Raw genomic sequence first — 56,160 nt, 5'->3', positions numbered from 1 at the left:
CGCTGGCCCAAGACATTGCTTGTCTGATGTCCCGCCTTGGGGCTCGCACTTTGCTAGCCACCGCCCCAACTGATCCTCATTGCGACCATCAGGCCACCGCAGCCATCGCGAGCCTTACCGCTCGGCTCTCAGGAGCACGTTTATTCTATTACCCGGTCTGGTCGCGTTGGAAGGTACCCGACTTTCGCGCACGTATGGCGCCGAGGCAAGAGTATCTGTTCGACACCTCCTCCGTCCGTCGCCGCAAAGCCCGTGCTATTGCGTCTCATCAGAGCCAACATGGCAAAATTATTTTGGACGACCCACAGGGGTTCAAGTTGGATCCAGAATTCGTGCAAATGTTCGTCGAGAGTGACGAAATCTTCTTCGAAGAGCTCGCGCCATGACCGCCATAAGTCTCAACCATCTTACCGCCCTTTACGCCACGGGAGACGATCCCTGGAACTTCCGTACCAGCTCATATGAGCGCAAAAAATTTCTTGCGACGTGCGAGGCCCTGCCCCGGAAACAATACTGCTCCGCCCTCGAACTTGGATGCGGGAATGGCGAACTGGCATCTCATCTCGCCCCGCGGTGCGCTCAATACACAGGTGTCGACGCTGTCGAGACTGCATTGCAGGCGGCGCGCCGGGCAGTGCCGAAGGGTTACTTTTTAAAGAGCTTCCTGCCTGCAAGTTTGCCGAATGGTGACTATGACCTCATCGTGCTGTCAGAGATCCTCTATTTCCTCGACCGGCCGGGCCTGAGCACTCTAGCGCGTCAAATCGACAGGCGCTGGACCGCGGCTGATATCATCTGTGTGACTTGGCTCGGACCGAGTGGAAACGCTCTTCAAGGCGAGGAGGCGTTCTCCCTATTCGCTTGCGCCAGCGAACGCCGCTTCGTTTGCAAGCGCGCAACGCCGGAGTACCGCATCGATCTCGCAGCGGGCCCAGCATGATGCGCTTGCACGTGTCAACTGTCGAGCGACACGCTTTCGCCAACGCCAACACGGTCGTAGTAGTGCCGGCGCGAGACGAGGAAGATCGCATCGACGCCTGCCTGTCCCACCTCTTCGCGCAGGATGCTCCCATTCCTGCAGGGATCGTCCTTTGCGTGAACAACAGCACCGATGAGACCGCTGCTCGCGCCCTTGCGCAGGCACGCAGCCGCTGCCATCCGCTTATCCTTGTCGAGGCGACCTTTGCCAGTGGTGGAGTCGGACGAGCCCGGCGGCTTGGCCACCGGATCGCCATGCGCGCAGCGCCGCAGGCCACCGTCTTCCTGTCGACCGACGCAGATTGCCTGCCCGCCCCCTGCTGGCAGCGCGAAATGGAAGCTGTACTGGCACGCGCGCCCGCCGTACTGGGTCGGATCGACGTCTGCGGGCGGGAGCTTGCCTCCTTTCCCGCGAGCGTTCTGCTGCGCCAGCGTCAGGAAAACGCCTTCGCCGCGCTGGCCATGGAGTTCGAGCGGCTCATGGACCCGGCTGGGCCCGACGGTATCGGCCTCAACACCGCCGGCGGCGCCAACCTCGGGTTCCGCCGCGCGGCCTACCGCAGCGTAGGCGGCTACCGCCCTCTTGAAACCGGCGAAGACCGCGACATCGTCAACCGGGTGCGCGCAGCCGGATTCCGCCCTCTGCGCGCCGAAAACGCGGTGGTGCTGGCCTCCATGCGCCGCGATGGGCGTGCTCCCGGAGGCATGGCCGATGAGATCACCGCTCGCTTCCAGCGCGAAGATTGCAGCGTCGACAGCGCGCTTGCCCCATTTGAGGTGATGGTGGCACGTCACCTCGGGCACAATGCCGCCGCCCCCCGTCTCACCCTGGCAGGTGCGCGCGGTGATCTTCAGGCTCTTCAAAGCTGCGTAGAGGCCTTGCGGTTGCTCGCATGTGTAGAAAGCCGTCGGCGCTACCTAGCCGGCCTAACGGGATTGAGCCCCGTACTGGGCGCGCCCTTGGCCACGCGTGGCGCCTCTCGCAAAGATAATCGGTAAGGATGGAACTGCGGCAAACTGTCGCGGGTTGTCAAGGCAATGACGGCGCGTACCGCCGGTCCATGCAAACCGAAGGAGGCAAGGATGACCATTCCTTCCCAAGACACTCCGACGACACCTGCCGCAGAAAGCGCTGCGCGCGAAATGCGCGACGATCTCCGGACCAAAGCCCGTGATACGGCAGAGGAAGTGAAAGAGCGCGCCAGCGGATTCGAGGAAGACCAGCGCGGCCATATGGCAGACGAGGTCTCGGACGTCTCGAACGCGCTTCGCAAAGCCGCCGAGGAAATGCGCAGCGGCTCTCCGCAGGAGCGGACCATGTCGCAGATCGCCTCGACGCTGGCGGATGCATCGGAGTCAATTCGAGACAGAGACCTAGGCGAAATGGCAAGCGGCCTTTCGGACTTCGCGCGTCGCAACCCAATCGCTTATCTCGGCGGCGCCGCAGTTCTCGGTCTCGCCGCCGCGCGTTTCGCCAAGGCCGGTAAGGGCGGAGGCCGTTCGGGCCCGGCACCGGAGCCCGCGCCGCGCCCTGTGCCACCGACCAGCCCCGTGGATGCGGCCCGTGCCCGCGATCTTCCGGCGCCACCTACACCAACACCGACCGCGGCGAGCCCTGCCACCCCAGCGTATCACCGCCCGGAACCGGAGGACATCTGATGCCGACCGAACAGACAACCGGAACCACCAATCTGGTGAGCAACATTATCGCACATGTCACCACGCTGGTGCGTAAGGAAATGGAACTGGCGCGCGCCGAGCTGGGCGAGAACCTCAACGGTGCCGCGACGGCGGTGGGTGTGATTGTCGCCGGTGTGGTCTTCACACTTGTTGGCCTCAACGTCATTGCCGCCGCGCTGGTGGCCGCTCTGACCGCAGCGGGCATTCATCCTTTCTGGTCTGCCTTGATCGTCGGCGGCGTCGCCCTCGTTGCAGCGCTGATCATGATCAAGGGCGGGATGAGCAAGCTCAAGGCAAGCAGCCTTGCGCCGACCCGTACCACCGAGAACGTCCGTCGCGACGTGTCCGCAATCAGGGAGACGACCAATGGCTAATCGCAAAACGGCGGCAGAAATCGAGCGCGAAATTGAACGTGAGCGCGAGGGCTTGACCGCTTCCGTCTCGGAACTCCAGAGCCGTTTTTCGGCAGACGAGATCGTGGCACAGGTGGGCCGCCACCTGCAGACCCATGGCAGCGAGATTGGACAGGCGTTCTCGAAGTCGGCCAAGCAAAACCCCATCGGGCTCACGCTAACCGCCGCCGGGCTCGCATGGATGGTCTTCGGTCGCTCCTATGATGACGAGGATAAGCGGCTAGCGGGGGACCCTCTGAGCCGCCAAATCCGCAAGAGCCGCGGGGCGGCACCCGCCAAAAGCGCGTCGGCCGGACCGGACTGGGCCACCCGTAAGCCGGGCTACGGCACCAGCTACCGTCCAAGCTATTACGATGATCTACACCTTGATGACGGCGAGGAGAGCGAGACCTTCGGTGACCGCGTCGATCGGACGCAAGCTCGGCTGAAGGCGGGTTTCGAGGCGGGTCGCCACAACGCGGCCGCCACCGCAGGCGAAGCACGCGCCAAGGTCGGAGAGGCCGGAAGCGCTGCACGCGGCTCCATCGCGGCAAAGTCGGCTCAGGCGCAATCGGTGCTCGAAGACGGCTACAGTCGCATCACCGCGGGGACCGAGCGCATGTCGGAAAGCGCGAGGCGCCGTGTCATCGAAGCCCGCGAACGCGCGCTGATCGCCCGCGAGCGTGCAGGTAAGGGCGTGCAACGAGCCGGTGCAAGCGCCGCCGATTTCTTCGGCGAGCATCCCCTCGTGGCAGGCGCCCTTGCCATCGCGGCCGGTGCCGCCCTCGGCGGAGCGGCACCGCGTACCAAGGCTGAGGACGACCTCATGGGCGAATACAGTGACGCGTTGTTCGCCGAGGCCGACGCGATCTTCCGCGAGGAGCGGGACAAGCTTGCAGCGGTCGCCGATGCCGCCATGGACGAGGGTCACAGCATTGCCCGCGACGCGCGCGCAGAGGCTGACGAGCGCACCCCCGGCGACAAGCCCGCCGAGCATGCGCTTGCCGATGCCGCCAAGTCTGCCGGAAAGCGTCTAGAGGATCGGGTACGGGATGAAGCGGAGGCGCAGAACCTGGGCCGTCCGGACGTGACCTCGGACACGCCGAAGCAGGGCTGACATCAGCTGACCGAGACTTCGCGCCGGTGCCGAGTGGCACCGGCGCAAATTTGATATGATCAAGGATGATTGCTGTCATGCCAAACGACGGTTCCTTCGCCACACGGCCACGCCAGATCGGCTTGACCGGCTGGAAAGCCATCGCGATGCGCGTGAAATCCGAATTGGCCGCAGACCGGATCAGCCTGGTTTCCGCAGGTGTCGCATTCTATGCGTTGCTGGCAATTTTTCCCGCGATAACTGCCCTCATGGCGATCGCCGGACTTTTCATCACCCCCGCCGATGTCACAGCGCAAATCCAGCAAATCACCGAGGCGTTGCCGCCGCGCGCCGCCGAGATCCTGATAGAGCAGGCAAAATCTGTAGCGGGGTCGCAGAGTGGCGGCCTTGGGCTTGCGGCCGCTCTGGGTGTGCTACTTGCGCTCTATTCCGCTTCGCAAGGCGTTGCCCATCTGATCGAAGGGCTGAACGTTGCTTATGACGAAACGGAAGAGCGCAGCTTCATCCACCTCAAGCTGACCACGCTGTCGCTCACGCTGCTGCTGATTGCCGGACTACTCTTAGCCATCGGGGCGCTTCTCGTTCTGCCCGGCATGCTCGCGATCTTCCAGCTTGGTCCAGCGCTCGAAGCCTTTGCGTCGTGGGCGCGTTGGGGTGTACTGCTCTTGCTGGTCGTCGCCGGCATTGGGCTGATCTACCGGTTCGGCCCCTCCCGAAAGGCGGCGGAGTGGGTATGGATCACCCCCGGCGCCCTGGTCGCCTGCGTGCTCTGGCTCGCCGGTTCACTCGCCTTCTCTCTCTACACCGAGCATTTCGAGTCCTACCAAGAAACTTTCGGATCCCTGGCTGGCGTTGTGATTTTGTTGTTCTGGTTGTGGATTTCAGCCTACGTGATCCTGCTAGGGGCCGAGATCAATGCCGAGATGGAGGCGCAGACCTGGCACGACACGACCACCGGCAAGGACCTCCCGCGCGGTAAGCGCGGGGCAGTGAAGGCCAACGAATTCAAGGGGCGCGGTGAACGCTAGTCGCCTGTATCTAAAGTTCATCGCTTAGGGTCAGGATTTATAACCAATAGATGACGAGGGCGGCTAGGGCGACGGCCGAAAGGAAGACCTTCGGGCACCGGTCATATCGGGTGGCCACACGCCTCCAGTCCTTGAGCCTTCCGAACATGATCTCGATGCGATTGCGCCGCTTGTATCGGCGTTTGTCGTATTTGACCGGCTCCTTGCGTTTCTTTCGACCCGGGATGCAGGCGCGTATCCCCTTGTCCTGAAACGCTTCTCTGAACCAATCTGCGTCATAGCCACGATCCCCGAGCAGCCATTTGACGTTTGGTAGGCCGCTGAGCAATGCGCGTGCGCCGATGTAATCGCTGACCTGTCCGGCGGTGACGAGCAGGTCGATCGGTCGTCCCTGACTGTCGCAGATGGCGTGCAGCTTGGTGTTCATGCCGCCTTTGGTTCGACCGATCAGACGACCGCGCCCCCCTTTTTGGCGACCATGCTGGTCGCCGTTCGATGGGCCTTGAGATATGTCGCGTCGATATCACGGTCTTCTCTTCGCCGTGCTCAGCGGCCAGACCTGCCATCATCCGCGCGAAGATGCCTTTCTCGCTCCACCTCTTCCACCGGCTGTAAAGCGTCTTATGCGGACCATACTCCTTCGGCGCATCTCGTCACCGCAAGCCATTGCGATTGATGAAGATAATCCCGCTCAAAACCCGCTTGTCATCGACCCGAGGCTTACCATGAGGCTTGGGGAAAAAAGGGGCCAGGCGTGCAATCTGCTCGTCGGTCAGCCAGAAGAGATCGCTCATGTCACCGCTCCGTTTTCAAAGCCGTGAATCATGCTGTTCCCGCGAAATCAATGCATCCTGACCCTAGGGTTTGGGTGCGCTGGCCGAACCTCTTGACCGATGCAAGGATTTCGTCGGCGGATCTGACCCATCAGCATGGTTTCGGATTCACGTTATAGGCCGCAATGAAGGTATTTACGTCGGCCACGAGATCGGCACTCAAGAGGTGTACGCCACGTTTCATCAGCTTGCGGGTCAGTTCCTTGAAGCAGTCCTCGACCTGGTAGTTCCAACTGGCCGGTGCAGGAGTGAAGTGCACATGGCAGTGCGAGCGGTGGGCCAGCCACGCGGTATCCTTAGATCAATTTACGAAAAATACCGATATCGGCCGTTTACCTTCCCAGGGCACAACGCAAACGGCTCGTCCTAGGGAGAGTTCTTGTAAATGCACGACCTTCAAGACCGCGCGCTTGTTTTGCGCATTGCTTTGGCGATCAGCTCCGCCGTCTCGCCGCCCATTTCGCTGGCGTTCACCAGCCCCTGCACGAAGGGATGACGCCGCAAGAGCGCCGGCAGGGCGACGCAATGGATGCGCCCCGCGCAGGGCGCGGCGAGGGGCAGCACGAACGCGTCAAAGCGCAGCGGCTCGGACAGAAGACCCGCGCGTGCCAGCGACGGAAACCCGAGGTCCGCCAACGTCATGGCCCGCTGGCCGCGCGCGTCGATGAGCATCTCGAACACGCTCTGCTGCCCGCCGTGGAGCACCGAAACACCTTGTGCGCAGGCGGTGATCTGGCTGTCATCGCCGGTGGTTTTGCCAAGCCGCAGCACCTCGAGCACCCCCGCCTCGCGCAGCGCCAGCAGGCGCTTGATCGACGGGTGCGGCACGCAGGCATAGCAATCGGTGAACAGCGGCTTCAGCGTGGCGTGAAACGCCGCGACCTCGGCATCGCTGAACCTTGGGATGAGCTCTTCGAACAGCTCATGCGCCCGCAGCAGCGCGCTGCGCCACGGCGTCGGGGTCTTGCTGGCGACGGTCTCTTCGGCCTCTACAAGATTGGCGCGGGCCCAATCGAAGGGATCCGCCGCGAGGCGCTTGGCGAAATATGCGTGGCAAAACGCGTCGCAGGGCACGTCAGGCCCGCCGAGGCCCGCCAGCCACGCCGGATCCGCCTCCTGCAGGTCCGCAATGAAGGCGCGATAGGCGCGGTCGAGCAGAGCGCTCTCCTCGACGCCAGAGACCTCCGCGCAGATATCCGCCAAACGGGGCAGCTCGGGCAGCGGCAGGTCGTACCAGTAATCCGCCTCGGGCAGCAGCCCCTTGCGGGACATGAGGCTGAGCAGGAACGGCTCCCGCCCCTCCTGCGCGACATAGCGCATCCGCCCGCCCTCCTCGCAAAAGCGCCCGCGCGCCGAGGCGATGGTCACCGCCACATCAATGGCCGACAGCGAGGTGCCCAGCACGCCGATCCGCTGCTGCGGCAGCCGGGTCAGTTTCTCGGCGGGCCAAGGCGAATGCAGCACCGCCCCGCCCGCGCACGTCCGGTCCGGCCAGCGGTGCCCGGTGGCCAGCACCGCATCCGCATAAACCGCCTTCGACGCGCTGCCCGGACTGCGCCACGCCAGCTCGATGCCCGCGGCGCGCGGCGCGATGTCGGTGACCGTGTGGTGCAGGTGAAGCTCGATCCGGTGCCCCTGCCGCCGCCCAAGCGCGATCACATCCGACATCTGCGCGGTGAAATAGGCCCCAAGCGCAAGGCGGGGATAAAACGCCTCGTCGCTGATCTCGGCCGCGCGCAGCCCCAAGCGCGCCAGATCCGAGGTGTCGAGCCCGCGCAGCCAGTCGTTGAGCGAGGTCAGAACCGGCGGCAACTCGCGACTGGCGATGTTCGACAGCATGACCGGGGCGTTCATATCGGCGCTATAGGGCATCCCCGGACCGGCGGCGCTGCCCTTTTCAAAGATGTCCACATGCAGCCGCGACGGTGCCTGCCGCAGCAAAGCGGCCAGCGTGTAGACCCCGGTCGGGCCAGCACCGACGATCGCGACGCGATGGGCCGCAGGCGGGCGGGGGCGCGGCGGCCTCACGGGACGATTGCCACGCGATCTCAGGGGGATGGGTTTCTCATAGGCCATGCGCGATCTCCGCCGAATGGAGGGTGGATGGGGGACACCAAAGGCAACTCGGAACAGACCCGCCGGTGGGGACACGCGCCGCCTATTGCGCGGCACTGGACTATGCAAAGCAGGCGCGGCGGGACCAAGCGGCGTGCGGTTGTCCGAGGCGGTCAAGTCGAAACGGTCTTTTTCGCTGCCCAATTAGATGTTCGGCACGCTCTGCATAAAGAAGCGCAAGGCAAGCTGAGCTAGCGACAGCCCCTCTCCCATCGCTACGCGCTTGCGCGGCGTTTCGGGCGGCTCCGCCCGCCACTGCGCCAGAAGCGCCCGCCCGAAGTCTGCCGCCTGCGCCTCGGCGTCCTCGTCGGGGTCAAAACAGCTGAGTCTGCTCCTGCGCGCCTGCCTCGTCGAACAGGCACAGCTCGACGTTTTCCGCATGGTCGGAGAAGAGCGCGAAGTTGGTGCCCTCCCCGTCGAAGCGGGCCCCAAGCTGGTCCGGTCGGGACCGGGCTGGGTCGATAGAGACGTCACGCGGATCGATCATGTCAGCCTTCCAAGCTGGTGAGAGCGGTCATCCGGGGCACCCGGTGGATGGGGGCCCTTGCTGTGGTCTTGCGCAGGGCGGCGTTGCGCCGGTCCATCATCTCGGCGGTGATCAGCAGCGTGCCTTCGGGGGTTCTGCGGAAGAAACGAGCATCCTCTTCGGCGTCATAGCCCGCGCGGAACCCATCCGGCAGCCGCACGCGAGAGCCGACGATGGCGTTGCGGATCCGGCAGCGCCTGCCGATCTTACTGCCGGGCAGGAACACCGTGCCCTCGGCGATGCTGTCGATACATTCGATCTGCACCCGCTGCATGGTCTTGGGCAGCGCCACCGGCGGCACCTCGGCGGCGAAATCAAGCTGCGCGCGCCGATAGGCGTCGAGCGAGCCCACGTCGCGCCAATAGGCGCTTTGGCCGTCGCTGCTGTCGGGCAGCCGGTAGACCGACAGCGCCGCCTCGCGCAGCGCCAGCGGCAGGATGTCCTGCCCGAAGTCATGCCGCGTGGCCGGGCGACCGGGCGCTTCGCGCAGCACCTGCTTGAGCCAGATCCAGTCGAACACATAGATGCCGGTCGAGGCCAGCGCACGCTCGGGGTCGTCCTGCATCGGCTGCGGCTCGGCGGGCTTTTCGGCAAAGCCAAAGACCTCGCCATCCGCATCGAGATCGAAGATGCCAAAGCCGCGCGCCTGCGACAGCGGCACCGGCGTCGCCGCGACGGTGACCGGCAGGGCGTGCCCACGGTGATGGGCGAGCAGCTGCTCAAGGTCGATGTCGAGCACATGATCGCCCGAAAGCACCATGACGTCGCGCGGCGCATAGGCGTCGAGCGCGGTGATATTGCAGCGCAGCGCGTCGGCGGTGCCGCGATAGCCATAGGGGCTCAGAAATTCGCCGTCGCGCACCGAAATCCCTTTGGCAAAGCCATGCGCCCAATGCCGATTGAGGTGCTGGCACAGGTCATTGGGGCGATATTGCGTGGCGACGAAGAGGCTTTCGAATTGCGCCCGCTCGGCTGCCGCCAGAATGAAATCGACGATCCGCCCCTCGCCGGATCCAAAGCTGAGGGCAGGTTTGCACTGCGCGCTGGTGAGCTCAAAGAGGCGTGCGCCGCGGCCGCCCGCTAGCAGAAAGGGAAGGCACCGGGAGGTGCTTGGCAAGCTTTTGGAAATCCGCATGAATCATGGCCCTGTCAGGATGTTGAAGTGCACTACTGAAGACGCAATCCGCACCTTCAGTAGGGGTGGTCGAAATGATCAGGCCGGCCGGATGATCCTCAGAAGCAACCCCCCGGCCCGGCTTTGGTTCCTGAAAATACGGGACGTTTTGTCGAATTCCGAAGGCCGGATATATCCGGCGCGAAATCACCCATAAATCGCGACGGCCTCCCGGAAACTCAACGCCGGTACATTAGTTTTCCGAGCCGTCTGTCTGCGACTCCATTTTAGGGCGGCGCGGCTGCATCAATAGGGTAATGCAGGCCAAACCACTCGCGCCAATAGGCAGAACCACCTACCGCGCGAGACCGAGCTGATTTCGAACTCAGAATGCGCGCGATAGAACCCCCACGGCCCAACGGCGCCACGGTCAAGCGTACTTTTGCCCTGGCAACAATGCTATTTGCGGTCTTGCGGCGCACCCGTTTGCTTGGCCATCGCTGGGTCGACCCACGTGTCCCCCGCCGCACAAGCGGCAGGGGACTGTGCATCAGAAATCCGCGGCGTCCATCGCCGCGACCACCCGGTCAGGGGTGGCAGGCATGTCGTAGACACGCGCGCCGCAGGCATTTCGCACCGCGTTCAGTATCGCCGCCCCCGCGCCCGAGATGCCCAGTTCGCCGATGCCCTTTGTCTGGATCGGATTCGCCATGTCGTCCCGCTCTTCGAGGAACACCACCTTTAGCTCTCCGGGCACGTCCGCATGCGCAGGTACGTGGTAGTTCGCAAGGTCGCGCGTCGCTAGATGGCCGGTGCGCGGATCGTGCGACAGCTCTTCGGTCAGCGCCGAGCCGAGGCCCCAGATCATCCCGCCTATGGCCTGCGAGCGCGCGGTTTTCTCGTTAAGGATGCGGCCCATCGCCATTACGCCCAGCATGCGCTGCACGCGCACCTCGCCGGTGTAGGCATGCACCGCCACCTCTGCGAAATGCGCCCCGAACCCCGAGGAGAAGTGGCTCTCGGAGGTGCCCCCAGCCTCGACGCTGGCTTCCTCTACAAGCTCTGCGTCAACCAGTTCGGAAAGCGGCACTTCGCGGTTGCCGCCGCGGGCGATGCCGTCTTGCAGGGTGAGCTCGGACAGGCTGCATCCCATGCGATCGGCGAGGGTCTGCCGGATCGCTTTCGCCGCGAGGAAGGTCGCCGAACCGGCCGAGTTGGCCCCGAAGGAGCCGCCAGACCCCGACGCGCCGGGGAAGCTGGTGTCGCCGAGGCGCACCTCGACCTGCGCGACCGGAAGGCCGAGCATCTCTGCGGTGATCTGGCCGAGGATGGCGTAACTGCCAGTGCCGATGTCAGTCATGTCGGTCTCGACCACCGCGCCGTCGCCGGTCAGGCGCACCCGCGCAGCGGATTTGATCAGCATGTTCGACCGCGCCGCCGAAGCCATGCCCATGCCGACGTACCAATCGCCCTCTCGGCGCTCGCCCATCGGCTTGCGATCGGCCCAACCAAACCGCTCGGCTCCGACGCGCAGGCAATCGGCGAGGCGCGTGGCACTAAACGGCTGGTCGGTCATCGGGTTCTTGTCGGGCAGGTTCTTCAGGCGCAGCTCCACCGGGCAGATGCCCAGCTCTTCGGCCAGTTCGTCCATGGCTTGTTCCAGCGCCAGCATTCCCACCGCCTCGCCTGGCGCACGGACGGATCCCGTCGGGGTGCGGCAGATCCGGGCCAGCGTCTGAGTGAAGCTCATACCTTCGGCACCATAGAGGAACTGCGAGGCTTGGCTAACCGGTTCGGCGAAGCCTTCGTCGCGGATGTTCGAGACGCGGTCGTCATGCGAGAGCGCGTGCAGCCGTCCATCCTTGTCCGCACCGAGGCGCAAGCGCTGACTAGTTTCGGTCCGACGCAAAACGCTGTCAAAGACGTTCTGCCGGGTCATCACAACGCGCACCGGTCGCCCCAGTTCGCGCGCGGCAATGGCTGCCGCCACCGCCTCAGGACCAATCCCCAGCTTGGAGCCGAAGCCGCCGCCGATGTAGGGCGACAGAATGCGCACCTGCTCGGCGTCGATCCCCAGCGAGTCCGCCAGTTCCTGCTTGTTGAAGCGCAGCATCTGCAGCGCGCCGCGGAGGGTGAGCGCATCGCCGTCCCATTCAGCCACCGCCGCGTGCGGTTCCATCGCCGCCGCCGCGTGGGGCGCGGTGGTATAGGTGCGATCCAGCGTGACCTCGGAGGCCGCGAAGGCCGCCTCGAAATCACCCGCCGTTTCCGGGTCGCCCTGCTCGTGCGTCTCGCTGCGGGCCGGATCGGTGATCACACCGTCCTCGGCCTCGTAGTTCACCGTCAGCCGCTGCGCCGCGTCGCGCGCGGCCTCAAAGCTCTCGGCCACCACCAGCGCGATCGGCTGGCCATGATAATGCACCTCGTCGTCCGGCTGCACCGGCGCGGCCCCCGCCATGCCCTGCGCGGGATTGCGGATCATCGTCGGGCCGTGGAACACGCCAAGCACGCCCGGCATGCCCGACACCGAAGACTTGTCGATCGAGGTGATGCGCCCCTGCGAGATAGTCGCGCGCACCAGGACGCCGTGCGCCGCGTGTAGGGGCAGCCCGTCAGCGGCGTAGGCGGCGCGGCCCGACACCTTCTTGGGGCCCTCGGGCCGGTCGAGCGGGGCGCCGACGATCCCCTGCCCAGTTTCGTCCAAAAGGCGCGGCTGCGCCTCGTCCATGCGGAATGTCTTGGTCATGCCGGGATCCTCGCGGTCTCGACGCCGGGCGCGGACGCGGCAAGGCCGGTGGCCTCGCGCAGCGCGGCGATCAGGGTGCGCCGCAGCAGCGGCTTCTTGAACTCGGTTTCAGGATGGCAGCGCGCCTGCTGCAGCAGCCTGTCCGCGGCCTGTCCGAAGGCCTCATCGGAGGGGACCACGCCAACAAGCGCCTCTTCGACCTCCGAGTTGCTCCAGGGCCGCGGCGCCACGCCGCCGAAGGCGCAGGAGACCGAAGCGATGCGGTCGCCTTCCATTGCGAGGGCCGCTGCGACAGAGACCAGCGCGAACGCATAGGACGCGCGATCCCGTACCTTCTTGTAGACCTGCCGTGTGTCGACCATCGGCGCGGGCAGACAGACGGCGGTGATGATCTCGTCAGGCGCCAGCACGGTTTCGAGGTCCGGGCGGTCACTAGGCAGGTTGTAAAGCTCGCTCACTGGGATGCGGCGCGCCGCGCCCTGCGGCGTGCGGATCTCGACCTCGGCGCGCAACGCAGTCAGCGCCACCGCCATGTCCGAGGGATGCGCCGCAAGGCAATGCTCGGAGGTGCCGAAGATCGCCAGCATCCGTCCCACGCCCTCTTTCGCCGCGCAGCCCTCGCCCGGACTGCGCTTGTTGCAGGGCATGGCGGTGTCGTAGAAATATGGGCAGCGCGTGCGCTGGAGAAGGTTGCCGCCGGTGGTGGCCTTGTTGCGGATCTGCGCCGAAGCCCCGGCGAGGATGGCGCGCGATAGCAGCGGCCAGCCGCTGCGGACGCGGTGGTCCGCCGCTAGCTCGGAGTTGGTGACTAGCGCGCCGATGCGCAAGCCGTCGCCATCTTCGGAGACGTCCTTGAGGCCGTCGATCCGCGTGATGTCCACCAATCGCGAGGGTGTCATGACCTGTATTTTCATGAGGTCGAGTAGGTTGGTGCCGCCAGCGATGATGCTCGCGCCTTCTCCAAGCATGCCCGCAGCGTCGGACAGCGTCTCGGCCCGAGTATAATCGAAACCCCTCATGATTTCACCTCGGCGGCCATGGCGATGGCTTCACGGATCAGCGGATAGGCCGAGCAGCGACAGAGGTTGCCGCTCATGCGCTCTGCAATCTCGGAGTTGTCGAGCGGCATCTCACCCTCCAGCGAGGCCGAGGCGTAGGACGGGTCGCCAGCTCGGAGCTCTTCGAGCATCGCGGTGGCTGAAACGATCTGGCCGGGCGTGCAAAAGCCGCACTGGTAGCCGTCCTTGGCCACGAAGGCTTTTTGCAGAGCGCTCAGGGCCTCCGGGCTGCCGAGCCCTTCAATGGTGGTCACCTCATCGTCTTCATGCATGGCGGCGAGGCACAGGCAGGAATTGACCCTCTGGCCGTTTACCAGAACCGTGCAGGCGCCGCACTGGCCGTGGTCGCAGCCCTTTTTCGTACCGGTCAAACCGAGCTGGTCTCTCAGGGTGTCAAGTAGGGTGGCTCGCGTGTCGTGCTCGACCTCGCGGGGCACACCGTTCACTGTGAATCGTGTGCGCATATGGCTCTCTTTTCAAAGGTGGCTTTGGCTCGGGTGACACGTGGCGACCCTGAAACCAGAACCACTCGGGCCACGGTAAAGTTCCGGAACTTCCGGCCCCAAGCGTGTGGATGCCTTAGGCACGGGCAGAGAGACCAAACTTTACGGACGTTTAATGTGCCAAAAGAAAAAGCGGGCATTAGTCTTTGCAGGTCCAACGTCCGCGCCGCTAGACCCGGTCTACGGGTACGCTCCGCCATCAAGTTTTCGTTGTGATCAGCCCAACGTCTCCACACCGCCGGGCTGGTTTGCCCCGCGCACCGCGGCACGAAACTGGCCTCTCCGCGACTGGCCCAAAGCGGCCCGGTCGCGCTCCAAAGGGGGTAGATGTCTTTGACTATCAGGCGAACTCTTCTAGCATCCATTCCAACTGCGCACGACCGCAGGCAAATTTTCTGCACGTGGATATTGGGGGATAATGCATACCAGAGGCAATTTTCGGAGACGCAGTCGCAACGGGCATCTCTGGTTTGGATCGTGTGCTGCATGGGGGATATCCGCAAGACGGGGTTTTGCTCATCCAGGATGCCCATGGGACCGGCAAAACTATCCAGACCGTCGGGGCAGCCGAGTCCTAGATGATGTAATAACGGAAAGTCGGCCTGGCCCGAATGCGCGGGCCGCTGCCCAACAGCCGACACACTGGCGATTGAGAGGACTCGGCGCTGCGATAGACTCCAGTCCGAGATAGCACTGAACGAAGAGGAAAAAACATCGGAGGTACGTTCAATGGTGGCGGCATTCTCGGGTGGGTTGCTTTTGTGCCTAGTGATCTGGGATATCTTGATGTCCGCGCTGGGAACGGGCAGCTCGGGCCCGATTGCACCGCGCGTGGCGCGGACCATGTTTGGTGCACTCCGGAAGTTACCCGAATCCGGCGCCGTCCACCGTAGTTGCGGACCCATCGTCACCGCTGCAATTGGGGCAGTGTGGATCGTGCTCATGTGTCTCGGCTGGACGCTGGTGTTTTCCGCCACTCAAGCGGCCGTGGTCCAGTCTTCCACCAACCAACCCGCCGGCATGCTAGGCCGCATCACATATGCAGGGCACCTTCTATCTACCCTGGGCGGAGGACTGAACCAGCCCGGCGGCCAGGGATGGGGCGCGGCGGCGATGCTGGCGGGCGTGTCAGGAATGATCATTCTAACCTTATCTGTCAGCTTCGTCTATTCGACGACGCAGGCCGTCGCGACAGGGCGCGCAGTAATTGCGCTATCGGATATCCACGGGCCAGGAACCGAACAGTTTGACAGCGTCCTCCTCCCGCAGATCGCCACACTTGTTGCACAGATCAAAGCAATTCCGTTCAGCCTCTACTACAGTACGGTGCGCGATAATCGCCGCCTGCCAGCATCGCTCGCCAGGTTGTACAGGCACCCGCAGCTGACTTCTGACGCACAGGCTCGCTTAAGGGTGCTACTGTGCGAATTGCCAGGGCTTGAAGGCACCGAGGCCGAGGCGTTCGAGCAGCGCTTCTACGCCTGGGTTGATACCTATTCCATCGGCGGGCGCTAAAGTGTCGCCGAGAAACAGGCCCCCACCTGTTCGCGAACCGATCGCAGCGCGTGCGACACCTTCAGTTCTGTCGGGTAGATCTGCATCCCCGGCCCGTATCCCCAACTGTGCGCGCGCCGGGTCTGGCCACGGCTCAGGCGCGCCTGGCCCACGTAACGCTGGTTGCCCTCATAGACCTCTGGCACTGCGGGCATGGCCGCCACCTGCAAAAACGCAGCAAGGCACGAGACCGCACGGACGGGATCGCTTACGAGGTCCTCGTAACGCAACACCAATGCTGAATGCAGGTAACGCAGATCTCGCGCAACGATTTCATGCGCATCCAGCCAATGATTAAGCATCTCGTCTGGGACCAGGTCGACCCACTTGGCGGTGGCCGCAGCGACCGCTTCGGGGTGGCGGATGACCACCACGAATTGCGAGAGCGGGAAAAGCTGTTGGTATAGCCGCATACGCGTTAGGTTCACCGGCGATTTTTCTACTCTCCAATGCCCGGGGCCAAAATGGGGCTCCCAGTCTGCTTCAATTCGAAGCCGAGTTTCCAGCGTATCATAGCGGGTTCCTTCGGTGTGATGTTGAGCAGGATCGGTGGCGAAGTGCATCGGCGCTCCGTGCATCGCTGTATGCGGAATGGCGCCCTGCAAATAGACGCCTTCGTTTTCTGGAACGGGCGCATCAGAGATGGCGCCCACGCCAGGCAAGCCGGCGATTAGCCGCGCGACAAGACTAGTTCCCGACCGGTGAAGCCCACCGACAAAAACATATCTGTGGTTCTGCATCATGTTCCCCTGGTGCGTATCTGCATCCAAACTAATCCATAGCGGACGCGCGCCAAGCTCTACGCGCGGGACGCATTCACGCAATTTGGAGCATGCCCTGGAACTATACTCGCCTTACGACGTTCAAGGAGGGTATGTAGCTCAGTCTACACACCGTAACTCATTCCCGACTGCGAGGACCTCATGCGGATCATGCATATTGCCCTGGGCGGCTGTTTAGCCGCCCCGCCGATCCCTTATGGGCTCACGGAAGACACCGGCGGCCACATCGCGTATGTTCTTGGCGCGGCCCGCGCACAGGCAGCGCGTTCCGATGTTTCTGAGGTGACAATCGTGACCCGCGCGTTTGACGATCCGGCGCTTGGGGCAAGGTTCTGGCAATCTGAGGAACGCATAGCGCCGACGATGCGCATCTTGCGCCTCCGTACCGGCACACGCGCATACTTGGAAAAACAGGCTCTCGAAGCCGCACTGCCCGAACTATCCAGTGCATTTATTGACTTACTACGCAACATGGGGGCGGCACGGCCCGATGTCTTGCACGCTCACTTCGCGGATGCCGCTGAGCTTGCGATAGCGGCCGAACAAGAATTTTCGCTGCCCTGGCTTTACACCGCCCACTCATTAGCAAATGAAAAGCTGCGGCCCGGCGAGACCCCGGGTCCCGCCATTTCGCGTCGCATCGCTCGCGAAGCGATTGCCGTGCGTCGCGCTCACGGCATCATCGCCTCGTCCCGTGACGAAGCCGAACGCCAGCTCCCGCGCATCTATCCTGGCGCCGAAGGGCACACTCATCGCGTTGGTCCGGGCGTCACCCTGCGCTGCGATGGCGATGCTGCCCGCGCCCGCGAGACGTTGACGCCGTTTCTGCGCGCGCCCGACAAACCTGTGATCTTGGCCATTGCCCGCCCCATCGCTAAGAAGAACCTTGCAGCGCTGGTTGATGCCTATGCGCAATCGCCCGACTTGCAGGAGCGCACCAATCTTGTGATCCTGGCTGGACTACGCAGTGGTTTGCGGGGTGGGTCGGCCGAGCAGGACAGTATCATCGGCGATCTGTTCCATGCGGTCGACAGTAACGATCTTTGGGGCCGCGTGGCCCTGCCCCGCCGCCACGACGACCGCGACGTTGCCGATTTTTACGCGCTGGCAGCGCAGGGAGGGGTCTTCTGCAACCCCGCCCATCACGAACCGTTCGGCCTCACTTTAATTGAGGCCGCCCATTCCGGCGTACCGATAGTCGCAACCGCCAATGGCGGACCTGCCGACATCGTGGCAACCTTAGGTGCGGGGAGACTGATCGACCCGACCAGCACTACTTCGATCGCCCAAGGGCTTCGTAGCGCGCTGAACGACCCAAAGAGATTGCTGGCGGCGCGCCAAGCCGCTCTGAGAGTGCAAAGGAACTTTGACTGGCACGGGTGGGCGGCACGCGTGGCCCAGATCTCGGCAAAGTTAGTGCGCCCGGCGCGCCCGGCCCCTCTTCGCCCTGCGGCGCAGAATTTCCTGCTAGCCTGCGATATCGACGGCACACTCACCGGGTGCCCGGACGGCGCGGCGCGTTTCCGCGACTGGCTGGCAAAAGGCGGACATCTTCAACGGTTCGCCGTCGCCACCGGTCGGTCCGTGGTCGAGGCGCGCCGTGTATTGGCTGATTGGGACATACCCGCGCCGGATACAATCATTTCTTCGACTGGAACCGAGATATGGCGGCGCTCAGGGCAGATGTATGCCCTATGCGAAGATTTCGCGGCGCGGCTTAAGCGGGACTGGGAACCTTTAGCATTGCGCGACCTTTTAACTGAAATCGGCGTCACATTCCAACCGCGTCATGACCAGCGACGATGGAAGATCAGTCTGCTAGGCAACGAAGAAGACGCCGAATGCATATCTGTTTCCTTGGAACGGGCAGGGCTGCGCGCGCGCGTCGTACCTTCGCACGGGCGATTTATCGATGTTCTGCCGCACGCTGCAGGGAAGGCCGCTGCGATCCGCTTCGAAGCGAGACGGCGGGGGATAAATCTCTGTAACGTGGTCGTCGCGGGGGATAGCGGCAACGATGCATGCATGCTGGGCGCCTTTGACCGGGCTATTCTGCCGGCCAATGCCTTATCCGAACTGGACGGGCTGCGCGCGGGCTATCGTTCGCCCCTGCCCCATGCCGCGGGAGTGCTGGACGGGATCGATCACTTCGGGCTGGAACGCGCCCCCATATTGATGGCAGGAGAATAAGTATGCGCGATTTTGCCACCTCTGGCCCGCGCCCTTTTGGCTATTTTGTACACCACCAGGGTCGTGGCCACGCAGAACGATGCGCCGCACTTGTGAACGCCCTGCCCGAGGCGCGTCCAGTGCGGATATTCTGCGCCCGAAACGACATTTTCCCGCCTCTACGACCTAACGTGACCGTGACCCCAATCCCGTCGTTGTTCGAGCCTACTGGGGATGAACCGCCCGGAGCGGCATTGCTGGACACGCCTGAAACCGTGCATTGCGCCCCGGTGGGTTGGAAGACGATCGGTAATGCTATGGGGCAGATGGCTGCGTTTTTTATGCATGAAGCACCAGAGCTGATGATTGTCGACGTGTCGGCGGAAGTCGCCCAATTAGCGCGTTTGTGTTCTGTTCCCCACGTCAAAGTCCTGCAACATGGGGATCGGAGCGACCCGGGCCATCGCGCTGCATATGATGGTGCCGCCGGTCTCCTGGCCCCGTTCCACGCCTCGCTGGATCAACCGGGCTGGGAGACATGGGATGCGCGCATGTACCACGCCCCCGGCCTGGGGTTGCGCACGCCCATGCCCGAAAGGACGGCGGCGCGGGCGCGGCTGAACCTTGGCGCTCAGCCCGTGGCGCTGGTGGTCAGCGGACAGGGGGGGAACGGGCTGGCCGAGGCGCCCCTTGGCGTCGCCGCGCGCAGCTTTCCTGCCATGCGCTGGATCACTATCGGCGAGGTCCAGCGCGACTGGCACGCCACCGCCCCGCCCAACCTGGAACATCGCGGCTGGGTCGACAACGCGCCCGATCATATCGCTGCTGCCGACGTGGTCGTGTCGTCCGCCGGTAATACTACCTGCGCGCAGGTGCTGACTGCCACGCGGCCCTGGATCGTGGTGCCCGAATGGCGCTATTTCGACGAGCAGGTGGAAAAGGCGCGCGCTCTGGACCGCGCCGGCGCTGCGCTGCACCTTCCCCATCTACCCGGATCGGCCCACGGCTGGCGCCGAGCCATGCAGCAGGCAACCGACCGCCATGATCCGGATCGCCAGCGGACACTTGCCGGGAGCCACACAGCTGCCGATGGCGCGGCACGGTGGCTAGAACGGCTTGCCGCGCGGCTGTGGGGCAGTGCCCCCGATCTCCAAGAACCGACCCACCAGAAGGATCCCGCAAATGCGTGACGTTTCCGCCCTGACCATCGCCCGAGGCCGCCACGACCACCTCAGAAACGTCATTCGCGGGCTTGCGATGCAAACCGTTCGCCCGAGAGAGCTGGTGATAGGCGTGATGGCGCCCGAACCCTATGCGGACCTTCCCAAAGCGCCCTTTCCCGTCCATCAGATCTTAGTACAGCGCGACGATGGCGAATTGCCGTTAGCCGCCGCGCGCAACGCCGCGGCAGACGCCGCGCGCGGCGAAGTGCTGGCCTTTGTCGATGTAGATTGCATCCCACATCCCGATCTGATCGCGGACGTGGCAGCCGCCTGCGACCCTGGGCGCGGGCTGGTGATGGGCGAGGTCGCCTACCTACCGCAAGGCGCCACCGACGCCGGGCTCGATTTCGACCGGTTCGACCGGATCGGGGTGCGCCATTCAGATCGGCAGGCGCCTCCGCCTGAAGGGCTTCGTGCCTGTACCGATTACCGTTGTTTCTGGTCGCTGAACTTTGCCATGCACCGCGACGACTGGGCACATTCGGGCGGCTTCCATGAAGGCTATTACGGCTATGGCGGCGAAGATACCGATTTCGGACGCGTCCTAAATTCGAAGGGCATCGCCATCTGGTGGATGAAGGGAGCGCGCGTCTATCACCAGTACCACGACCACTACATGCCGCCGATCCACCATGTCGCCTCTGTGGTGCGCAACGCGGAACATTTCGCCTCGCGCTGGGGGCACCGAACCATGGGGCATTGGCTGCACGGGTTCCAACTCATGGGGCTGATCGATAACGCGCCCGAAGGGCTAACCATCCGCCGCGCGCCCGTTGAGTTAGATTTCGCTCTGTGCCGTCAGGCTGGCGACATGCCCTATGCCAACACCCGCCGTGTCATCGACCAGCTGGAACGCGCTCTGGAAACCGAAGCGGAGCGGCGGAGGAACGCGGCAAACGCTGCGACGGCACTCACATCCGTAGCGGCGGAATAGCCAATGCGCATCGCAGTCATTGGACATGTCCGGTTTCCCATCGCCCGCCCGTTTATGGGCGGGATGGAATCGCACTGCTGGCACCTGTGCCGGGGCTTACGCGCGCGCGGGCACCATGTGACGCTGTTCGCCGCCGGTGACAGTGACTGGGGTGGGCCTGTCGTTCCGATCCTACCCGAACATTACGACCGCAGCTTTCCCTGGCACCGCTGGAACGGAACGCCAAAGCTGAACGCGCATTTGGACGGCGGCTTTGCTGCGATCCTACCGAAGCTTGTGCAGGGCCGGTTCGATGTGATCCACAACAACGCGCTGCACCGCTTTCCGCCACGCCTTGCCCGACGTGACAGGCTGGCGATGGTCACGTCCTTGCATGTGCCGCCCTTTGATGTGCTGCAACGGGCGGTGGTCGACTCAGGCGCGCCGTGGGCGCGGTTCACCGTATGTTCGGGCTCGCAACTTTCGGCGTGGTGGCCCACGGGCCGGAGGGAAACGGCATCGGTCGTACCTAACGGCATAGACCCAATGTGCTGGCCCTTTCAACCCGAAGGCAACGGAGAAGCAGTGTGGATAGGGCGCATTACTAGGACCAAGGGTCCCCATCTTGCGGTCGAGGCGGCGCGCCGGGCTGGCATCGCGCTGACTCTTTATGGCACGATCGAGGATCGCGGCTATTTCGACACCAGACTGCGTCCGCTTCTGGGAGGCGATATCCGTTACGGTGGGCATCTTGTGGGCAAGGCGCTGGCCCGCGCCGTGGGCAAGGCGTCTGTGCTAGTGTTCACCCCGCTGTGGGATGAACCCTTCGGCCTTGCCGCGATCGAGGCCATGAGCTGCGGGCTTCCCGTGGCCGCCACCGACATGGGCGCGGCGCGGGAGGTCATCGGCGAGGCGGGTCGCTTTGCCCCGCCCGACCCCGATGCGCTGGCCGGCGCGATCCAGGAGGCCTGCGCCATTCCCCGCACCTGTGCCCGCGCGCGCGTTGCCGCCAACTTTACCCACGACCGTATGCTGGACGGGTATGAGGCGCAATATTCCCTCGCCCGAGCGGGATTGCCGTCCAATCTGCCGCTTCCAGACTTTCCGCCCCATGCGCTGCCCCCGGCAAACGGAGCGCAAGATATGGCCGCCGAACCCGCTCCGCAAAAGAGCCACGCATAAGTGAAACGCCGCATGCGCGCTCGCCACGGGTGCGAGCGTATCATCGGCCCAGTCCACCACATAGTTTCATATACAATGGACGCTCGGGTAGTCCGTTCGCCGAAAGGCGCTACTTCGACCGAGTGCGGCGCGGTATCTTCCTCCGCGCGCGTCATAGGTCATAGACAGCGGTTTGCAGTGGCTATGTACGATATCAAAACGTTCTACGGTTGGCGGCGCCTCAGCACGCCAGCCCAACCCGTTAGCACCGTAACGCAGCGTGAATCTGCTTCCTCCTGTCAGGGAGGCGGACTTTTGCATCGATAGCCGGGTGCGAAAGGCGTCCGCCCCGGCCTGATGCACCGATCTAAGATGAATCTATATCCCTCGTGCAGTAGCGCTAGAAGGGTATCGGGTGCGCCATTCGAAGAACCGGCGGCGGGTTTCATATAAACGGCTTACCACCGGTTACGGCGATGGTTGCCCCCGATGTGTAGCTCGATGCCGGATCAGCCAGCATGACGTAGGCCGAAGCTAACTCCGCGGGTTGGGCTGGGCGACCCATGGGGTAGTTTGCGCCGAAATTAACTACGCTCTCTGCCGGCAGGGTTGCTGGGATCAACGGAGTCCAGACCGGTCCCGGCGCCACGCAATTTACTCGAATACCGCGCGGTCCCAAAGACTGTGCAAGTCCCGCGGAAAAATTTTGGATCGCGCCCTTGGTGCTAGCATATGCCAGTAGGCCTGGGTTGGGCATGTCAGCATTGACAGAGGCGGTGTTAATGATCGACCCGCCCTCCCTCATTAGCGGCACGGCCGCCTTAGACAGGTAAAACATCGAGAAGATGTTCGTGCGGAATGTTGTTTCCCATTCTTCGTCCGGGATATCTTCGAAGGCGTCGAAATGCATCTGGTGCGCAGCATTATTCACCAGTATGTCCAAGCGCCCGAACCGATCTGCGGTGCGAGCAACTATGTCGCGGCAATGTTCCGCAGACTGAATGTCGCCGGGTAACAGCAGAGCCTGCTGCCCAGCTTCCTCAACCAATTCTCGGGTGCGGTCAGCCTCAGCACTTTCGGACAGGTACGACACCGCCACATCTGCCCCCTCTCGCGCGTAGGCCAAGGCAACAGCACGACCGATGCCACTGTCGGCACCCGTGACAAGGGCGGTCAGTCCTGCCAAACGCCCAGTTCCTCGGTAACTGTCTTCGCCGTGATCTGGTACGGGCTGCATATCTTCGGTTTGTCCAGGCAGATTTTGGGGTTGTTCGGGAAAGGGTGGGCGGGGGTGATCCATGGCGAAAATCTCCGGTGCTACGAGCAGAGGTCTCACTTCTCAACACGCTCCCGGCCCGTACGTTCCTGAAACTAACGCGCATCTGCAAATTTCCGCTCGCGTCCGAAAACGCAGGGGCTCGATTGGGATGGAGGATCGGACATGACAACGCCAAGGTTCGGCAGCCCTCGGGAGATCTAGGTCCCATTTCGTCGGAGAAACCTGTCCCGCAATAAGGGTCTTAGCGGCTCCAAACGAGAGATAGGACCGTCGTGTCAGACCTCGTCCTCTGACAAATGCGTCCACAGGTTCGCCCCTTAAACTTACCGGTCCAACTTTACCGATTGGCGAGTGTCTTGTGGAGACCACTCGCTGCACCTCGGTTTTCCATTTGTGGCGTAGAAGGCAGCGCGCCGGCGAGTGTGACGCTGGCGACAAGCGCCGATCTCGGGGATAGGCCAGGTTGCGGGACTTTGAACCAATAACGGAGATACCGAGAATCAAATAACGGTGATCGAGCCGGTTGGGAGGCGGTCCGATAGCAATCTCGGCGCGAGATGCTGGCCTTCGCGGCCAAGCGGAAATAAAGGCGAAGGTCGAGGCGCTCACCGGTCCGGGAGGTTCAGCGGAACGGTTACCGGGACCGCGACTGGGAGACTAGTACCGAGCGGATCGCCATGGAAATCCCCTCGTTGATATCGGGAGCTAAATTTCCGGCTTCCCGGAGGCGCGACGGATGGCCGACAGAGCGCTACTGACGGTGATCCGCGAGGTAGTCTCCACATGCCCCGTAGGCGATCTGGGATGGCGATGGATGCTGGCAATATGTCGAGGGGTCACGTCAATCGCTTCTGTGTGAAATTAACAAGCGGGTGCATGCATTCCTCTCCCGGGCGTTCGAAGGCGCTAGGCCGTACCCTCGTCTCGACGCGCCCCACGTGAAAATGCGCAACAGTGGGCGGTGCCGCGGCCCGACCATGCAGCGGCAAGTGGCTGAACTTCGACAAAACCGACTGCCCGCGTTCAACACTCGGCGACGGAACACTGGTTGAGGCCCATGAGGGCCCTAACCTCGAGGCGCAGCGTCATGAGGCAAGCTTAGCAGAGCCGCAAACCTGTCCTGGCAATGGGAGCGACCTCGTAATCAAATTTTTTAGGAACACTGGGTGGACATGATTGTTGAGGAGGTAGAGCCGCCAGCGACGACCTGAAAATGGCTGCAAGCTCGCCCTCACCAATTTTCCGCACCACGAGAGGAATGCTCGAATGTCAGACGATCGCAAGCTCTACGAGCCGACTGCCGATACTCAGAAATCCGCTGACAACGAATTGATGCCCGCTGAGGTTGGCAACGGCGGTGAGCTTCATCAATCCCCCAGGGACACTGCGCGAATGACCACAGCACAGGGAACGCCGGTATCTGATGACCAGAACACGCTGCGCGGCGGGGAGCGGGGGCCCACACTCATGGAAGACTTCCACTTCCGTGAGAAGATTTTTCATTTTGATCACGAACGCATCCCCGAGCGCGTTGTGCATGCACGCGGCTATGGTGCTCACGGATACTTCGAATGCACAGACGCAATCCCTGAGCTAACGCGGGCAAGTCCCTTCCAAGAAAGCGGCAAGAAAACCCCTGTGTTCGTGCGGTTTTCCACCGTTGCCGGGAATAAGGGTTCGTTCGACTTGGCGCGCGACGTACGTGGCTTTGCGGTAAAAATGTATACCGACGAAGGAAACTGGGACCTAGTTGGCAACAACATCCCCGTGTTCTTCATCCAAGACCCGATCAAGTTCCCCGACCTCATCCACTCTGTAAAGGCCGAACCTGATCGTGGCTTCCCTCAGGCCCAATCTGCGCACGATAATTTTTGGGACTTCATCTCGCTTATGCCCGAGTTGATGCATATGATCATGTGGGTGATGTCCGACCGAGCCATTCCGCGCTCCTTCCGTTTTATGGAAGGCTTCGGAGTTCACACCTTCCGCTTTGTAAACGCGGCCGGGGAGAGCCATTTCGTAAAATTCCACTGGAAGCCCAAGCTCGGTTTGCAGTCGGTGGTCTGGGATGAAGCTGTAAAAATCAACGGTGCCGACCCTGATTTCCACCGGCGCGATCTTTGGGACGCGATCCAGAACGGAGATTTCCCGGAGTGGGAACTGGGGGTTCAGGTCTTTGACGAAGAGTTCGCCAACCGTTTTGATTTCGACGTGCTCGATGCTACCAAGCTAATCCCGGAGGAAGACTGTCCGATCCGTATAGTCGGTCGGATGGTACTCGACCGAACGGTCGACAACTTCTTTGCTGAGACCGAGCAGGTGGCTTTCTGCACGCAGAACATCGTGCCCGGGATCGATTTCACCAATGATCCTCTCCTGCAAGGCCGCAACTTCAGCTATCTCGACACCCAGACGAAACGTCTTGGTGGACCCAATTTCACCCACATTCCGATCAACGCGCCTCGGTGTCCGATGCACCACTTCCAGCAGGATGGGCACATGGCGATGCACAATCCCTCGGGCCGAGCGAACTATGAGCCGAATAGCTGGGCGAAGGGTGGGCCGCGCGCCGATGCCAAAGGCGGCTTCACGAGCTACCCCGAAGATCTTGAGGGCACGAAGCGGCGTCTTCGGCCGGAGAGCTTTGCTGACCATTACAGCCAGGCACGGCAATTCTACATAAGCCAAACGCCGGTGGAGCAGGATCACATCGCGAATGGGCTCACCTTCGAACTCTCGAAATGCGTCGTGGAGGACATTCGCCTGCGCATCCTGGCCCATCTCCGGGTGATCAATGAGGATCTTGCTGGCAAGGTAGCGGACGGTCTCGGGCACGATCTGCCAGAGCCTGCAAAGCCGGCCCGCGAGCCCGTTGATCTCAAGGCGTCGGAGAAGCTGTCGATACTCAAGAACGGGCCTGACAGCTTCAAAGGGCGAAAGCTGGGGATCTTGGTGAGCGACGGCATGGACCGAGGGATCTACGATGCGCTTGTTGATGCGGTCGAGGCCGAAGGCGGCATGGTCGAGGTCATAGCTCCGAAAGTGGGGGGCGTGAAGACCTCCGAGGGAGACATGCTGCCGGCGAACCAAAAAATTGATGGGGGGCCCTCGGTACTCTACGATGCTGTCGCAATCGTGGTCAGCGATGAGGGTGCACGGGAACTGGCCGGAATGCTGCCGGGCAAGCAGTTCGTCGCAGATGCTTATGGCCACTGCAAGTTCATCGCCCTCACGCCTGAATCTGCTCCACTTTTCGAGGCGGCAGGCGTGAACTCCGAAGCGGAGGGCGTGATGACGCTGAAGAAGCCTGCAGCAGCAGCCGACTTCCTAGAGGCCTGCCATGCTGTTCGCGTCTGGGACCGTGAACGCTGAGTGAACGGCCTCGCAGTCGGTAAGGCTGCGGGGCTTCTCTCATTCCTGGCGGGTGAGCGACGAATGGATGAAACCAATTCGGTTCCTTACTCTTTGATCCATTTCATCAGAACGAGCGCCCCATGGCCTCGCGCGCAGCCTTGAGAGGGAAATCGCGGCTTTCGCTGGTTTCACCTCCTGTAAAAATTCGTTCGCCAACAAAGTCGAGACCTTGGGTCGGTTTCCAGCTAATACATGGCCCCAGCGCTAAGCCCCTTCGATACCCAAAGACTGTGGCCAGCGTCGGCCCCGTTTAGAAAAAATACATTCTTTAGAGCTATGATTATGGAGACGACGAGTATTCCCTGGGTGGATTCACAAACGAAGTGCAAATTCTGTATCAAAACAGAAGTTTGCATGGAGGATGTGGAATGGGTCGTTGTTACTTTCAGCTGAGTTTCGAGGAGCGGATCAAGATTGCCAAGTGGCGTGAGGCCAAGATGTCGATCCCCGAGATCGCGGATCGTCTGAGCCGCGCCCCCTCTACCATCTACCGCGATCTGAAGCGCAATCACTTCGACGGCGGCGACCTGCCTGAGCTCGCGGGATACTACGCGCTGAATGCCCAGACCATGAGCGAGAAGCGCCGCGCCCTTCACCGCAAGATGATTTAGCACCCGCAGCTCAAAGCTGCCGTCGAGCATGGGCTCAAGGCTGGCTGGTCGCCGGAGCAGATCGCCGGCCGGATGCGTCTCGAGCAGCATGGTGTCCGTGTGAGCCACGAGACGATCTATCGCTACGCCTATTCGAAGGAAGGTCGCGCCGAGCAGTTCTACCGGCACCTACCCGAGCATCGCAGACGCCGCAGACCCCGAGGATATCGCCGGTACCAGCGCAGCCACATCTCGGACGCGCAAAGCCTTTCAAACAGGCCGGATTGCGTCGCCGAGCGCGTTGAGTTTGGGCACTGGGAATGTGACCTGGTGATGTTCCGCAAGGAGCACGGCAAGATTAACGTAACCTCCCTGGTGGAGCGTGTCAGCCGCTACACCGTCGTGCTGCGCAACGAGGACCGACGATCGAAGCCGATCATGGAGGCCCTCATTCAGGGGCTCTCGGCCCTGCCCGCCGACGCACGCCAATCCATCACCTTCGACCGCGGAATCGAGTTCTCGGCATGGCAGCGGCTCAAGGATGGGATCGGCGCGGACAGCTGGTTCTGCGACCCGCAGGCGCCCTGGCAGAAAGGCACCGTCGAGAACACCAACAACCGTCTTCGCAAGTTCCTGCCCCGCTCGACCGAGCCGACGGCGCTGACAAATCGATATTTGAGGTCGATTTGCCAGCGCCTCAACGCGACGCCCCGCAAATGCCTGGGCTACAGAACGCCTGCCGAAGTCTTCGAGGCCAAGCTCGTGGATATCCGGAACCGACTGACGTAAAATAGGAAATCAGAATTTGCGCTTCGGCGTGAGTTCACACTGCTGTGGTTGATTGGCCCCAACTGGACGGTGCCCGACTCCAGCACCCTGTCCCGGCGCCAGAAGACCCTAGCCGTGAAAATCCCGTATCGCGGCTCCAAGGGGCCGCTGCACCTGCTGATCCCCTCTCGGACATTGCTCCGCAGTGCCCTGCCGGGCAGCGGACAGCACAGGCATCACGGTCTAGGGCGAAGGCGAATGGCACGCCCGCAATCATAGCGGTCCCAAACGGCGCGTCTGGCGCGAAATCCATCTCCGGATTGATGAGGAAACACTGGAGGTCCGCGCTGTCGAGATCACCGGGAGCCACATCGGTGGTGCCCTGGTGCTACCTGAGCTGCTCGGCCAGATCACGGCGGACAAGCGGATCGGCAGCGTCACCGCCGACCGTGGCGCCCATGTTGTCATCCCGCCGCGCAAGAACGCGAAGTCTTGGAAGACCCTCACCGCCGAGTCCGTGGCGCGAAACGAGGCCCTGCGCCCTTCGAAATACCTGGGCCGCGCGCTGTGGCGACAATGGAGCGGATACCACCGCCAAAGCAGCGTCGAGGCAAAGATGCACTGTGTGAAGTTGCTGGGGCAGCGCCTTATGGCGCGGGACTTCGACCGTCAGGTCGCCGAACTCCAGGTCCGCATCGCCGTTTTTATCCGATGCACCGCCCTTGGCATACCCGTCACGGAAGCTGTGTGATAAGTCCGTCTGGGAAAGGGGAACCTGGCCATCACACGATTTGTGCAACAGGGACACAACAAGGGGATACGCGCCTGCATCCCAGGCCGAAAGAAACACAAGAAGCCGGTCAAGCACGACAAACGCCGATACAAGCGCCTCAATCGCGTCGGGATCATGTTCGGAACACTCAAGGACTGGAGGCGTATGGCCACCCGGTATGACCGATGCCCAAATGTCTTCCTTTCGGCCATCGTCCTCGCGGTCCTCGTCATCTACTGGTTATGAATCCTACCCCCAAATGCCAGTGAATTTCATCACCTTTCAGAAAGTTTGTGAAACTTTGTCTCTGGTAGATTGGAGATATTGCCGGCCCAGTCTCGGGGCCGGCAATCTTACTAGGCGGTCAGCGCTGAACTACCACCGTCGTCCTTCCATCGGCGCCATGCTGGGAACGCAAGTGCGATCAGGCCGAGCGCCAAGTGGGCGAGCGAGACTGCTAAGGTGAAACCGTCAATGAGCACCCATGGACTAATGGCCGCCCAAATACCTGTTACCACTCGCGCCCAGTCGAGCCCTTCATGTTGCCGCCAAAGTGCAATTGCGGAAAGCACTGCGATCAGTCCGCCCGTCAGTAGGGCGCTCCAGAAGGCAATATCGGTCAACGTGACGACGAAGGGCAACCCAGCGAGGGCGAGGCCCGCGAGAAGGCTGATGCCGTCGCCAAGCTTGTCATAGTTCGTGGTCCAAGTCTTGCTCATGGTGTGACCTCCTTTCTGTCAACCAAGGTTTCAATGCGGCCGAGCCAGCCGCCTGCACGCCGGCGCAGGCAAGAAAGGACGTAATTCCTCCTGCGAAATCGCGCCGGTCGCGATTTCTTTCAAGGCAACCTCTTCGGTAGCTTGCCGTTGAGGTTCGACCCGCGGTTCTGCCCCGGCCTTCAGCGCCCGGCTGCGGGCGCTCGCGGCGAGGACCAGAGCGAAACGATCGGGTACCGCCTGTTGGGCGTCGATTGTAACGAAGGGATTCATGCTGCCCTCCCTTCCTCGACGGACGGATACAAGCCGTAGGCGGCCACCGCCGCTTCAAGCGCCAACAGCGCTCGTTCAACCTCGGCAAGCTGCGATTCGCGTTGGTTTTCCGGCATGCCTTCGGTGCTGGCGACATCCTGAAGATACTCCGTGTAAGCCCAGTTCATCAGGATAGAACGGCGAGCCTCCAACGACAGGCTGGCGTCCGAAGCAACCTCAATAGGAGAACGCCCATCATCGCCGCCTTTCGGATCGCCCCGCCGTCTGGCGCCGGCCATCGCGTCGCGATAGGTTTGCCGCATCTCCGACAGTCCGAGCCGAGAGAGCGTGTCATCGAACCACAGCCCGGCCTGCCTGTCCCGTGCCCGGGCGGCACCGCGCGCGGCTTCGCCTGCCGGCAGATGCACCTCGTAAGCCACCCCCAGACGCTTTGCATGGCAAATAGCAGCTTCCAGCGTCGGAAAGCTCAGGTCTATCTGCTGGATCGTGTCGTCCCCACCCGTCCAGCCCATCAAAGGCTCGAGCCAAGGACCGGTCCGGCGCGGAAAGCTCATCTTCCAGCCCTGCGTACCCGCGCGCCCCGAGGTCATCGCCGATTTCGACGGCTTCCAGATCCGGGCGACCGCATCGTCCGGCAGAGAAGAGTCCCAGTCGGGTCGCGAACCGGCCAGGCTCGGAATGGGTGAGGCATGTGATTGTGATGTGAAATCTCCACTGATCAAGTTCACTACTTACCCTCCAGATTTCGGGAACGGCGTCCGACCGCCAAGAAAGCGGCCGGAGCATCCCATCCTGGGCCCGAGGTGCTTCAGGCCGCGATAGGTTCCGGCTCACGAGCCGTCTCGAGCTGCCTGGTCTCGAGACCTTCTGTCGCCTCAGGAGACGCGATCTCGATCCGACGGGGCTTGAGTTCCTCGGGGACCTCGCGCTTCAGCTGGACAGTCAGAAGGCCGTTCGACAAGGTGGCCTCTTCGACCCGGACGTGATCAGCCAGTTCGAACCGACGTTCAAACGACCGACCGGCGATGCCGCGATAGAGATAGCTGGCACCGTCGTCACCATCGGGAGTCTCCTTGTGGCCCGACACGATCAGCATGTTCTTGTCCTGGGTCAGGGTCAGATCGTCTTCGGCAAAGCCCGCCACCGCCATGTCGATGCGATAGTCGTCCTCGCCGGTCTTGACGATGTCGTAGGGCGGCCAGTTGTCGAGCGTTTCCACCCGACGGGCGGCCTCAAGTGCGTCGAGCATACGGTCGAAACCGATACTCGAACGGAACAGAGGTGCAAAATCAAGTCTCGTTGCCATAGCCATATCCTCCTTTGAGCAACATGGGTACAGACGTCGGAAGCACCGCAGGAACGGCGTCCCGCCTTGTCACCGATCCCCATCTGGGCGATCAGCATAAATCGATTTGGACAAGCACCTTACGGTTTCAAGAGGGTGCTCAAAACTTTTTTCTGCGAACAGAAATCCTATATTTCACCCACTTCCTTGTAGCATTCGAAAGGAGGAGATCATGACCGAGAACGACGTGAAGAGCATCTTGGGTCCCGGCACGGATCCTACACTTCTGTCTGATATTCTGCGCACCGGCGCTGACGCCTCCGAGCTTGCCCGTGCCAAGGCCTGGGTCGAGGCGGATGAAGCGCAGGTCGATGCCCATAGCCCCTTCCCATCGGGCCGGGTCGCCCGGTTGGTAGAATTGCTCGAAGCCGATCAGGAAGAAGACGATCTGCTGTAACAGAAATCGGGCTGGCGCAGAAGATGGCGCCAGCCCGTACCTTCAGGTGGTCACGATCACCCGAACCGGTCCGTCGCGACGCAGAACATCGGCAACCACGTGGGTGCCCGACATGCGTAGAGCCACATCGACGGTTCCACCATCAAGGCGCAGATTGCGCAGGACGACCTCTCCCAGAAACTCCGGAAGGATCGGTTGCTCGAAGATCACCTGACGCGCCTCAGCATCGAAGCGTAGCCCGAGACAGGCTTGAAGCAGCAACAACGGCGCTCCCGCCGCCCAGGCCTGCGGCGTACAGGCCACCGGGTAGAAGGTCGGCCCTTGCGTCTCGCGGCGCGGAAAACCGCAGAACAGCTCCGGCAACCGTCTCAGATCGATATAGGTGGCGGCGGAGAAGATGCCCTCGAATATACGCGCGGCCTGTTCACGGAACCCGTAGCGCGCCAGCCCCGCCCCGATCAGCGCATTGTCATGAGGCCAGACCGAGCCGTTGTGATAGCTCATCGGATTGTACCGTGCCTGACCCGCGGCAATGGTCCGCACTCCCCATCCGCAGAAAGACGTCGGCCCCATCAGGGTATGAATGACCGTTTCGGCGCGCTCCTCCGGGACGATTCCCGTCCAGAGCAGATGGCCCGCGTTCGAACTGCGTACTCGGCAGGGCCGTTTGTCACCATCGAGGGCGAGCACATAGGTCCCAAGCTCATCGTCCCAGAACGCCGCGTCGAAACGGGACTTGAGTTCCGAGGCCTTACGCGCCTGCTCTTGCGCGATCCCGTCATGACCGAGTTCCCGTGCGATCTCGGCCGCGGCCAGCCGGGCGGCATAGACGTAGCCCTGCACTTCGCAAAGCGCGATCGGCCCCTTGGCCAGCGTCCCATCGGCGTGAAACACCGCATCATGACTGTCCTTCCACCCCTGGTTGGCAAGCCCCTTGTCGTTGCGCCGTCCGTATTCCACGAAACCGTCGCCGTCCCGATCGCCATGGTATTCGACCCACTCAAGCGCCGCCTGAACATGCGGCCAGAGCGTTTCCAGAACCTCCCGATTTCCAGTGCGTTCGAAATACGCTCCGGCGAGCATGACGAATAGCGGTGTCGAATCCACGCTGCCATAATAACGCCGGAACGGGACTTCGCCGGTTTCCGCCATTTCGCCGTAGCGCACCTCATGAAGGATCTTGCCCGGCTCGGCATCGGTGGCCGGATCGAATTCTGTCGCCTGATTGGCCGCAAGATGCAGCAGAACGCCCCGCGCAATTGCCGGGTCGAGCCAGAGCATTTCCCAGGCGGTGATCAGCGCGTCACGCCCGAACACGGTGCTGAACCAGGGTACGCCCGCATAGGGATAGGGCCCCTCCTCCGTATCGGTCATGAGCATGTAGAGGTCCGAGACCGAACGGCGCATGGTCTCGTTGAAGATCTCGTTGGAGCTTTGCACCGTGGCCGCGCGGGAAGAGGAACGCCTGAGTGCGCGGCGCGCGTCCCGCAACGAGCGGAAAAACAGGCGCGACGGAGGATCCTCGGCCCCATTCGCGTCGCAGCCGATCTCGATAAAGAGCGAACGCGTTTCGCCGGGGGCGAGGCTCAGACGATAGACGGCTTTCCCCGGCTCAAGCTGCGCAGGCGCAGGATAGAAACGCAGAGCGGTGCTACGTGGATTGTGGTCGAGCCCCCGGTATGACAAGAGCACGTGCGAGCCATCCACCTCCGGCAAGAGCGACGTTCCCCGGCGGGCCCGTACCCGGCCACGGACCTCAAAAATATCCGCAAAATCGGCCTCAAAGGCGATTTCCAAGGTAATCTCATGTGGGGTCTCGTCGAAATTGCGTACCGCCAGCCGCTCATAACACGTGCCCTGCCAGAGAAACCGCGTCCGGCGCATGTGGATGCGATCATGCGCAATCAGACAGCGACCGGTTTCGTCATTAAGATCGGGATTCGTCAGATCGCAGGTCAGCGTGGCGTTATCGTCGCGCAATGTGGACGAGAGCAGCATGGGCCGCTCTCCCCCGATGGTCAGATAGTAATGCGAGAGATACCTGGTGTCGTGATGGAACAGGCCCTCGGGGCTGCCCGGCCCCGAGAGCACATCGCCATTGTGATCGAACACGGCGAAGGTATCGCCGTGCTTCAGGGTTCGTGGCCGCCGTTCCTGCAAGGAGGCTGCCGCCGGGATGAAGAATTGCGCCGGCGGCGCGACTAGTTGCGACGCACGCAAGCCCGTTTGTTGCAGCGCCTCGGTCATCTTATTCTCCTTCGCTCTCATTCCGCTGCATGCAGGACCTGAGCCCCTTGGCCCCCGAGCAAATGCGGGAGCGGCATCGTAACAGCCTCGATGCCCGGCAACCCACGATAGATTTCGACATAGTCGCGCGCCATGCGGTCCGCAGTGAAGCGTTCTTCGAACGTCTCGCGCACGATTCGTCTGCTGATACGGTTCAGTTTCCCCACAGCTGCGGCGGCATCTTCCAGAGAATTCACTACATAGCCAGTCAACCCAGGCTCTACGATCTCCGGCACGGAGCCATTCGCCCATGCGATCACCGGCGTGCCGCAAGCCATAGCTTCGATCATCACGAGACCGAAAGGTTCAGGCCAGTCGACAGGGAACAACAGCGCCCGCGCGTTCCCGAGAAACTCGGCTTTTTGTTCTTCGTTAATTTCCCCAATGAACTCGACATTGTCATGGACATCGACCATCGGTGCTATGATCTCGTCCCAATACTTGCGATCCGCATCGCCGATCTTAGCAGCAATTTTCAATGGCAACCCCGCTCGCACCGCTATCTCGATGGCGCGGTCCGGCCGTTTCTCCGGCGAAATCCGCCCAAGAAAGGCAAGATAGTCCCCCTTCGGAGATTTGGTGAAGGGCAGCAGAGTCTTGGGAAGTCCGTGATAGACGGTCCCTGCCCAGTTCACGAAGGGCAGCGGACGGCGCTGGTCGTCCGAGATAGAAACGAGCGGATAGTTTGGGAACGTCGCGTAGAAGGGCCGGAGATCGGGGCCATCGAGCCTCGCATGCATGGTCGTCACCATACGGTCGGCAAATGCCCGCGCCATGGGATAGTGCAGGAAGTCGATGTGAAAATGCAGCACGTCGAATTCATCGGCCCGCAAGCGGACTTCCTCCAGCATGGCGACATGCCACGGCAGCGAGTTCTTCACGTTCGGATCGAGCCGGAGCGCTTCCTTGCTGCACGGGACCAGGTGGGCCTTGGTCCGGCTGTCGCCGCTGGCGAACAGCGTGACTTCATGGCCCTGCCTGACCAGTTCCTCGGTGAGATAGGAGACGATCCTTTCTGTTCCCCCATAGAGACGCGGCGGGCAACTTTCTTCTAGCAGGCTGCTGAAAAACTCCGGTCTCGACGCGCATCGTAGAACATAATTCATCGCCAGCACGGTATGACGGAGGTGGCGATGCGCGGATCGGACGAGGTGACGGGATCGCTGTTCAGCTATGTCGATCTTGAGGAGCGCATTCCGGCACGACACCCGCTGCGCAAGATCCGGGCCGTCGTCAACGATGCGCTGCGCTCCCTGGATGCCGACTTTGATCGGCTCTACGCCGGTGAGGGCCGTCCCTCGATCGCACCGGAACGGCTGATCCGGGCCAGCCTGCTGCAGATCCTCTACTCGATCCGGTCCGAGCGGCAGCTCATGGAACAGATGGACTATAATCTGCTGTTCCGCTGGTTCGTGGGCCTCGGGATCGATGATACCATCTGGGTCCCGACCGTGTTCACGAAGAACCGTGACCGGCTGCTGACCACGGATATGTCGCGCAAGATCATGGCCGCCATTCTGGCCCATCGCGAGGTGGCACCGCTGCTGTCCGATGACCACTTCTCGGTGGACGGCACATTGGTGAAAGCTTGGGCTTCGATGAAGAGCTTCCAGCCGAAGGAAAGGGCTGCGTCCGGCGGGGACGAGGGTCCAGGCGATCCGCCAGATGGCCATGTATCGCCACCATCCTCCTCTGACCACTCCACGACCGAGCCTGAACCAATGCCCCGCCCCACACGCCGCAGCCGCAACGCCGAAGTCGACTTCCGTGGTGAACGACGCTCGAACGCAACCCACGCGTCGATGACTGATCCCGAGACCCGGCTGTTCAAGAAGTCGCCCGGCACAGGCGCGGTATTATGCTTTATGGGACATAGCCTGATGGAAAACCGCTCCGGGCTGATCGTGCAGGCAGATCTGACGCAAGCTGACGGTCACGCCGAACGCCGTGCGGCAATCGACATGCTCCACCGTCATTCGTCTGGATCAACGCGGCGCCTGACCTTGGCTGCGGATCGCGGCTACGACAGCGCCGACTTCGTCGCCGAGTTGCGCCAGATGGTGGTGACGCCTCATGTCGCGCAGAAGTCGCGGCATTCCGCCATCGACGGTCGGACCACCCGACACCCGGGTTATGCCAAATCCCAGCGGCGCAGAAAGAAGATCGAAGAGCCTTTCGGCTGGGCCAAGACCGTCGGAGGCATGGCACAGACCATGTATCGCGGCATCGAGCGCGTGCGTGCCCGCTTCACGCTGACGATGGCGGCCTGCAACTTGGCAAGGCTGCCGAAACTGCTTGCTGCCTGACAAGCGAAAACGCCGTCGGGCCTACCTGTCCAAGACCCGGCCCACCCCCTGCATCCGCGTAGAGGGAAACCGTTCCTCCCAGCGGAGTTTTTCAGCGGCCTGCTAGCGGTGCGATCTGTGCGATCTTCATCGGCAAAACCTCCTCTTCTGAGCGAAGCCTCAACAATGGATGCGAGAAGGTCGTCTACGATCACCCCGCCTGGGCATGACCGCCGGATGTGGCATCTCGAATTCGGACAGCCGTGATACAAGATCACTGCCATCCGCCGGACCATGGTGCCGGAACGCGAGATGGCCTTGCCCGGCAAAACCTCCTGCGCAAAACTGCGATGTCAGATAGCAGGGAACCCCTGCAAAAAGTTCAGTTAGAAATCGGCTTCGGAGTTTCAACCCCTACGATGCGCAAATAATAATATGCGAAGCAGGCAACTGCTGAGGCAGATTCTAAACTCCGTTGCGAAAATTTCCCTACCTGCGCGATCGCGGCATTGAGCACGTGGTGATGGCGGACTTCCCCCGCACTGGAATCGCATAAGCGCCATTCCGTCGCGGCACAAATTTAGCAGGTGCGGCGAACGGCGGAAGGTCCCGCGCTGCTGACCTCCATGCCGCGCGCGGCGAACGGCAGTCCGGAGCCCATGTTGCCGGTTCGTCAGCGTGCGGCGAACGACCATTTTTGGCGCAGCTGCGAGCAGTGTGGCGCTGGCTCGGCGCACGACGAGCTTCAGCACCAGAGATAGAAATGCTAGATAGATAGTTTCATTTGACATTTCACAGCATGACTGCGACGGGCAGGGATTACGCCACATGAGCCAAACTAGTTGCTTCTGGGGAAAGCGATACTCGTGCCCTGACACGCCCATGGGAGAAGCCAGTGCGAAGTCATCAGTTCTATAAGATGCAGACCTCCAGCTGTGATGAAGAACCGATCCATATTCCCGGCTCGATCCAGCCTCATGGGCTCCTGTTAATTGCTGACAGCCAATCCGGGAGAGTCTGTGGTGGTGCGGGCGACCTAGAGGGACGACTTGCGGATAGTTGGCTCGGCAATGACTTGGCAAACCTCCTTTCCAGACCTGTGCCTCCGATAGCTGAAATCGACGTCAACCGCGCCGGCACGCCTGTCGTGCTAGGGCCGGTTGAGGGGCGTCACGAGATATTTCTGGCATCAATGCACCGCTCGGGGAACTGGCTTCTCGTTGAACTGGAGCCGCAGGACCAAGAGATTGTGCCGGCTCATACGGTCCTGGCTGAGTTGGAGCGGGCCGAAACCGTTTTCGAAGGCAAGCAAGAGCTTACAACGCTCGCCGATAGAGCCGCCCGTGAGTTTCGGCGCCTTACAGGGTACGATCGCGTTATGATCTATCAGTTCCTCGAGGATGGAACAGGTGCAGTTATCGCAGAGGCGAAAGACGCAGACCTGCATTCCTTCTTGAACCATCGTTTTCCGGCTTCCGATATTCCACGCCAAGCGAGAGAGCTTTACGTTAGGAACCGCGTTCGCGTCATACCAGATGCGCTCTATTCCCCCGCAGCAATCCGCGGGGACGCCCCGGGACTAGGTGAGATAGACCTCTCGGATTGTGCGTTGAGAAGCGTGTCGCCTGTTCACATTACGTATCTCGCAAACATGAAAGTGCGGGCATCAGCGTCGGTCTCCATCGTAAAGGACGGCGAGCTCTGGGGGCTGGTGGCCTGTCATGATCTAGAAGCCAAGCCCATCCCTCTCGGAACTCGCTTGGCAGCTCGCAATCTTGCCGCAAGCTTTGCGCGACAGGTATCCGCCATGGAAGATACCCAATCCTACCGAGAGCGCCTCGGACAACGAAACGCGCACGAAAGCATTCTGAGAGACCTCGGGACCTCCCAAGATTTAGCCTCGCTGCTTTCAAGGTCCGGCAGCATGCTGCGAAAGGCGCTCAATGCGGACGGCTTAATCGTCGTGCATGGCGACAAAGAAATTTTTACGGATGGCCACACTCCGCCTGTTCACAAAGTCGCGCGACTGATCTCTTGGGCGAGCGAGTCATCCCCACTGACCACGGTGCATACTGATCGCCTGCCTGAACTTCTGCCGGAGTTCGAGGAGCACCGGAGTATCGCCAGCGGCATCGTCTATGCCCGCATCGACATAGATAAGCCAATGCACTTTCTTTGGCTCAGAGCCGAGCAGCTTCAGCGCGTAGAATGGGCGGGTAACCCACACAAGTCAAACGCCACCGGCCCCAGCTCAGCACTCACACCCAGAGGGTCGTTCGATGCTTGGACTGAAACTGTCCGGGGCCGCTCTCATCCGTGGACCAGGGGGCAGATTGAGACTGCGACACGAATCTCCAAGTCGGTCGGCGAAGCACATCAACACCTGCGGACTCGGGCCTTGAACAGAGACCTGACGCGGGCGCTCCGGGATAACCAAATCCTGCTCCGGCAGAAGGAAGACGTGCTCACCGAAGCCAATCATCGGATTCAGAATTCGCTGGCTCTCGTCGGTGCTTTCCTACGGATGCAGCTACGGACTTCGGACGACCGCCCTGCAGCCGACGTTATTTTGGAGGCGCAACGCAGAATTAGTGCAATCGGCCTCGTTCACCGCCGGCTCCATCAACCGGATAGTGCGCAGCGCGTCGATCTTGCACGATACCTGCAAGAGCTGGTGGAGGACATTATGCAAATAGGAGACTCGAACTGGATCGATGGCGTCACATTCGATCTATTTCCGGTGGATGTCTCATCGGGGACAGCGGTCGGGGTCGGACTGATCCTCAACGAGCTTGTGACGAATGTTCAGAAATATGCTTATGGCGGATCACCCGGCCCAGTAAAAATCACGCTGCGCCCTGCGGGTGACGGATTTAAGCTGACTGTCGATGATCGCGGCATCGGAAAAGATGGAAGCCTGCGAGGCGGGGGCTCTGGCACGCAGATCATGAAGGCCATGATTCAGCGAATAGAGGCTACTATCTCGGAGAAGGACAACAAACCAGGGCTGAGTACGACTGTCCTAGCCGCGACAGGTGCCAATCGGGCTGGACGAAACGTTGACAGATGAGTGACGAAGCTCCCACTTCAGCACTGCGAGCCGCATAGGGCGGTAGCCTGTGTTCAAAGATCACCGTTTCCGCCGCGCACCGAAAGCTGCCGTTCGTCGAAGGTCGGCTTCGTCCCGCACATGAGCCGCTCGAGCGGGCGGCGGCGAAGGCCGGTAGCAGCCTAAAACGGCCGTCGATATCCGCGGCGCCTTGCCGGCTACCTGTATCCCCACGCGGTGTGCACCGCATCCGGGTAGACCAGCCTGTCGCCCCGCTTGTAGGGCGTCATCTCGGTCCCAACATCTTCGATCAGGTCTAAGCCAGTTCATTCTTGCCAATCGACATCGTGGGATCAGCAGCCAGATCGAGCGATCCCCAGCTTCTGATCCCGGTATGTTGCGGGTTTCCGCCGAATGTTCCCAGCAGCACTTCGACGACAGGGCGATGTTCGTCTATAGGTTGTGCCACAGCACAATGGAGAGGCGCGTGGCAGAAGAAATCCTGACCCTGACAGAATTCGATGAAGAGGGGGTTTTCGACAAGATCGGGGCGCGGTTCGATAAGGTCGAACCTGGGACCACGCTACGTGTGCGCATGCCCCTCGAACTCGGCGTGACGTTCCTGGAGGAAATGGGCTCGACCGACCCAACCGCCGAGGGTCAAGTAGTACAGGTATCCGCGGATTTTTCCGCCTTTATGCAGCCACATAGCCATGCGTGCGCCAAGTATAACCTGTTCAAGGAGCGAGAGGCGTTTCTAGCGGTATTAACCATGAAAAAGCGTCCGGCCGCATCACTGGCCTGACTAGAGGACCGCAACAAGCGCGGACGTCCGACGCCATCTCAATTCTCAGCGACGGCACCGCCTGGCGCGTGAGCTGCGCGCCCGCTGGCACGGCGTACGTCGCCTGCGCGCACCAGTTCCCTGCAAGCTTGAAAGCGAAGCCTGCCAGCCGACGGCTGCCGTCAGGGCACGGACGAAAAAAATGGCCGAGACAAGCTCGGCCCTACTCCAACAGGGAGGTAGGGAAAGCTCATAGGAAGAGCCTCGGCAGATCACGCGCGCCATGCAACACCCTGACAACCTGCACCTCCTCCGCTCCAGTCAGAAAGAAGATTAGATATCGCCCGTGGCGCGCCGCGCGCATCCCTTGATACACATCATCGCGCACGGGAAAGCTTTCGGGGCGCGCCGCAACCTGTCCCATCTTCGCTTCAATCTCGGCAAGGAACGACATTGCCCTTTCAGGATTGTCCAAGGCAATGAAGTCCGCGACATCGACCAGATCGGTGCGCGCCGCCGGCAGAATGACAAGGTGCCGCACGTGTCAGGACTTCGCCTCGTATCGGGCGCGAAGCTCCGCGAATACCTGGTCAGCCGAAATGCCCGGACCACTCTCCAGCCCGGCCTTGATCGCATCGCGAAGGGTCTCAAGTTCACGCCGTTCAGTATCCCGGTTTCGGGCCCAGTCACGCAAAGCTTCGCGCACGACTTCGCTCGTCGAGGCATATTCGCCCCCTGCCACCGTCTGGCGAAGCACGTCGGCTAACTCCGCGGGCATCGTGATAGTCATTCTCTCGATCCCAGGCAACGTCTTACTCCTATAGCCTTGCGCCTACATTATCATACTTATGATGCGCGCAACAGCGTGCAAGGCCTGCACCTCCGTGAAAACGATGTCTGAAGCCTAACAGGCTGCTGAAAAACTCCGGTCTCGACGCGCATCGTAGAACATGATTCATCGCCAGCACGGTATGACGGAGGTGGCGATGCGCGGATCGGACGAGGTGACGGGATCGCTGTTCAGCTATGTCGATCTTGAGGAGCGCATTCCGGCACGACACCCGCTGCGCAAGATCCGGGCCGTCGTCAACGATGCGCTGCGCTCCCTGGATGCCGACTTTGATCGGCTCTACGCCGGTGAGGGCCGTCCCTCGATCGCACCGGAACGGCTGATCCGGGCCAGCCTGCTGCAGATCCTCTACTCGATCCGGTCCGAGCGGCAGCTCATGGAACAGATGGACTATAATCTGCTGTTCCGCTGGTTCGTGGGCCTCGGGATCGATGATACCATCTGGGTCCCGACCGTGTTCACGAAGAACCGTGACCGGCTGCTGACCACGGATATGTCGCGCAAGATCATGGCCGCCATTCTGGCCCATCGCGAGGTGGCACCGCTGCTGTCCGATGACCACTTCTCGGTGGACGGCACATTGGTGAAAGCTTGGGCTTCGATGAAGAGCTTCCAGCCGAAGGAAAGGGCTGCGTCCGGCGGGGACGAGGGTCCAGGCGATCCGCCAGATGGCCATGTATCGCCACCATCCTCCTCTGACCACTCCACGACCGAGCCTGAACCAATGCCCCGCCCCACACGCCGCAGCCGCAACGCCGAAGTCGACTTCCGTGGTGAACGACGCTCGAACGCAACCCACGCGTCGATGACTGATCCCGAGACCCGGCTGTTCAAGAAGTCGCCCGGCACAGGCGCGGTATTATGCTTTATGGGACATAGCCTGATGGAAAACCGCTCCGGGCTGATCGTGCAGGCAGATCTGACGCAAGCTGACGGTCACGCCGAACGCCGTGCGGCAATCGACATGCTCCACCGTCATTCGTCTGGATCAACGCGGCGCCTGACCTTGGCTGCGGATCGCGGCTACGACAGCGCCGACTTCGTCGCCGAGTTGCGCCAGATGGTGGTGACGCCTCATGTCGCGCAGAAGTCGCGGCATTCCGCCATCGACGGTCGGACCACCCGACACCCGGGTTATGCCAAATCCCAGCGGCGCAGAAAGAAGATCGAAGAGCCTTTCGGCTGGGCCAAGACCGTCGGAGGCATGGCACAGACCATGTATCGCGGCATCGAGCGCGTGCGTGCCCGCTTCACGCTGACGATGGCGGCCTGCAACTTGGCAAGGCTGCCGAAACTGCTTGCTGCCTGACAAGCGAAAACGCCGTCGGGCCTACCTGTCCAAGACCCGGCCCACCCCCTGCATCCGCGTAGAGGGAAACCGTTCCTCCCAGCGGAGTTTTTCAGCGGCCTGCTAAGGTGAGGCGGGCATCAAGCCCTCCACGGGCTGAAGAACGGCCGGTGCGGCGCGTTAGCTCCAAAATATCAGCAACTCGGGATCGTGCGGCGCTGCGCGAGACAGCAGGTAACGCGCGAAAGTACCCCCAGCGGAAGACTAGTTTCCGGGCCCTTTTCAACCAGATAAACGCCGCATTCACGCACCCTCTGCAGACACAAAGAAGCCCGCCAGACGAGACCTGGCGGGCTTTCGAATGTCTTGCGAGAAGACTCAGAGAGAGGCGCTTGCCTGTCGACGTTCACGGACAGTGCCGACCGCATCAATGAGGATTTCTGGGTCTTCGCCTCTAGCAGAGACCTTCCGAGCGATGTCGAAATCGGACAGGCCGCACTCGAGAAGCTCTTCGACCGCTTGAGATTGTTCGCGGGTAAAAATGCCCATGTTGGTGTTCTCCTATTTGTTCGCCCACGCAAAGCCCCGCACAGGGGCGAAATCATCGTCCTGTAGAGCATCCTGCATGTGTGGGGCGCCGGCGAAGCGGCCGGCGGAAGAGATTTCGTAGCACAGATGGCCATCCTAGCCAACCGGAGGCCATAATGTCCGAAGATTACCGCATATTTCGGACACCGGCCCACGCGCTCGGCCCGGCGTTACCCCCTAATCGCCCCGTCGGCACTGCCATGCTACGGTGCGATCGTCGCGCGTTGATCGGCTCGATGCCGCCCTTGGTCGTGAGCGCCCTTCCCGGCCGCCTACTTACCGCGCAAGAGGTCCTGAACGACCGGGGGCTGCTTGGCGACCCGCGTGCGCAGGCGTGCCCCTGTGTTCGGGCTCGCCTCTGCGGGCAACTCGGCGGTCTCTGGAAAGCTGGTGAACCTCTCCCATCGTAGACATCGACATGGCATCAAAACCTGCGCAACATATCAACGAGCGCGGCTCGGAGCATAATCTCAAGGCGATCTTTGCACCCGTTGCCCGAGAAGAGGGGCCCCATACCTCATATGCCCGCGTCGCGCTCACCCTCGGATGCCCGCCGATGCCTGCGCCCGAGGCGACGAGCTCTTCGTCTTTGTCCGGCCCCGTGCGCGCGCCACAGATATCGCCCCGCCGCCAGTTTTCAGATGTCCGGCGACCGATAGAATGTGGCGCATGAGGGAACGTCCTCAGCTCTTCAGCGCCATCCGCACCAGGTCAGCGCGCTCGAGCTGACCAAGAAGCCGCTGCCGCAGCGCGGCTGCGCCATCCTCTCGCAGGTCGTCGTTGAAATCCCCGAGGCGGGGTTCGAGCACCAAAACCGAGATACCTGCGTCCCGGGCCCGCGCGCTCAGCTTGTCTGCCGCGGCCTGCCCGGCATCGTCAAGATCGCGCGCGATGTAGATCTGGCGTATCCCTTCGGGCAGATCGACGGCGCCGAGGTGCGCAGCCGAAAGCGCAGCCCAGACCGGAAGACCCGGGAGGGCCTCGCGCAGCGACAGCATGGTCTCCAGACCTTCCCCAATCGCAAGCCACTCGCCTGGGGCGTCGATCTTCACCGCATTGCCCAGAAGCTCGCCCATGGCCCGGCGTTGCACCTCGACGGGCGCTTTGTCCAACCCATCCTCTGCGAGCCAGGTGCGGTGAACGCCGCGAAGGCGCCCTGCCCTGTCGGTCACCGCCGCGATCAGCGCGGGACGCGGCTTGGATCCGGCTTCGTCGTGATCTCGATGCCAGCAGCGCGGATTAAAACGCAGCGCCGTCGCGGACGCCGCGCGGGTGATACCACGGCGCTGGAGGTAGGTTTCTGCCAGGCTCCCGGAAAGTGGAACCGACCCCTCATAGAGACGCGTTGCGGATATCCGTTTGCCGGATGCGCTTTTGCGCGTTCGAGGCGTGCTCGGATGCGCCGCCGGCAAGGGGCGCCCGAGGTGTGCCCGGACCTCCGCCAGCAGATCGGGAAACCGGGCGATCCCAGTCCGCGCCTTGATGATGTCGAGCAGGTCGCCGTATTCGCCGGTCGCGCCATCGGTCCAGCGGCCGCGTGCGCCCTTGCCTTCATCAGGGCCGGTGAGGCGCACGTAAAGCGAGCGCCCCGGCGTGTTCTGCAGGTCGCCAACCAGCCAGTACCCGCCTTCACGCCGCCCGGCGGAGAGATAGTGACGGCACACACTTTCGGCGTTCTGGGCCAACTCGCGCAGCAGCTCCTGAGTTTCTGTATTCATGGCAAGATCAACCTTTGCATATCGCATGTTCCCCAGACGCCACGAACTTCGAAGTCCCTGAGGGGGTGCCAAAATCCGACCCCTGAAAAATCCGCTATCTCCTGCCGGCCCGCCCCACATCGACGACGGCCGACAGGTTTCCGAGGCCTTGTTCCGCAAACCGTTCGCGCGCTCTGGCGACGAGCTGGCGCGCGAAGGAACTGCATCGAGGATGCGGGCCTAACTAAAGGTCGCACACGGGCGGGCGGCGTCTCCTGCCGAAGAGGCGGCGCAACTCTCGTGCGTCAAAGCCCGTCTCCGCGATCACCTGCTTCTTGGGCACCAAGGGGTCGGCCCATAGGACGCCCGCCTTGGCGAGGGTCTCAAGTCGCGTCCGTTGTCGAGGTTCCTCCTCGACCGATCCAATCTCCTGTTCATAGGCGGAGTGGTTGAATTGGTTCATTGCATTCCCTTTCCCGGCGGACCCCACCAACACGCGGCCTGCCGTCTTTCGCGGCGCACTCGGTCGCGCCATGACGGGAAGTAACAAGAGCTTACACGTTGACTGCAATGCGAATGGCTCAACCTGAGCGGGAATTTGCTTACCTTACGTAACTGCGGCCATTTTACGGCTTCACCCTCCACGTCACGGGCGCAATTGCGCGCGTTTTCTGTCACTTACGCGCCTTGCCCTAACGCCAGCGGCCAACGCCCCGAACTCACCTCCTCACGCTGGAAAGCCGCCGCCCTGCCCGCCCTGCCGCATCGCAGCGACCCCGCCGCTACTGTGCATTCTGGCGCATCGACAGCCCGATGAGCCCACCAACGATGTTCAGCGTGCCCTCCTCGTGCCGGCGCGTCATGGCCCGTAGATACCCTCCGGGGCTGAGGATCGGTGTTTCGGGATCGCTGGCCCTGGCATCGAGGATGAACACACACCAGGTCGCGTCTTCCACCCCCATCTTGCGCACCGCATCGTTCCAGGCGGAGCGATTGATGCCGAGCTCGGGCAGGCGACAAAGTGCGGCGACGGTGAAATCATGCAGGTGCAGGCTCGACCAGCCGCCCCGGCCCTGCCGGCGGGCATCCAAGTAGAAGCGCATCTCCTCGGAAGCGAGCGGGATGAATGTCTGGATCGGGATGTTTGTGAGGATTTTGGACTTGTGCTCGGCGTCCCCCGCTCCAGCCTTTTCTTCTCGGCAAGACGGCGCGCCGCTAGGCGAGGCGTCCTCTACATTCGTGTGCGCGGGCTTGCCCGCGCTCCGCTGATCAACGCTGGCGTTACAAGGTACTTCGTTAAAATCTTGAGTTGTATCTTGTATATAGGACCGCTCGTTTTTGTGCGGTCGACCGTGCGTTTTTGACATCGCTTGCAGCAGATCCAGCGCCGCAGTGCAGAGCACGTCCGCCTCGGCGACATGCGCCTCGAGCTCCTCCACGGGCATCCGGTGCAGCTTGTCCGCGCTTGGCCAGGCCTCGAAGGCTTCGGCAATGTCCTCGACCTCGCCCGTCCGGCCATGCTCCGCGATCAGCTCGGCGAGGCAACTCTTCAGGTGCTTCTTGTGGATGCTGCGAAGCCCGCGCAGCTTCGCGTGATGCTGGCGTCCCTCTTCGATGCCCTCGCGGAGCGCCAGGAACTCCTGGCACCTTTTGATGGCCACGGAGAAGTACACGCCGCATCCGACAAAGCCCGAGCGCGCGCCGTTTCCCATGGTGCGCTTCTCGATCAGCCCGGCCGCGACCAGTTGCGCCTCGTCCGCCCGGATCCGGCTCGGCGAGACCTTCCGCTTCTTGGCGATCTCGGATTGCGCGAGATAACAGCAGGGCTCCTCTTCGCCGCTCTTGAAGGCGCTGGGGCGGGTGGCAGCGACCATGATGCGGAAGGTCGCGAGCGAAGCGCTTCTGACCCCGAGCAGCGGCGCCACGGCGTCAATCAGCGCAACGAACCCGTCGCGCTCCATGCCCTGCGGCAAAGAGGGGAAGGAGATGTGTTGTCGGGCCTCTAAAATGGCTTCAGCCATATGCATCGGTCTGTATTCCTCGTCCGGTATTGGCGAGGCGGCGCCAGACAAGATTTACCCGTTCGCACAGGTGCGTTTTTCCTTGTCTGCCAATGGGGGAGGCTGATAGAGTCGCAAGTGATGAGGCTTGCTTCCAAGGGTTTGCACACCCTTGTTCTAAGAGCTCCCCCCGTGAAGGTTGCCGCCTTCGCGGGGTTTCTTATTTGGGGGGTGGGAAAACTGCTCCTTTCTTTCCAAGCGCCGCATGTGGCGACGGGCCTGCCTCTTTTGGTCCGCTCTGCAAGCCGCGGCCTCGCGCGGCAAACGGTCCGCTAGTAATTCACCTGCTCGTAGCCGTAGTTGCCCTGGTAGTCCGACCAGTCCACGAAGACCGACCGGCGCGAGATGTAAGGGCAGCTTTCACCCCAGCCCTCATCGCCGACAAAGGCAGCCGGTAGCGCCGAGGGACTGCTGTCACGCCAGTAGAAATCGCCCTGCAAGCCATATCGACCGACACGCACGCGGCTCGAGCGCTCGCAATGGTCATTGTCGCTGCCCCGCTCGCGCTGGCGCATGACCTCGACGCTGTAGACCCGGATCGAGCGCACGAAGTCGAAGACCGGATCACTGATGTCGATGTCGGCCACGCCATTTTCGGAGGTGTAGTCGGCGATCTGCTGCAAGAGGGCGCGCCTCGGGGCGCCCCCTACCCCAGCCTCATTCAGCACCGCAGAGATGAGCGCGTCCAGCGGCACCGCACCTTCACCCATGCCAGCGTGGAACCCGCTGGATTGCGACGGTGATTGGACCGGGTGCGCGCCTCGGTCAAAGGCAACATCATAGAGGCGCTGCGCCGGCGTTTGCCCCGCGTTTCCCGGATAGGCCGCGTGCATCGGGCAGCGCCAGATCTGCAGCGGCGGCTCGATCGGCGACGGCGTGATCCGGCGGATGAACTCCGTCTTTGACGCAACGCAGGGCGCCGAAGCGGGCCAGCCGCCGGAAAGACAGAGCAGGATCGCGCAATCGATCTGGTAGGCGCGCGCCGGCTGCGATGTCACGGCCAAGCTTCCGGCAAATGCCACGGCAGCCGTGGCCGCAGCGCCGAGGAGATGCTTCATCGCCCTACTCCCGTTAAAAGTGTGCCTGCAACCAATCACATCACTTCTTTGGATGTCCAGCGGGTTTTGCGCTCGATCCATCATTCTTGAATATGTTTCTGATCTGAATGAAGAGCTTGCAGGCGCGCGTAGGCCTCAAGCGCGGCGTCGATGTCCTGCCGCGCCGTCTCCTCCGCCATCTCCAGGCACTGCAGGTAGCGCTGCGCCTCGGTGAAGTAATTCGAGAACTCCAGTCCAAGCTCATCGCGGTACTCCTCGATGACGTCCTGCGGCAGGTCGGCACTGGGGACCGGCGGCGGCACACAGTCCAGCGCTGTCGTTTGCGCTACGGCCGAGTTTGCAAGACTCGCCGCAACCAAGGCCGCCCCAGAGGCAGCACTTCCGGCGCAGCGGGTGGTATGCACAAACATCCGCATCATGTCTTGTACATCACTATGTGGCACTTTTTACGCTTGTAGTATCTACCAATTACGTATTGCACCATCTTCTGTTTCACGCTACCCAAAAAATGTGTATGCCTCCTCCATGTCACTCGACACATCGAACGACCCCAGGAACGAGGCAAAAAAATGAGAGAAGTTTCACCAGTGATTACGCTTGCGGGAGTGAGGGAAACCCTGGAAGCCGGTGGGACAGTTGAAGTCGAGTGCATCGAAGCGCCAGCGCGCGTGAGCAACCAATTCCAGGCCGCGTGGAAGTTCTACGCTGTTGCCGAGGTTGACGGTCAAACGCACCGACTGCTTCTTGTCCACGGTAGGGATATCAAGACGAGGACCATCCGAACCCTGACAGGCCTCCTGTCCTTCGGCATGGACCTCGGCGTCTCCCCCATTTCCGTTCCGCGTCACGTAGGAGAGCGCGCGGTTTGGAAAACCTATGAGGACACGTCAAAGGACTAGACGGTTTTGTGCCTCCGCCGCGCTCGCGGCGATGGCATCCTGGGCCCATGCCGAGGTCATCGACCTCGGAGGCCCGCGAGACGCGGGGCGGGTCACCGCCTCGGTTCTCGACTTCGGCAAGCCGAGGGATTTTTCTTCTGAAGCCGGGGGCACGCAGGCAATTGCTGCCGCCGTCGCGCCCTCCCGCCCCGGCCTCTCGCGCCTTCATGGCTCCGCTGAGGTCGAGCGCCTGATCTCCACCGTTGCGCAGGCCCACGCTCGCCATCCCGGCCTCCGCCGCGCGGGCATTTCCCCTGTCGAGTGGATCGCCCTCTTCCGGGCCAATATCGCCATCGAGAGCAATTTCCGGCAATCGGCCCGCTCGCATGTGGGCGCGATCGGTCTTGGCCAGCTCATGCCCGGAACCGCGCAGGTCCTCGGGGTCGATCCGCACGACCCGCGCGAGAACCTCGACGGGTCTGCCCGCTACCTCCTCATGCAGCTCGAAGAATTTGGATCGGTGCCCCTGGCGCTTGCCGCCTACAACGCCGGTCCGGATGCCGTCGCCCGGTACCAGGGCATTCCTCCCTACCGGGAGACACAAGGGCACGTTCGCAAGGTGCTCGACGTCTACCTGGCAACCATCGGTAAGGACCGCATATGACCACGATCAGCAAAGGGCTTATAGGCCGCCTCACCTCCCTCAACTGGAAAGGGCTGCTCTACCTCTTTCCCATCTTCGCGCTCATCGCCGAGCCCGCGCTGGCGCAAAACCTCGACCCGCTCGAGAACATGCTCGGCACGATCGTCGATGCGCTGACGGGGCCCATCGGCCGACTGATCGCGATCCTCGCCCTCGTGGGGTCCGGCTACATGATGTTCACCGGCCGCCTCAACTGGCCGCTCTTTCTCGTCATTCTCGTCGGCGTTGTCATCGTCTTCTCCGCCGAAACCATCATCGACGGCTTCACGGCCACCTGACGCCATGAGCCTCCCCGCCCCGTGTGGCGCGGGAGGCCTTCTTCGTTGGAGCGCATGCCGATGCAAGAGCACCCCCTGTTTCTCGGGCTGACACGCCCGCCGAAGTTCTTCGGGCTGCCGCTGGGCTATTTCATCAGCCTGGCGCTCGGCTCGGTGATCCCCTTTGTAGCGTTCGACGATGTGCGGTTCCTCGGCATTGCCCTGATCGCCTACCCGGCCCTTTGGCTCGTCGCCGACCGGAACCCGCATCTCTTCCAGATCGTCGCGGGCGTTCTCTCCACCACCCCGCGCACCCGGACCTACAAGCGAAACGGGGGCGATCGCTATGTCTCTTAACCGCCTCTCCGCCCTCTTCGAAGACAGCGCCCTGCTGCGCTCGGTACTGCCCGAGAGCCTCTTTGCCGAAGAGCCGGTGGCGCGCCACCTGCCCTATCTCTCTGCCCCCGAGGATGACCTCATCCTCACGCGGCAGGGTGATCTTCTCGCCTCGGCCGTCATCGGCGGCATCGACAGCTTCACCGCCGAGGCGCCGGAGATCGAGGCGCTGACGCAGGGCTTTGCCCCCCTCGTCGGCCAGCTTGGCGAACGCTTCGGCTTTTATGTGAACAAGATCACCATCCCCGCAGCACTCGATCTCGCCCCCATGGACGACGGCGGCTTTGCTGCGGAAATCGACCGGCGCTGGCGCGAGACAATAAGGGCCAAATCCCTCAAGCGCCGGGTCCTGCTGCTCACCCTCGCCATGCGCCCGAGCGCCAGCCAGAAGATGGGGCTGGGGCGGGCTGTCAAATCGAGTTTCGAGGCCGACCTCGCGCTGCGCAAGGAGCGCATTGCCGAGGCCATGGGCCTGCTGCAGGCGATGTATCACGCCGTGGGCTTCCGTCGCCTGCGCGTCTCGGACGGCGATTGGCTGGGCTATCTCGGCACGGTGCAGGGCCAGGAGTTCCAGCCGATGCACGGCCAACCGGGCCAGTTCCTCTCGGCCTCCATGGCCAACGCCCAATATCTCTTCAAGGGGAAGCGCTTTGCCATCGACAACGGCATGTCCCGCCGCTTCGGCGCGATCTTCGGGGTGAAGGCCTGGCCGAACAAATCGCTGCCGACCGTGCTCGATGCGCTGGAGCTGCCCTACGACATCGTGGTCACCAACAGCTTCACACCGATCCGCAACAACGAGGCCGAGGAAAAGATCGCCCGCACCGCGCGGCAGATGGGGGCAACCGAAGATGCCGCGCAATCCCTGCGCGCCGGGCTTTACGAGCTTCTCGATGACATCGCCTCCGGGCGCGGCGTTCTCGGCAAGCACCAACTCACCGTCATGGTCACCGCCGCCAGTGAAAAGGCTCTGGAAGAGGCCGCCTCCGAGGTCTGGCGTGCCGGGCAGGAGTCGGGCGCCACGCTGGTGCGCGAGAACTTTGCCGCCCGCGCCATGTTCTTCAGCCAGGCGCCGGGCAATTGGCGCTATCGCCACCGGGCGGCGCTGACCACCTCGACCAACTTTGCGGACTTTGCCGCCTTCCATGCCGGCGCGCCCGGGCGCGACAAGCACCAATCGCCCTGGGGCGAGACCATCACCGTCCTGCCCTCTGTGTCGTCCTGCCAATACCGGTTCAATTTCCACGAGCCCGGATCGCGGACCGCCGAGCCCTCGGGCGGGCACACGCTGGTGCTGGGGCGCCCCGGCTCGGGCAAGACGCTCGGCACCGCGTTTTTGATGGCGCAGGCCCGCCGCGTCGGCGCGCGCATCGTCGTCTTCGACAAGGACCTCGGCCTCGAGATGGCGGTGCGCGCTTTGGGCGGCACCTACAGCACCGTGCGTATCGGCCAGCCCACCGGCTTCAATCCCTTCCTCACCGAGACCGACAGCCGCGGCGCGGCTTGGCTGACTGATTGGACCGCCGACATTCTCTCGCGCAGCGGCCGTCCGCTCGAGACCTTCCAGACCGTGGCGCTGAATGACGCCATCCGCCGCGTGGTGGCAGCCGAGCCCGAGCTGCGCAGCTTCTCGGCCCTCGCCTCAGCGGTGAACCAGACCGACGACGATGGCGATCTCGTTGCGCGGGTCCGCGAATGGACCGCGGCGGGCCGCTTTGGCTGGCTCTTTGATGAAGAAGCCGAGACCGGCATTCAAATCGGCGAGGATGTCGTCGGCATCGATATGAGCGAGCTGCTCGATCTCGGCACCGAGCGTACCGCGCTTCTGGCCTATCTCTTCCGCCGGATCGAGCGTGTCATCGAGGACCGGCGCCCGACCATCCTCGTCATCGACGAGGCCTGGAAGATGCTGAACGACGAGATGTTCGTGAAGCGCCTGCAGGAATGGCTGGTCACCATGCGCAAGAAAAACTGCGTGGTGATGATGCTGACCCAAACCCCCGGGCATCTCGCGCAGTCGAGCGTCGGCTCGATCATCTCCGAGATGGTCTCGACGCAGATCCTGTTTCCGAACCCTGCCGCCCATCCCGAGGACTACCGCATCCTCAAGCTCAATGACCGCGAGGCGGAGTTTGTCTCGCAAAGCACCGGCGGTCTACGTCTCGCATTGCTGCGCTCGGCCGGCGACAGCCTCTTCGTCAACTTCGACCTCTCCGGCCTCGGCCCGGATCTCGTCACCGTGCTTGGCGGCGGGGCCAAGGGCGAGGACCGCGCGCCCTTCGAGTGGCGCCGCAAGTCTGATTTCTGGAAGGACATGGCATGACAAAGCTCCTCTCCACCGCTGCCCTGATGCTGGCCCTCGCTGGCTGCGCCGCCGGCGTCTCGACCGGGCGCAAGTCGCCCTGTGCCGGCACGTTCCGGTCCGAGGGCAGCTACGCGGTCATTCCGGCCACAGCAACGCGCGGGGCCGTGGTGAGCCGGAGCGCCGCGTCGCCTTCCCAGATGAGTTTTGCTGTGGAGGGCGTGGATGATTGCCAGTTCTCCCCGCTCTGAGCGTATGCCGAGACCCAAGGTCTCGCGGACCGGGGCGGCGGGACTGGGCTTTGCGGGGCTGATGCTCGCGGCTGCCTCCGCCCCCAGCGCCCTGGCGCACGGCGTGCCGATCGTCGACGGCTCGAACCTCGCCAATGCGATCTCACGCCTCTCCGAGGGCGAACGCGATTATGCCAAGCAGCAGGAAAAGCTCGGCCGTCGCGAAGCGCAGCAAAATTTGCACCAGGAGCAGCTCGAAGCCTACGCGCGCTTCCTCGAGCAGACGACTGGCACGACCGATGTCTCGGGCTTCGAAGACGGCGCGGGAGGTTTCCCGGGTGCCGCGGAGACCTATCCGGTGACGGAGGAAAGCAGCGCCGATGCGCAGCGGCTCTTTGGTGACGATGCCAGCGTCGAGCAGATGATCATCGGGACGGCCGCGAAATACGAGGGCCATGCGGGTGTCGGCGCGGCGGGCCTGACCCCGCTGACCTGGCGCATCCTCTTCCAGTCCCTCATCAAGCAGGAAAGCCGCTTCAACAACGCCGCGGTCTCGCATGTAGGCGCCATGGGCTTTTGCCAGCTGATGCCCGGCACCGCCGCCGATCTTGGCGTGGATCCGCGCGATCCTTGGCAGAACCTCGACGGCGGCGCGCGCTACATTCTCGCCCAGCTCAAGTCCTATGGTCGGATCGATTTTGCCCTCGCCGCCTATAACGCAGGGCCCGGCAATGTCGACAAATACGGCGGCGTGCCGCCCTTCGATGAGACCCAGAACTACGTTCGCCGGATCCGCAGCTACTATGATGGCTATCTCTCGCTCATCACCGGCAAGGATCAGACGGGAACCCTGGCCGGGGTCGATGGCGCCTCGGCGCAATGGGGCAACTGGTCGGATGCCTCCATGGGCTACGCCAGCGAGGTGAACAGCCAGATCGATCACGCGATGCAGCGCATCTATGGCCTCCTGCAGCATGCCAGGACCGAGACCGAAAAGCAGGCCGTCGATCACAACACCTACATGATGGCCGAGCGGGCTCGTCTCATGGCGCTGACCCTGCGCTTGCGCGCCGCGCAGGTGAAGGTTGCAGCCGCCCGCGGCATCTCAGACGCCGCGCAGGGGCTGCAGGCCACGAATTTCTGGGAGTATCGCGATGAGTGAAAGGACCGCTCGCACGGCCCTGCGCCGCCTTGCCATCTGCCTCGGCACCGCCAGCGTCGCGACCCTCTACCTGGCCGCGCCAGGTCTCGCGCAGGGCGTGCCGGTCATCGACGGCTCGAACCTTGCAAAGAACGTCGAGCAGTTGCAGCAGGCGCTGCAGGATGCCGAATACCAGATCGAGCAAATCCAGCAGCTGAAAAAGCAGATCGAGTTGCAGATGGAGCAGATCACCAGCCTCGAGTTCATCGGGGACTCGCTGACCGGCTTCAATGACATCGCCACGCTCTACAACAGCGCCGAAGACCTGCGGGACCGCGCGGCCAAGATCACCGATCTCAGTGGCTTTGCCGATGACCTGGCCATGGGGGATTTCGACGCCCTGCTCGACAATCTCCTCGATGGCGATGTCACCATGGGCGAAAAGCACGCCGCCGAGCAGATGCGCGAGACGCTGGCCTCGGCCGGGCTGACCTCCGACCGGCTCTCGCAGCTCTCCTCCTCGGAGAACCCGCAAGACAAGGTCATCGCCCAAACCGCCGGCACCAGCGCGACGGCGATTGCCGCGGCGCAGCTCTCCTACGAGGAGGCGGAATCCAGCCTCGAGCGGGTCAACGGGCTCGTGGATGAGATCGCCAATCAGGAGACGCTCAAGGAGAGCGTCGATCTCAACACCCGCATGGCAGCCGAGACCAACTTCATGCTCGGCCAGATGTGGCGGCTCAACGCCGCCGCCGGCCTCGCGCAGGGCCAGACCGGCGTGAATTGGGCCGCCGAGCAGGCCAAGGAGCGCAGCTTCTTTGATTACTCGGGCACCGCCGACTGAGCGGCGCCCCACACGCGATTTGAAAGAGGAGACCGATATGTTTGCGAAGATGATCACGGGCCTGACGGCGAGCCTCGTCCTGGCAGGTGCGAGCGGTGTCGCCTGGGCCGAGGATTACAGCGCCGCCTCCGCACCGGAGCTGAGCGCCGCGGCCGTTGCGGCGGTGGAGGCTGAAGATGGTGATGAGCTCCTGGCGATCATGCAGGAGATGCAGAGCCGCAGCATGTATTTTTTCGAAGGCGACGAGGCACTCTGCCGCCGGGAGCCGCCAAAGGTCGGGCTGCTCGCCAAACCGGGCTTCAACTTCGGCACGGCCCGCACCGCCTATCAGACCTTCAATAAGGTCCAGCGCCTCGAGGAGCAGACCTGCACCTGCCCGCAGGCCGCGCGGTCCTTCGAAGAGTTCTCTGTCGAATTCCTTGGCGTGATGCCCGAGGACATCTCCGAGACCGAAATGGCAAAGCTACGCGAGTACAACATCGCAAACGAGAACGCGGTGTATCGGGACTACCGAACTTTCCGCAATAAATCCTGCCGGGACGCGCCCTGATGGCCATCATTGCAGATGTCCTCTCGGCGGTTGATACGACGGCCGCGTCTGTTGGTGCCGCGGCCTACAACGAGGTGGCTGGCTCGGTCATCCCGGTGTTCCGCGTCGGCGCGGTGCTCCTCGTGGCGATGACAGGGATCAACCTGGCCATCCAGGCCGTCCCGATGACGCTCCGCAATGGGCTGAGCCTCATCACGCGGATCGCCCTGGTCATGATCTTCCTGTCCTCCTTTGCCAATTTCGATGCGGTCTACGGCGTTCTGACAGAAACCCCGAGCCAGTTGGGCGGGACCGTGCTTTCAGCCACGACAGGTGACAGCGTCACCGACCTCTACGACGGCCTCGATACGCTCTACATACGGGCCCTCGACCTTGGGCAAGCGGTCTCGGAAAACGGCTCCTACATCTCCGGCGCCCTCGCCAGCCTGCTCATGTTCCTCATCGCAGCCCTGATGGCGACCATCTCCATCGTCGTCATCTGCGCCGCGAAACTGATGATCGCGGTGCTGATCGTGGTGGGGCCGCTGGCGATTGCCTGCACGCTCTTCAAGCAGTCAGCGCCGATCTTCGAGACCTACGCAAAGCTCGCCCTGGGGTTCGCCTTCGTGCCCCTGCTGACCGCAGCTATGGCCGGCTTCACCATTGCGACCAGCAAGATGCTCGCGCCCGATCCCGCGAGCGCCGAGACCATTGGCGACATCATCGGCTTCGTGGTGGTCATGATGCTCGGCACCGGGCTCATGTTCATGGTCCCAACCATTGCCCAATCCCTCGGCTCGACCGCCATCGGCCTCGGGCAAGCTGCCTCCGGCACCTACCAGCAGGCCAAGTCCCACAGCTATGGCGCCGTGGCCGGCGCCCGCGGCATGGCCGAGGGCATGACCGGGCGCAAGGAACCCAAATACGGGATCAGCTCCGGCGCCCGCCGGGAAGGCCATGCGGTCGGCGCGGCAATCTCGAGCGCCGCGGGCGGCGCGCCTGGCAGCGCGGCGGCGGCCGCCCGGCTCGCCGTGTCCCTGGCGCAGAAATCGGTCGCCAAGGGCGGCAAGTAATCGGCCCGCGAAGGAGGTTTTGGTGAAAGAACACAGCTTAGATACGGACATCATCATGGCCCCGCGCCGCAGCGAAAAGCGCGCCTGGATCGTCGCGGGTGTGTCCACCGGTATCTCGGTCCTCATGGCCCTCTCCATCGCCACGATGATGCCGCTCAAGACGACCGAGGTCTTCACCGTGCTGGTGGACCGCGACACCGGCGCGGCGGAGCGCATCATGCAGGTGCAGCCCACCGGCATCGAAGACGAGCAGGCGGTGAAGGAAAGCCTGCTGGTCTCTTACGTCTCGGACCGCGAGTCCTTCCTCATGGCCGGCATTCAGGAGCGCCTCGAAAGCGTGCAGCGCCGCTCGGCCGGCGGCGCCCGGCGCTCGCTGGTGGCGCTCTGGAGCAACGACAGCGACAACGAGACCTACC

The 56,160-nt window shown here is 62.6% G+C and carries 50 protein-coding genes and 5 pseudogenes (1 of these 55 only partly in view); 32 read left to right on the top strand and 23 right to left on the bottom strand.

Annotation, left to right across the window (positions count from 1 at the left end; translation table 11 throughout):
* The 7 genes from ACXAD2_RS01940 to ACXAD2_RS01910 all read left to right on the top strand — a co-directional run.
* Positions 1–386 carry the 3' portion of a PIG-L deacetylase family protein gene (locus ACXAD2_RS01940; RefSeq protein WP_475166187.1) on the top strand. Its footprint begins 343 nt before the window's first position, so the window shows 386 of its 729 coding nt (coding positions 344–729); the start codon falls outside the window, past its left edge; the stop codon is at positions 384–386.
* Positions 383–940 carry a class I SAM-dependent methyltransferase gene (locus ACXAD2_RS01935; protein WP_475166184.1) on the top strand — a complete coding sequence of 186 codons (558 nt, stop codon included), beginning with the start codon at positions 383–385 and terminating at the stop codon, positions 938–940. Before ACXAD2_RS01940 ends, ACXAD2_RS01935 begins: the two co-directional genes overlap by 4 nt.
* Positions 937–1,977: a glycosyltransferase family 2 protein gene (locus tag ACXAD2_RS01930; protein ID WP_475166181.1), complete on the top strand. Its 1,041-nt coding sequence runs from the start codon at positions 937–939 to the stop codon at positions 1,975–1,977. The genes ACXAD2_RS01935 and ACXAD2_RS01930 overlap by 4 nt, the downstream gene beginning before the upstream one ends.
* Before the next feature lie 144 nt (positions 1,978–2,121).
* Positions 2,122–2,637: a hypothetical protein gene (locus ACXAD2_RS01925; protein ID WP_475166176.1), complete on the top strand. Its 516-nt coding sequence runs from the start codon at positions 2,122–2,124 to the stop codon at positions 2,635–2,637.
* Positions 2,637–3,032 (top strand): phage holin family protein, encoded by a 396-nt coding sequence (locus ACXAD2_RS01920; protein WP_475166175.1) that lies wholly within the window; start codon positions 2,637–2,639, stop codon positions 3,030–3,032. Before ACXAD2_RS01925 ends, ACXAD2_RS01920 begins: the two co-directional genes overlap by 1 nt.
* On the top strand, positions 3,025–4,167 hold the full coding sequence (locus ACXAD2_RS01915) for a DUF3618 domain-containing protein (protein WP_475166172.1): 1,143 nt from the start codon (positions 3,025–3,027) through the stop codon (positions 4,165–4,167). Before ACXAD2_RS01920 ends, ACXAD2_RS01915 begins: the two co-directional genes overlap by 8 nt.
* Before the next feature lie 77 nt (positions 4,168–4,244).
* Positions 4,245–5,195: a YihY/virulence factor BrkB family protein gene (locus ACXAD2_RS01910; protein ID WP_475166169.1), complete on the top strand. Its 951-nt coding sequence runs from the start codon at positions 4,245–4,247 to the stop codon at positions 5,193–5,195.
* Between the two features lie 37 nt (positions 5,196–5,232).
* Here the strand turns inward: ACXAD2_RS01910 and ACXAD2_RS01905 are convergent.
* The 7 genes and pseudogenes from ACXAD2_RS01905 to ACXAD2_RS01875 form a co-directional block, all read right to left on the bottom strand.
* Positions 5,233–5,989, bottom strand: a pseudogene (locus tag ACXAD2_RS01905) (IS5 family transposase).
* A gap of 435 nt (positions 5,990–6,424) precedes the next feature.
* The gene (locus ACXAD2_RS01900) at positions 6,425–8,056 is read right to left on the bottom strand and encodes an FAD/NAD(P)-binding protein (RefSeq protein WP_475166167.1); all 1,632 of its coding nucleotides are present in this window, start codon (positions 8,054–8,056) and stop codon (positions 6,425–6,427) included.
* 412 nt (positions 8,057–8,468) lie between these two features.
* Positions 8,469–8,630 (bottom strand): annotated as a pseudogene (locus ACXAD2_RS01895) (hypothetical protein); the annotation flags it as partial.
* A gap of 1 nt (position 8,631) precedes the next feature.
* Positions 8,632–9,804: a sugar phosphate nucleotidyltransferase gene (locus ACXAD2_RS01890; protein WP_475166164.1), complete on the bottom strand. Its 1,173-nt coding sequence runs from the start codon at positions 9,802–9,804 to the stop codon at positions 8,632–8,634.
* Positions 9,805–10,333: 529 nt separating this feature from the next.
* Entirely contained in the window at positions 10,334–12,529 is a 2,196-nt protein-coding gene (locus tag ACXAD2_RS01885) for a xanthine dehydrogenase family protein molybdopterin-binding subunit (protein ID WP_475166159.1), read from the bottom strand.
* Positions 12,526–13,548: an FAD binding domain-containing protein gene (locus tag ACXAD2_RS01880; protein ID WP_475166156.1), complete on the bottom strand. Its 1,023-nt coding sequence runs from the start codon at positions 13,546–13,548 to the stop codon at positions 12,526–12,528. The genes ACXAD2_RS01885 and ACXAD2_RS01880 overlap by 4 nt, the downstream gene beginning before the upstream one ends.
* The gene (locus ACXAD2_RS01875) at positions 13,545–14,051 is read right to left on the bottom strand and encodes a 2Fe-2S iron-sulfur cluster-binding protein (RefSeq protein WP_475166153.1); all 507 of its coding nucleotides are present in this window, start codon (positions 14,049–14,051) and stop codon (positions 13,545–13,547) included. Before ACXAD2_RS01875 ends, ACXAD2_RS01880 begins: the two co-directional genes overlap by 4 nt.
* A gap of 461 nt (positions 14,052–14,512) precedes the next feature.
* Here ACXAD2_RS01875 and ACXAD2_RS01870 point away from each other — a divergent pair, with 461 nt between their 5' ends.
* The gene (locus ACXAD2_RS01870) at positions 14,513–14,668 is read left to right on the top strand and encodes an ATPase domain-containing protein (RefSeq protein ID WP_475166472.1); all 156 of its coding nucleotides are present in this window, start codon (positions 14,513–14,515) and stop codon (positions 14,666–14,668) included.
* A 151-nt stretch (positions 14,669–14,819) separates the two neighbouring features.
* The gene (locus ACXAD2_RS01865; RefSeq protein WP_475166149.1) at positions 14,820–15,605 is read left to right on the top strand and encodes a hypothetical protein; all 786 of its coding nucleotides are present in this window, start codon (positions 14,820–14,822) and stop codon (positions 15,603–15,605) included.
* On the opposite strand, the gene ACXAD2_RS01860 is transcribed toward ACXAD2_RS01865, so the two are convergent.
* Complete coding sequence (locus ACXAD2_RS01860; RefSeq protein ID WP_475166146.1) at positions 15,602–16,387, bottom strand: sulfotransferase family protein; 786 nt, start codon at positions 16,385–16,387, stop codon at positions 15,602–15,604. The genes ACXAD2_RS01865 and ACXAD2_RS01860 overlap by 4 nt on opposite strands.
* Before the next feature lie 180 nt (positions 16,388–16,567).
* Here ACXAD2_RS01860 and ACXAD2_RS01855 point away from each other — a divergent pair, with 180 nt between their 5' ends.
* The 4 genes from ACXAD2_RS01855 (at position 16,568) to ACXAD2_RS01840 (ending at position 21,913) form a co-directional block, all read left to right on the top strand.
* Complete coding sequence (locus tag ACXAD2_RS01855; protein ID WP_475166143.1) at positions 16,568–18,616, top strand: HAD-IIB family hydrolase; 2,049 nt, start codon at positions 16,568–16,570, stop codon at positions 18,614–18,616.
* Positions 18,617–18,849: 233 nt separating this feature from the next.
* Positions 18,850–19,785, top strand: a complete 936-nt coding sequence (locus tag ACXAD2_RS01850) for a glycosyltransferase (protein WP_475166140.1) — start codon at positions 18,850–18,852, stop codon at positions 19,783–19,785.
* Positions 19,778–20,752, top strand: a complete 975-nt coding sequence (locus ACXAD2_RS01845; RefSeq protein WP_475166138.1) for a glycosyltransferase — start codon at positions 19,778–19,780, stop codon at positions 20,750–20,752. The genes ACXAD2_RS01850 and ACXAD2_RS01845 overlap by 8 nt, the downstream gene beginning before the upstream one ends.
* Before the next feature lie 3 nt (positions 20,753–20,755).
* Entirely contained in the window at positions 20,756–21,913 is a 1,158-nt protein-coding gene (locus ACXAD2_RS01840; RefSeq protein WP_475166134.1) for a glycosyltransferase, read from the top strand.
* Positions 21,914–22,337: 424 nt separating this feature from the next.
* Here the strand turns inward: ACXAD2_RS01840 and ACXAD2_RS01835 are convergent, their stop codons facing one another.
* On the bottom strand, positions 22,338–23,192 hold the full coding sequence (locus ACXAD2_RS01835; RefSeq protein WP_475166132.1) for an SDR family oxidoreductase: 855 nt from the start codon (positions 23,190–23,192) through the stop codon (positions 22,338–22,340).
* Positions 23,193–24,437: 1,245 nt separating this feature from the next.
* Between ACXAD2_RS01835 and ACXAD2_RS01830 the strand changes: the two genes are divergently transcribed.
* The 4 genes and pseudogenes from ACXAD2_RS01830 to ACXAD2_RS01815 all read left to right on the top strand — a co-directional run.
* Positions 24,438–26,543, top strand: a complete 2,106-nt coding sequence (locus tag ACXAD2_RS01830; protein ID WP_475166129.1) for a catalase — start codon at positions 24,438–24,440, stop codon at positions 26,541–26,543.
* A 410-nt stretch (positions 26,544–26,953) separates the two neighbouring features.
* Positions 26,954–27,964: pseudogene (locus ACXAD2_RS01825) on the top strand (IS30 family transposase).
* A 36-nt stretch (positions 27,965–28,000) separates the two neighbouring features.
* Positions 28,001–28,694: pseudogene (locus ACXAD2_RS01820) on the top strand (IS5 family transposase); the annotation flags it as partial.
* 57 nt (positions 28,695–28,751) lie between these two features.
* Positions 28,752–28,961: pseudogene (locus ACXAD2_RS01815) on the top strand (transposase); the annotation flags it as partial.
* Between the two features lie 110 nt (positions 28,962–29,071).
* Here the strand turns inward: ACXAD2_RS01815 and ACXAD2_RS01810 are convergent.
* The 4 genes from ACXAD2_RS01810 to ACXAD2_RS01795 all read right to left on the bottom strand — a co-directional run bounded on the left by ACXAD2_RS01810 (position 29,072) and on the right by ACXAD2_RS01795 (position 31,010).
* Positions 29,072–29,434: an SPW repeat domain-containing protein gene (locus ACXAD2_RS01810; protein ID WP_475166123.1), complete on the bottom strand. Its 363-nt coding sequence runs from the start codon at positions 29,432–29,434 to the stop codon at positions 29,072–29,074.
* A gap of 30 nt (positions 29,435–29,464) precedes the next feature.
* Positions 29,465–29,704, bottom strand: coding sequence for a DNA-directed RNA polymerase subunit omega (gene rpoZ / locus ACXAD2_RS01805; RefSeq protein ID WP_475166118.1), 240 nt, complete (start codon positions 29,702–29,704; stop codon positions 29,465–29,467).
* Positions 29,701–30,432 carry an NADH dehydrogenase ubiquinone Fe-S protein 4 gene (locus tag ACXAD2_RS01800; RefSeq protein ID WP_475166114.1) on the bottom strand — a complete coding sequence of 244 codons (732 nt, stop codon included), beginning with the start codon at positions 30,430–30,432 and terminating at the stop codon, positions 29,701–29,703. Before ACXAD2_RS01800 ends, rpoZ begins: the two co-directional genes overlap by 4 nt.
* Positions 30,433–30,512: 80 nt before the next feature.
* The gene (locus ACXAD2_RS01795; RefSeq protein WP_475166109.1) at positions 30,513–31,010 is read right to left on the bottom strand and encodes an Hsp20 family protein; all 498 of its coding nucleotides are present in this window, start codon (positions 31,008–31,010) and stop codon (positions 30,513–30,515) included.
* 211 nt (positions 31,011–31,221) lie between these two features.
* On the opposite strand from ACXAD2_RS01795, the gene ACXAD2_RS01790 reads away from it, so the two are divergent.
* Entirely contained in the window at positions 31,222–31,446 is a 225-nt protein-coding gene (locus tag ACXAD2_RS01790) for a hypothetical protein (RefSeq protein ID WP_073033773.1), read from the top strand.
* A 42-nt stretch (positions 31,447–31,488) separates the two neighbouring features.
* On the opposite strand, the gene ACXAD2_RS01785 is transcribed toward ACXAD2_RS01790, so the two are convergent.
* Entirely contained in the window at positions 31,489–33,693 is a 2,205-nt protein-coding gene (locus ACXAD2_RS01785; protein ID WP_475166105.1) for an amylo-alpha-1,6-glucosidase, read from the bottom strand.
* Positions 33,694–33,710: 17 nt separating this feature from the next.
* Positions 33,711–34,838 (bottom strand): glycosyltransferase family 4 protein, encoded by a 1,128-nt coding sequence (locus tag ACXAD2_RS01780; protein WP_475166102.1) that lies wholly within the window; start codon positions 34,836–34,838, stop codon positions 33,711–33,713.
* Between the two features lie 27 nt (positions 34,839–34,865).
* Here ACXAD2_RS01780 and ACXAD2_RS01775 point away from each other — a divergent pair, with 27 nt between their 5' ends.
* From ACXAD2_RS01775 to ACXAD2_RS01765, 3 genes are all read left to right on the top strand, one after another.
* A complete protein-coding gene (locus ACXAD2_RS01775; protein WP_475166089.1) occupies positions 34,866–36,038 on the top strand; it encodes an IS5 family transposase in 1,173 nt (390 codons plus the stop codon).
* 898 nt (positions 36,039–36,936) lie between these two features.
* Positions 36,937–39,087 (top strand): histidine kinase dimerization/phosphoacceptor domain -containing protein, encoded by a 2,151-nt coding sequence (locus tag ACXAD2_RS01770; RefSeq protein ID WP_475166100.1) that lies wholly within the window; start codon positions 36,937–36,939, stop codon positions 39,085–39,087.
* Between the two features lie 466 nt (positions 39,088–39,553).
* Positions 39,554–39,871, top strand: coding sequence for a hypothetical protein (locus ACXAD2_RS01765; protein WP_475166098.1), 318 nt, complete (start codon positions 39,554–39,556; stop codon positions 39,869–39,871).
* Between the two features lie 229 nt (positions 39,872–40,100).
* Here the strand turns inward: ACXAD2_RS01765 and ACXAD2_RS01760 are convergent, their stop codons facing one another.
* Together ACXAD2_RS01760 and ACXAD2_RS01755 are read right to left on the bottom strand one after the other, a co-directional pair.
* The gene (locus ACXAD2_RS01760) at positions 40,101–40,391 is read right to left on the bottom strand and encodes a type II toxin-antitoxin system RelE/ParE family toxin (protein WP_370050186.1); all 291 of its coding nucleotides are present in this window, start codon (positions 40,389–40,391) and stop codon (positions 40,101–40,103) included.
* Between the two features lie 3 nt (positions 40,392–40,394).
* Entirely contained in the window at positions 40,395–40,640 is a 246-nt protein-coding gene (locus tag ACXAD2_RS01755; RefSeq protein WP_203595530.1) for a type II toxin-antitoxin system ParD family antitoxin, read from the bottom strand.
* A 196-nt stretch (positions 40,641–40,836) separates the two neighbouring features.
* On the opposite strand from ACXAD2_RS01755, the gene ACXAD2_RS01750 reads away from it, so the two are divergent.
* Positions 40,837–42,009 (top strand): IS5 family transposase, encoded by a 1,173-nt coding sequence (locus tag ACXAD2_RS01750; RefSeq protein ID WP_475166089.1) that lies wholly within the window; start codon positions 40,837–40,839, stop codon positions 42,007–42,009.
* Positions 42,010–42,366: 357 nt separating this feature from the next.
* Here the strand turns inward: ACXAD2_RS01750 and ACXAD2_RS01745 are convergent, their stop codons facing one another.
* The 6 genes from ACXAD2_RS01745 to ACXAD2_RS01720 form a co-directional block, all read right to left on the bottom strand.
* A complete protein-coding gene (locus ACXAD2_RS01745; RefSeq protein WP_475166084.1) occupies positions 42,367–42,537 on the bottom strand; it encodes a hypothetical protein in 171 nt (56 codons plus the stop codon).
* Between the two features lie 722 nt (positions 42,538–43,259).
* A complete protein-coding gene (locus tag ACXAD2_RS01740; RefSeq protein ID WP_475166083.1) occupies positions 43,260–44,294 on the bottom strand; it encodes a DUF7146 domain-containing protein in 1,035 nt (344 codons plus the stop codon).
* A 761-nt stretch (positions 44,295–45,055) separates the two neighbouring features.
* On the bottom strand, positions 45,056–46,294 hold the full coding sequence (gene repC, locus ACXAD2_RS01735; protein ID WP_475165314.1) for a replication initiation protein RepC: 1,239 nt from the start codon (positions 46,292–46,294) through the stop codon (positions 45,056–45,058).
* Between the two features lie 311 nt (positions 46,295–46,605).
* Positions 46,606–47,391 (bottom strand): hypothetical protein, encoded by a 786-nt coding sequence (locus tag ACXAD2_RS01730; RefSeq protein WP_475165313.1) that lies wholly within the window; start codon positions 47,389–47,391, stop codon positions 46,606–46,608.
* Positions 47,392–47,471: 80 nt separating this feature from the next.
* Positions 47,472–47,801, bottom strand: a complete 330-nt coding sequence (locus ACXAD2_RS01725) for a hypothetical protein (protein WP_475166079.1) — start codon at positions 47,799–47,801, stop codon at positions 47,472–47,474.
* Positions 47,802–47,972: 171 nt separating this feature from the next.
* The gene (locus ACXAD2_RS01720; RefSeq protein ID WP_164197529.1) at positions 47,973–48,143 is read right to left on the bottom strand and encodes a hypothetical protein; all 171 of its coding nucleotides are present in this window, start codon (positions 48,141–48,143) and stop codon (positions 47,973–47,975) included.
* Positions 48,144–48,321: 178 nt separating this feature from the next.
* Between ACXAD2_RS01720 and ACXAD2_RS01715 the strand changes: the two genes are divergently transcribed.
* From ACXAD2_RS01715 to ACXAD2_RS01670, 10 genes are all read left to right on the top strand, one after another.
* Complete coding sequence (locus tag ACXAD2_RS01715; protein ID WP_475166077.1) at positions 48,322–48,933, top strand: lytic transglycosylase domain-containing protein; 612 nt, start codon at positions 48,322–48,324, stop codon at positions 48,931–48,933.
* Positions 48,930–49,250: a TrbC/VirB2 family protein gene (locus ACXAD2_RS01710; protein ID WP_475165307.1), complete on the top strand. Its 321-nt coding sequence runs from the start codon at positions 48,930–48,932 to the stop codon at positions 49,248–49,250. The genes ACXAD2_RS01715 and ACXAD2_RS01710 overlap by 4 nt, the downstream gene beginning before the upstream one ends.
* Before the next feature lie 60 nt (positions 49,251–49,310).
* A complete protein-coding gene (locus ACXAD2_RS01705) occupies positions 49,311–49,586 on the top strand; it encodes a VirB3 family type IV secretion system protein (RefSeq protein ID WP_164213867.1) in 276 nt (91 codons plus the stop codon).
* Positions 49,576–51,948 carry a VirB4 family type IV secretion system protein gene (locus tag ACXAD2_RS01700; protein WP_475166076.1) on the top strand — a complete coding sequence of 791 codons (2,373 nt, stop codon included), beginning with the start codon at positions 49,576–49,578 and terminating at the stop codon, positions 51,946–51,948. Before ACXAD2_RS01705 ends, ACXAD2_RS01700 begins: the two co-directional genes overlap by 11 nt.
* Positions 51,945–52,178: a hypothetical protein gene (locus ACXAD2_RS01695; RefSeq protein ID WP_475166074.1), complete on the top strand. Its 234-nt coding sequence runs from the start codon at positions 51,945–51,947 to the stop codon at positions 52,176–52,178. The genes ACXAD2_RS01700 and ACXAD2_RS01695 overlap by 4 nt, the downstream gene beginning before the upstream one ends.
* Entirely contained in the window at positions 52,153–53,319 is a 1,167-nt protein-coding gene (locus ACXAD2_RS01690; RefSeq protein WP_475166072.1) for a lytic transglycosylase domain-containing protein, read from the top strand. Before ACXAD2_RS01695 ends, ACXAD2_RS01690 begins: the two co-directional genes overlap by 26 nt.
* Positions 53,312–54,142 carry a type IV secretion system protein gene (locus ACXAD2_RS01685; protein ID WP_475165297.1) on the top strand — a complete coding sequence of 277 codons (831 nt, stop codon included), beginning with the start codon at positions 53,312–53,314 and terminating at the stop codon, positions 54,140–54,142. Before ACXAD2_RS01690 ends, ACXAD2_RS01685 begins: the two co-directional genes overlap by 8 nt.
* A 37-nt stretch (positions 54,143–54,179) precedes the next feature.
* Positions 54,180–54,692 (top strand): hypothetical protein, encoded by a 513-nt coding sequence (locus ACXAD2_RS01680; RefSeq protein ID WP_475166069.1) that lies wholly within the window; start codon positions 54,180–54,182, stop codon positions 54,690–54,692.
* Entirely contained in the window at positions 54,692–55,744 is a 1,053-nt protein-coding gene (locus ACXAD2_RS01675; RefSeq protein WP_475165292.1) for a TrbL/VirB6 family protein, read from the top strand. The genes ACXAD2_RS01680 and ACXAD2_RS01675 overlap by 1 nt, the downstream gene beginning before the upstream one ends.
* A gap of 22 nt (positions 55,745–55,766) precedes the next feature.
* Positions 55,767–56,160: VirB8/TrbF family protein (locus tag ACXAD2_RS01670; protein WP_475166067.1), on the top strand; the 394-nt coding region annotated here is incomplete at its 3' end.

This window comes from Salipiger sp. ABN3_019 (assembly GCF_056158605.1).
Note: the sequence above shows the minus strand (reverse complement) of the source record. Positions and strands in the feature narration are given on the sequence as shown.

Excerpts from the sequence above, each read along its gene's own strand:
- ACXAD2_RS01935 (WP_475166184.1), top strand. The coding sequence starts at position 383 with ATGACCGCCATAAGTCTCAACCATCTTACCGCCCTTTACGCCACGGGA.
- ACXAD2_RS01930 (WP_475166181.1), top strand. The coding sequence starts at position 937 with ATGATGCGCTTGCACGTGTCAACTGTCGAGCGACACGCTTTCGCCAAC.
- ACXAD2_RS01925 (WP_475166176.1), top strand. The coding sequence starts at position 2,122 with ATGCGCGACGATCTCCGGACCAAAGCCCGTGATACGGCAGAGGAAGTG.
- ACXAD2_RS01920 (WP_475166175.1), top strand. The coding sequence starts at position 2,637 with ATGCCGACCGAACAGACAACCGGAACCACCAATCTGGTGAGCAACATT.
- ACXAD2_RS01915 (WP_475166172.1), top strand. The coding sequence starts at position 3,025 with ATGGCTAATCGCAAAACGGCGGCAGAAATCGAGCGCGAAATTGAACGT.
- ACXAD2_RS01910 (WP_475166169.1), top strand. The coding sequence starts at position 4,245 with ATGCCAAACGACGGTTCCTTCGCCACACGGCCACGCCAGATCGGCTTG.
- ACXAD2_RS01890 (WP_475166164.1), bottom strand. The coding sequence starts at position 9,804 with ATGCGGATTTCCAAAAGCTTGCCAAGCACCTCCCGGTGCCTTCCCTTT.
- ACXAD2_RS01885 (WP_475166159.1), bottom strand. The coding sequence starts at position 12,529 with ATGACCAAGACATTCCGCATGGACGAGGCGCAGCCGCGCCTTTTGGAC.
- ACXAD2_RS01880 (WP_475166156.1), bottom strand. The coding sequence starts at position 13,548 with ATGAGGGGTTTCGATTATACTCGGGCCGAGACGCTGTCCGACGCTGCG.
- ACXAD2_RS01875 (WP_475166153.1), bottom strand. The coding sequence starts at position 14,051 with ATGCGCACACGATTCACAGTGAACGGTGTGCCCCGCGAGGTCGAGCAC.
- ACXAD2_RS01865 (WP_475166149.1), top strand. The coding sequence starts at position 14,820 with ATGGTGGCGGCATTCTCGGGTGGGTTGCTTTTGTGCCTAGTGATCTGG.
- ACXAD2_RS01860 (WP_475166146.1), bottom strand. The coding sequence starts at position 16,387 with ATGATGCAGAACCACAGATATGTTTTTGTCGGTGGGCTTCACCGGTCG.
- ACXAD2_RS01855 (WP_475166143.1), top strand. The coding sequence starts at position 16,568 with ATGCGGATCATGCATATTGCCCTGGGCGGCTGTTTAGCCGCCCCGCCG.
- ACXAD2_RS01845 (WP_475166138.1), top strand. The coding sequence starts at position 19,778 with ATGCGTGACGTTTCCGCCCTGACCATCGCCCGAGGCCGCCACGACCAC.
- ACXAD2_RS01840 (WP_475166134.1), top strand. The coding sequence starts at position 20,756 with ATGCGCATCGCAGTCATTGGACATGTCCGGTTTCCCATCGCCCGCCCG.
- ACXAD2_RS01835 (WP_475166132.1), bottom strand. The coding sequence starts at position 23,192 with ATGGATCACCCCCGCCCACCCTTTCCCGAACAACCCCAAAATCTGCCT.
- ACXAD2_RS01830 (WP_475166129.1), top strand. The coding sequence starts at position 24,438 with ATGTCAGACGATCGCAAGCTCTACGAGCCGACTGCCGATACTCAGAAA.
- ACXAD2_RS01810 (WP_475166123.1), bottom strand. The coding sequence starts at position 29,434 with ATGAGCAAGACTTGGACCACGAACTATGACAAGCTTGGCGACGGCATC.
- rpoZ (WP_475166118.1), bottom strand. The coding sequence starts at position 29,704 with ATGAATCCCTTCGTTACAATCGACGCCCAACAGGCGGTACCCGATCGT.
- ACXAD2_RS01795 (WP_475166109.1), bottom strand. The coding sequence starts at position 31,010 with ATGGCAACGAGACTTGATTTTGCACCTCTGTTCCGTTCGAGTATCGGT.
- ACXAD2_RS01790 (WP_073033773.1), top strand. The coding sequence starts at position 31,222 with ATGACCGAGAACGACGTGAAGAGCATCTTGGGTCCCGGCACGGATCCT.
- ACXAD2_RS01785 (WP_475166105.1), bottom strand. The coding sequence starts at position 33,693 with ATGACCGAGGCGCTGCAACAAACGGGCTTGCGTGCGTCGCAACTAGTC.
- ACXAD2_RS01780 (WP_475166102.1), bottom strand. The coding sequence starts at position 34,838 with ATGAATTATGTTCTACGATGCGCGTCGAGACCGGAGTTTTTCAGCAGC.
- ACXAD2_RS01775 (WP_475166089.1), top strand. The coding sequence starts at position 34,866 with ATGCGCGGATCGGACGAGGTGACGGGATCGCTGTTCAGCTATGTCGAT.
- ACXAD2_RS01770 (WP_475166100.1), top strand. The coding sequence starts at position 36,937 with ATGCAGACCTCCAGCTGTGATGAAGAACCGATCCATATTCCCGGCTCG.
- ACXAD2_RS01755 (WP_203595530.1), bottom strand. The coding sequence starts at position 40,640 with ATGACTATCACGATGCCCGCGGAGTTAGCCGACGTGCTTCGCCAGACG.
- ACXAD2_RS01750 (WP_475166089.1), top strand. The coding sequence starts at position 40,837 with ATGCGCGGATCGGACGAGGTGACGGGATCGCTGTTCAGCTATGTCGAT.
- ACXAD2_RS01745 (WP_475166084.1), bottom strand. The coding sequence starts at position 42,537 with ATGGGCATTTTTACCCGCGAACAATCTCAAGCGGTCGAAGAGCTTCTC.
- ACXAD2_RS01740 (WP_475166083.1), bottom strand. The coding sequence starts at position 44,294 with ATGAATACAGAAACTCAGGAGCTGCTGCGCGAGTTGGCCCAGAACGCC.
- repC (WP_475165314.1), bottom strand. The coding sequence starts at position 46,294 with ATGGCTGAAGCCATTTTAGAGGCCCGACAACACATCTCCTTCCCCTCT.
- ACXAD2_RS01730 (WP_475165313.1), bottom strand. The coding sequence starts at position 47,391 with ATGAAGCATCTCCTCGGCGCTGCGGCCACGGCTGCCGTGGCATTTGCC.
- ACXAD2_RS01725 (WP_475166079.1), bottom strand. The coding sequence starts at position 47,801 with ATGTTTGTGCATACCACCCGCTGCGCCGGAAGTGCTGCCTCTGGGGCG.
- ACXAD2_RS01715 (WP_475166077.1), top strand. The coding sequence starts at position 48,322 with ATGGCATCCTGGGCCCATGCCGAGGTCATCGACCTCGGAGGCCCGCGA.
- ACXAD2_RS01710 (WP_475165307.1), top strand. The coding sequence starts at position 48,930 with ATGACCACGATCAGCAAAGGGCTTATAGGCCGCCTCACCTCCCTCAAC.
- ACXAD2_RS01705 (WP_164213867.1), top strand. The coding sequence starts at position 49,311 with ATGCAAGAGCACCCCCTGTTTCTCGGGCTGACACGCCCGCCGAAGTTC.
- ACXAD2_RS01700 (WP_475166076.1), top strand. The coding sequence starts at position 49,576 with ATGTCTCTTAACCGCCTCTCCGCCCTCTTCGAAGACAGCGCCCTGCTG.
- ACXAD2_RS01695 (WP_475166074.1), top strand. The coding sequence starts at position 51,945 with ATGACAAAGCTCCTCTCCACCGCTGCCCTGATGCTGGCCCTCGCTGGC.
- ACXAD2_RS01690 (WP_475166072.1), top strand. The coding sequence starts at position 52,153 with ATGATTGCCAGTTCTCCCCGCTCTGAGCGTATGCCGAGACCCAAGGTC.
- ACXAD2_RS01685 (WP_475165297.1), top strand. The coding sequence starts at position 53,312 with ATGAGTGAAAGGACCGCTCGCACGGCCCTGCGCCGCCTTGCCATCTGC.
- ACXAD2_RS01680 (WP_475166069.1), top strand. The coding sequence starts at position 54,180 with ATGTTTGCGAAGATGATCACGGGCCTGACGGCGAGCCTCGTCCTGGCA.
- ACXAD2_RS01675 (WP_475165292.1), top strand. The coding sequence starts at position 54,692 with ATGGCCATCATTGCAGATGTCCTCTCGGCGGTTGATACGACGGCCGCG.